We start from the raw sequence: 56,839 nt of genomic DNA, 5'->3' as shown, positions 1-56,839 counted from the left end.
AACCGTTACTGACTGACCTTGTCTCTCGACCCCTAACTCACACCACCTTTGAAAGGAACGCTCATGAAACGCAGCATTACCCTCGCCGCCTTGGTACTGACCTCCACCCTGGCGCTGACCGCCTGCAGCGACGCCACCGACAACTCCGACGATGCCGACACCACCAGCACCACGACGGCAACCGCAGAGACCAACGAGACCCACCAGGAAGACACCACCACTGCCGACGAAGAGCACGGCGGGCACGACCACCCTGCCGACGGCGGGGCACCGCCGGCAGGCATTGAAGAGGCCGAGGATCCCACGTACCCGGTGGGCACCGAGGTCATCCTCACCGCTGACCACATGCCCGGCATGGACGGGGCCACAGCCACCATTTCCGGGGCGTTTGACACCACGACCTATTCGGTCAGCTACACCCCACCGAGGGTGGGGCCCCGGTTACCGACCACCGCTGGGTCGTCCATGAGGAGCTCGTCGATCCGGGTCAGGCCCCCCTGCCCGACGGGGCGAGCGTTGTCCTGGATGCCGAGCACATGTCCGGCATGAAGGGTGCTGAGGCCACCATCGATTACTCCACCGAGGAGACGGTCTACATGGTTGATCTCACCGTCGACGGGATGACGATGACCAACCACAAGTGGGTCACCGAGAGCGAGATCCAACCCGCCGAATAGTCCACCCACCCTGAACCGCGAGACCAGACAAGGCACCCGCTCCAGAGTCGGTCATCAATCGCTGCCGACCATGCCGAAGCAAACCAGCCACACACGGAACCTGCACGCCCACAGGGCCCACGCTGAGGTAGGCCTTCTGTGTCACTGCTTCTCTTAGTCAGGGAAATAGGCCCTGGAATGACCCTGGTGGCAGGAGTTCATTCCAGGGCTTTGGGTGCTGTTGCAAAGTTGGGGCAGTAGGAAGAGCGACGTGAAATAATCACAGCCATGGGTATCTTCTCCGGTCGTCATTTCCCCCGTGACATCATTCTGTGGGCAGTGCGGTGGTACTGCCGCTAGGGGTGAGCTACCGAGACTTGGAGGAAATGATGACTTCAGCGGGGTGTGCCGGTTGATCAACCACGATCTACCGCTGGGTCCAGAAATACGCCCCTGAGCTGGACAAGCAAACACGGTGGTACCGGCAGGTACCTGACTGGCAGGCCAGTTCCTGGCGGGTGGTGAGACCTATATCCGGATCGGCGGCAGGTGGTGCTACCTCTATCGGGCGATCCCCGCCGGTGGCCAGACCCTGGACTTTTACCTCTCTCCGAAGCGGAACGTGGCCGCAGCGAAACGTTTTCTGGCCAAGGCTCTCAGATACAATGCGTCAGCCGGGTATCCCAGAGTGATCAACACCGATAAAGCATCCTCCCTAGCCAGGGCAATCGCCGAGTTGAAGTCAGGGGGAACCTGCCCGCCAACAGTGGAACACCGACAGGTGAAATACCTCAACAACATCCTAGAAGGCGACCATGGTCGACTGAAGCGGATCCTCGGGCCGAAAGGCACGTTTAAGAACCGGACATCTGCATATCGGACGTTGAAAGGGATGGAGGCGATGCACTCATTGCGGAAAGGGCAAGGCACTGTGTTTGACCTCACGAGCAACCGAACCCGGACGCGGTGATCGTCAACAGGGTCTTCGAGACGGCCTAACAACGCCCACACGCAGCGGCCATCAGGAAATGAGAAACTGAGTCTTCGCTGCTCTCCGCCCAACTTTGCAACAGCACCTTGTCTATGACTTTCTTAGAGAAGGGGGACTCACAACACGAGATGCTACCTGCCTGTTAGAACACGCTTGCAGAGTTAAAGCCAATATGGTGAAAGCCACAGGGCAAAGAAGCCACCCCCTTCTCAGCACAAAGAAAATGAGCCGCGTGCCGCTAGCAGTCTCCGGTTCTCAGCTAAAGCCACTAGACACTCACCACTAATCAAAGAGCTATTGCCACACTAAAAAGAGATCCTAGGAGGTCACCACCGCCCCTAGGGACTCTCACCGCAATTCTCCACGCTGCTTACGGAGTATATCTTGTGCTTTGCGCAGCGCAGTCTCGTTCGATTTCGCCAACTTGGAGGAAGACTTCAGTGCGTCAAAGAACTCTTCTGATTCAGCCCATCGCGCCAATTCTTCATACGAAAATTCGGACGCTTCGTCTTTTCTATTTATAGCCACTTCACCTGTGCTTTCGTCGACACATACACAATGTGTTCAAACATGCTACTTGGGTTAAGGGTTAAAAGAACCGAGTTTAGTAGGAAAATACTCTGTTGAGGGTTGAGGGACAGACCCTTTTGACCCTTAACACTCTGTTGACACCATCGAAATAAAAATTCGAAAGGCGAGAGCGGGAGTTAGGAAGTAAATCCCCACACTTACAATCCCCGACCGCCAAAGTTCAGAAAAACAAAGAAACCGGAGGTCACGAACCCTTTCGAGTTTGTTACCTCCGGTGTCGCAGTTTGTTCAACTGCTCGCTGTGCCCGGGGCGGGACTTGAACCCGCACGTCCTATAAGGACACTGGCACCTGAAGCCAGCGCGTCTGCCAATTCCGCCACCCGGGCTGGGTATTGTCTGTCTTGGCGACTAAATAAAGATAGCACGGGACACCCACATACTTACAAATCCGCAGCTAGTACGCCGAAAAATGAGTGATATCTACGCATCAATTGCGGGAACTTTTCGGGCTCCGGCTACGTTTAGTGCTATACGCGGCCTATAATGGTTGAGGTTTATTACCAGAGCCGAATACATCCACGTTCGAAGGAGGACCGCAGCATGGCACTCATGGAAAAGCTTGCCAAGTTTGACTCTGCCTTGCAGCGCGGACTGGACAACGGGATGGCTTTCGTCTTCGGCGGCCGCGTTGTGCCTGCCGAGATCGAAGAGCTGCTCAAGCAGGAGGTCCAAGACAACCTCACGCGCGGCGAAGACGACAACCTCTACAGCCCCAATGTGGTGCTCGTGGGGGTCAGTTCCAAGGACCTGGAAAACCTCTCGCAGGATCCGCAAATCCCACAGAACCTGGCCGACCAGCTGTCGCGGTTCATCCGCAACAGCGGCTGGGGTCTGGCGGGACCCGTCATCGTTCGCATCGCCGAAGAATCCGGACTCCGCACCGGCCAGTTGCGGGTTTCTTCGTTCATTGACCATGAGCCCGAGGAAGAAACCGGGTTCGACGCCATTTTCCACGAAACCGAAGCCCAGGAGGACCAGATGAACAGTAATTCTGCTGATGAGGCCGCCACGACAACCTTTATCCGCCCCGAGCCCGCGGACGCGGAACCCGCTGCCAGCGGCCCGAGCGTGAATCTTCTCCTCCAGGACGGCTCTTCGCGGACCTACCACGTCCACGAGGGATCCAATATCATTGGACGTTCCAACGATGCCGACTTGCGCCTGCCGGACACCGGGGTCTCCCGCCAGCACGCTGAGATCACCTGGAACGGCCAAGACGCAGTCTTGGTGGACCTCCAGTCCACCAACGGCACCACGGTCAATGACACGCCCATCGAGAACTGGCTGCTGGCCGACGGCGACGTCATCACCCTGGGGCATTCGCACATCGAGGTGCGAATCACCGGGTTGGACAATTAAACCCCAATAATTTTTTAGGAGGTCACCGATGGATTCATTCGTGCTGCTCGCGCTGCGAATCGGCCTGTTGGTCTTGTTGTGGCTGTTTATCCTGGTGGCCTTGAATGCCATGCGGCTGGATACCAACAAGGCCGCCCGCACCGGCACCACTACCGCCGGTCCCGTCGCCGCGGCGCGCCGGAAGGACCGCAAAGAAAAGCCGCGCCACATCACCGTGGCCGAAGGCCCGCTGCAGGGCTCCCACATGGCGCTGGGCACCCTGGAGGACATCTCGCTGGGGCGCGCGCAGGACTGCGACTTCGTGCTGGGCGACGACTTCGCCTCCTCCCACCACGCCCGCCTGTTCCGTCGCGGTTCCCAGTGGTTCGTGGAGGATCTCGAATCCCGCAACGGTACCTTCGTCGCGGGCACACGAATCGACCAGGCAGAACGCATCGAAGTGGGAACGGATATTAAGATGGGTCGCACTATCGTAAGGCTGGTTGCCTAATGCTGAAACTACATTTCACCGCCGCTTCGGACCGCGGCTTGGTCCGCAAGAACAACGAAGACTCGGCCTACGCCGGGCCTTATCTTTTAGTCCTGGCGGACGGGATGGGCGGTCACGCCGCCGGCGAGGTCGCCTCCCAGCTCATGGTCGAGCACCTGGAGCACTTAAACCGCGCCCCAGAAGACAATGACATGCTGGCGCTTTTGGGCGGCGCCGCTAACGACGCCAACGCGTCGATCGCCAACCACATCAAGGAACACCCCGAGACCGAGGGCATGGGCACCACCCTGACGGCCATGATGTTCAACGGCACCCAGTTCGGCGTCTGCCACGTGGGCGACTCGCGCGGCTACCGCCTGCGCGACGGGAAGCTGACCCAGATCACCAAGGACGACACCTTCGTGCAGTCCCTGGTGGACGAGGGCAAGCTCGATCCGAGCGACGTGTCCTCCCACCCGCAGAAGTCGCTCATCCTCAAGGCATATACCGGCCGCGCGGTGGAACCGACGCTGTTCATGCTGGACGCGCAGCCCGGCGACCGGCTGCTGCTGTGCTCCGACGGGCTCTCGGATCCCGTAACGGCCTCCACCATCGAGGACGCCCTCAAGCAGGGCACCGTGGAAGAAGCTGCCCAGCGGCTGATCGAGCTCGCGCTGCGCTCCGGCGGGCCGGACAACGTCACCATGGTCATCGCCGAGGTCGTCGAAAGCGACGAGGCGCCGGCCGAGCCGGTGGCCGTGGGTGCTTTGGCCGGGGGTACTCCAGAGCCGACCCACCCGGACTCCGCGGCCAGCCGCGCTGCGGCACTGGAGCGTCGCCCCCAGGTCATCGAGCCGCACACGAACAAAGCCGCGGGGCAGCCGCGCGAAACCTCCGCGCCGGCCCGCCTGGTCACCGAGGAAGAAGCCGCAGACGAGGAGCCCGATCGCCGCCGCAAAAGCTCCCGCGGCACCTGGATCGCCACCACGGTCATCCTGGCCGTGCTGATCGCCGCCATCGCCGGCGTCGGCGTCTGGGGCAAAAACTACCTCGACAACAACTACTACGTCACGACCGCCGGGCCCAACGAGGAAATCCAACTCGAGCGCGGCGCCGACTTCTCGGTCTTCGGTAAGGAATTGCACGAGACTTACCAGGTCGCGTGCCTCGGGAAGGACGGCGCGCTGCGCCTGAGCAACGGCTCCTGCGACGCCGGGTTCAACCCGCTCAAGGTCGAAGACCTGCCAGCCACCGAGCGCGGCGTGGTCCACAACCTGGATTCCGGCAGCTACGACGAGGTCCAAGGCCAGCTGACCCGGCTGGCCGATAACGCGCTGCCGGTCTGCCGCGATAAGGCGGACAACCAAGATGACAAGAAGGACAATGGCTTCCGGCGCGAGCCGGGCGTGAACTGCCGGGAGGTGAACTAGATGCTGAAGCAATTTGTTTGGCGCACCACTGAGCTGTGGCTGCTGGTGGCAGCGACAGCTGTCTTCGCGATCACGCTGATCAGCCTCGAGCTGTCCCAGGACAATATCTTATCCGTGGACGTGCTCTACCTCATCGGCGGCTTCATCGGGGTCTTCGCCGTCGCCCACTGGGCCCTGTGCCTGCTGGCCCCGCACTCCGACCAGATCATGCTGCCGGTTACAGCGGTGCTCAACGGCATCGGGCTCATCATGATCCAGCGCTTGGATCTGGCCTTGGGCCGCGACCTGGCCGTGCGGCAGGTCATGTGGACCATCGCCGGCCTCATCCTGTTCATCGCCGTGCTGACCATCGTGCGCGATCACCGCTCGCTGACCCGCTTTTCCTACTTGCTGGGACTGGTGGGCCTGGTCCTGCTGGCGCTGCCGCTGGTCTGGCCGCAGCCGGCGCAGGCCGACGCGCGCATCTGGATGAAGATCGGACCGTTTTCCATCCAGCCGGGTGAGTTCTCCAAAATTCTCCTGCTGCTCTTCTTCGCCATGCTGCTGGTCCAGAAGCGCTCCCTGTTCACGGTGGCGGGCTACCGCTTCCTGGGCCTGTCGCTTCCGCGTCTGCGCGACCTCGCGCCCATCCTGGTGATCTGGGGCATTGCGATTGTCATCATGGGCGTGTCGAACGACTTCGGCCCAGCCCTGCTGCTGTTCTCCACGGTGCTGGGCATGCTCTACATGGCCACCGGGCGCGTGTCCTGGCTGGCCATCGGCGTGGTGCTCGTGGCCATCGGCGGCTTCGGCATTGCGCAGATTTCCACCAAGATCCAGGATCGCTTCTCCAACTTCCTCGATCCGCTGGGCAACTACGACAGCAACGGCTTCCAGCTGTCCCAGGCGCTGTTCGGCATGTCCTCCGGCGGGATCACCGGCTCCGGCCTCGGCCAGGGCCACCCGGACATCATTCCGGTGGTTTTTTCCGACTTCATCATGGCCGGCATCGGTGAGGAATTCGGCCTGATCGGCCTCGCCGGGATCCTGATCCTGTTCGCGCTGCTGGCCTCCCGCGGTTTTCGCACCGCGCTCAGCGTCAAGGACTCCTACGGCAAGCTGGTCGCGGCCGGCCTGTCGCTGACCCTGGTCATCCAGGTCTTCGTCGTGGTCGGCGGCATCTCCGCGCTGCTGCCGATGACCGGCCTGACCACGCCGTTCATTGCGGCCGGCGGTTCCTCGCTGATGGCTAACTACATCCTGCTGGCGCTGCTGCTGCGGATCTCGAATTCCGCCAACCGCCCGGCCGAGGAGGCCCAGTCCGGCGCCGGCACGTCCTTGTTCCCCGCCGTCCAGGAGGCTCAGCGATGAATAAGACCATCCGCTTTACCGCTATCTTCTCCCTGATCTTGACCGCCATCCTGCTGGTCAACCTCACGGTGGTGCAGGCCTTCAGCGAGGACAAGTACGCCAAAAACCCGAAGAATATGCGGGAGTTCTACCAACTGCAGACCATCGCCCGCGGACAGATTTACGCCGGCAACACCGTGCTGGCGCAGTCCGTTCCCGACGGCAATGGCGAAGGCGGCGACGACGAGACCTACTCGCGCATCTACCCGACACAGTCCCCCGCCTTCGGCCCAGTGACCGGCTACCTGTCCTCCCAGTTCGGCGCCTCCCAGCTGGAGTCCTCCCAGAACGAGATTCTCAACGGCACCGATGATTCGCTGCTGAAGCAGAACTGGCTGGACAAGCTGACCGGCGAGCAGCCGGACGGCGCCAACGTCGAGGTCACCATCGACCCGCAGCTCCAGCAGCTGGCCTACGACCAGCTGGTGGGGCCGGGCTACCAGGGCTCGGCGGTCGCGCTACAGCCTTCCACTGGGCGCGTGCTGGCGATGTCCTCCTCACCGAGCTTCGACGCAAACTCCGTGGTGGGCGATCCTAACGCGGAGGACAACTGGGCCGCGCTGCAGGAGGCCGACGGCGCTCCCCTGCTTAACCACGCCACGCAGGAGACGCTGCCGCCGGGCTCCATCTTCAAGATCATCACGACCGCGGCGGGTCTTAACAATGGCTTCACGCCGTCGTCGACCCTGACCGGCCAGGCCTCGATCACGCTGCCGAACACCACGACCCAGCTGACCAACTACGCCAACCAGTCCTGCGGCGGCGCGGACTCGGTGACGCTGCAGACGGCCTTCGCCCTGTCCTGCAACACGGCCTTCGTCCAGATGAGCGAGGGCATCGGCGCCGACGAGCTGCGCAAATACGCCGAGGCCTTCGGCGTGGGCGAAAACTACGACCTCGGGGTGGACACCTCCCCGGGCAACCTGGGCGAGCTGCCGGATCCGGCCGCCACCGCCCAGTCGGCCATCGGACAACGCGACGTGACCATGTCCGCCCTGCAGGCCGCCATCATGGCCGGCACCGTGGCCAACGAGGGCAAACGCATGGAGCCGCGCCTCATCAAGCGGATCACGGATTCGCAGATGCAGGAGGTCCGCGAGATCGAGCCGAAGGAGGCCACCGAAGCGATTACCCCGGAGACGGCCGCGACCCTGCGGGATCTGATGTTCGCCTCCGAGCGATCCACGTCCGGCTACGACGGCAATTCCTTTGCTTCCAAGACCGGTACCGCTGAGCATGGCGACGGATTGCCCCCGCATACGTGGTATGTTGCATTCGATCCGGACCGCGATATTGCCGTGGCCGTGGTGGTCAAGGACGGCGGCAACCTAGGCGAGTCCGCCACGGGCGGCCAGGTGGCCGCGCCGATCGGGCGCGCCATGCTTCAGGCCTACGGAGGAGAGCAGTAATGAACCACGCCGAACACCAAGAACGCTTCCAGGCGCTCATCGGTGATGATTACCGCCTGCAGTGGGTCATCGGGCACGGCGGCATGTCCACCGTGTGGCTGGCGGACGACGTCCGCAACGACCGCGAGGTCGCCATCAAGATCCTGCGCCCAGAGTTCTCCGACAACAACGAGTTCCTCTCCCGCTTCCGCAACGAGGCCGAAGCGGCCGAGTCCATCGACTCCACCAACGTGGTGGCCACCTACGACTACCGCGAGATCGATGATCCGGTGGGCACGACCTTCTGCTTCATCGCCATGGAATACGTCCGCGGCGAGTCCCTGGCCGACATGCTGGCCCGCGAAGGTTCCCTGCCGGAGGAGATGGCGCTCGACGTGATGGAGCAAGCCGCCCACGGCCTGTCCATTATTCACCGCATGGGCCTAGTGCACCGCGACATCAAGCCCGGCAACCTACTGATTACGCAGAACGGCCGGGTCAAGATCACCGACTTCGGCATCGCCAAGGCCGCCGCGGCGGTCCCGCTGACCCGCACCGGCATGGTGGTGGGCACCGCGCAGTACGTCTCCCCCGAGCAGGCGCAGGGCCGCGAGGTCTCCCCCGCCTCCGACGTCTACTCGCTGGGCGTGGTCGGCTACGAGATGCTGGCGGGCCACCGCCCGTTCACCGGGGATTCCTCGGTCTCTGTGGCGCTCGCGCACATCAGCCAGGCACCGGAGCCGCTGTCGACGAATATTTCCGCGCCGGTGCGCGAGCTGGTGGGCATCGCCCTGCGCAAGGACCAGCACACCCGCTACGCCGACGGCAACGAGCTAGCCAACGCCGTCTCCGCCGTACGACTGGGCAAGCGTCCGCCGCAGCCGCAATCCGCGGCCGTGGCCCCGATTGCCACCGAACCTTCGCCAACGGCCTCGACCCAGATGCTGGGCGATACCGCCAACCCGACCACGGTGCGGCCGGCCCCGGCTCCGGTCGCGGACACGCGCGACAAGCGCCTGGCCCAGGAAAAGGCCCACGAAAACAAGCAGGCCCAGAAGAACAAGAAGAAGGGCTCGGCGGGCGCGAACTTCGGCATCGGTCTGCTCATCGCCCTGATCGTCGTCGCGCTGGTAGGCGGCGGATTCCTGCTGGCTCAGCAGCTGGCCGGCGACCGTGGTTCCAGCGAACCCACCAGCACGCCGCCGTCGGTCGTGACCGAATGGGTGGAGCCGTCCACTGAGGAAGCCGAGACCGTCACCGAGACCGAGATCGAGGAGCCCGAAACCTCTCGGACCGAGGAGCCGGAGCCGGAGACCCGCGAGCGCACGGAAACGCCCACGCCGCGTCCGACCACGCACCGCGAGCAGCCGACCACGCGCCAGGACACCCCGACGCCCGAGCTGCCGGAGATGACGGAGACCCCGTCGCTGCCGACGGAGGAGCTGGAAGAAAACATCGAGGACCTGTTCAATAATTCGCCGCAGGCGTCTGATTACACCAACCAAGGGGGTGGAACCACTAATGCTGGGTGATCGTTACGAACGCGGTGAACTCATTGGTTCCGGTGGTATGTCCGAGGTCTACGCGGCCCAGGACACCATGCTGGGCCGCGAGGTGGCCATCAAGATGCTGCGCCCGGAGATGGCGCACGACACCAATTTCCGCGAGCGCTTCCGCCGCGAGGCGCAGAATTCGGGCCGCCTCAACCACCCGAATATCGTCGCCGTCTTCGATACCGGCGAGGTCGAGGACAATGCCCTGACCATCCCGTACATCGTCATGGAGCTGGTCCACGGGCGCACCCTGCGCGACATCTTCCGCGCGGACGGGCCCATGGCCCCGGAGCAGGCCGCAGAGATCCTGACCCCGGTCGCGGATGCCCTGCAGGCCTCCCACGAGGCCGGCATCATCCACCGCGACGTGAAGCCCGCGAACATCATGCTGACCAACACGGGTCAGGTGAAGGTGATGGACTTCGGCATCGCCCGCGCGCTGGACGACTCCACCTCCGCCATGACGCAAACCTCCGCGGTCATCGGCACTGCGCAGTACCTGTCGCCCGAGCAGGCCCGCGGCAAGGCTGCCGATGCCCGCTCCGACGTCTACGCCCTGGGCTGCGTCATGTACGAGGCCGTCACCGGCCGCACCCCGTTCGAGGGCGAGACCCCGTTTTCCGTGGCCTACCAGCACGTGCAGGAAGATCCCATTCCGCCGTCGGAATACCTGGATGATTCCATCACGCCGACCGGGCGCGTGAATGTGGACGCGGTCATCCTCACGGCGATGGCCAAGCACCCGGCGGATCGCTACCAGTCGGCCCATGAGATGGCCGAGGACCTGCGCCGCCTGGCCCACGGCAACGTCACCCAGGCGGCCCGCGCGCACGTCGAGCCCGAGGCCGAAGCCCCGGCCGCCTCCCACCGCGCGCCGGTGGCCTCTACCCGCCCGGCCTCCCACGCCGCGGAGGAAGAGGAGGGCACCAGCGCCTGGATCAGGTGGCTTACGGCCCTGCTGGCGCTGCTGCTCATCGGCGCCATCGGCTACTTCGCCTGGGACTACCTGAAGTCTTCGGACTCCCCGGACGAGTCCGCTCAGACCGCGAATATGGTCGAGGTGCCGGAGGTCGAAAACCGTCCGCGCGCCGAGGTCGTCCAGGAGCTCGAAGAGCTGGGCCTGCAGGTCTCGGTCAACGAGGAAGCCCACCCGGAGATTGAGCGTGACCACGTCATCCGCGTGAACCCGGGCCCCGGGTCCCAGCTGCAGAAGAACGCGACCGTGACGCTGACGGTCTCCTCCGGTAAGGAGATCACCGACGTCCCGGACGTGACCGGCTTGGATCTGGAGTCCGCCTCCCGCGCGCTCGACGAGGCCGGTTTGACCCTGTCCGATGACATCACCGAGGAAGACTCCGACGACGTCCCGGCGGGACAGATCATCTCGCAGTCGCCGGCTCCCGGTTCCCAGCTGTCCAAAGGGTCGAAGGTCAAGGTGACCGTCTCCCAGGGGGTCAAGCAGGTGCGCATCCCGCGCCTGACCGGCATGGACTGGGACGACGCCCGCCAGACCCTGGACTCCCTGGACGTCGAGCCGCAGCTCGAGCTGGTCGACTCCGAGGAGCCGGAAAACCGCGTCCTCGAGGCCCAAAGCGAGGGCCGGGAGGTCGACGCCGGCAGCACCGTGGTGGTGCGCGTGTCCAATGGCATGCTCATGACCGCGCCGGAACTGATCCGTAAGACCGAGGACGAGGCCGTCAAAGCCCTGCGCGAGGCCGGCTGGGAAGGCAACGCCCAGGACCTGCGCGTCGGCCCGCCGATCGGCACCGGGGCCGCCGTAGACTCCGGCAAGATCGGCTGGGCCTCCGTTTCCGCCGGGGATACCATCCGCAAGGACACCAAGGTGGAAGTCCGTTATTGGGAGTTCAACCTGGAAACCCTCGTCACGGGCCGCTAGCCGAGGCGCTGCTAGACTGTGGCGCAACACTAGCCCGGCCCGAATCCGCCCGCCCGCTCACCAAAGTTAGGAAAGAACATGCCAAAGGCCAAGATTTCGAAGAACGCCCCGATCAGCTCGACCGCCAGCTCGTCTGCGAACCGCACCCCGGTCAAGATCAACTCGGAGGGCACCTCCAAGTGGTACATCGTGCTGATGCTCGGCCTGATGCTCATCGGGCTAGCCTGGATCGTGGTCAACTACCTGGCCGGCGAGCACATCCCGCTCATGCAGGAGCTCGGCCCGTGGAACTACCTCATTGGCTTCGGCCTGGCCATCATCGGTCTCCTGATGACCATGGGCTGGCGCTAAAGTTTTGCCTCGAAGGCGGCCTTTGGCCGCCTTTTTTCATGCCTTTTTCACGTAGTCTTTGGCGCATGAGCACTAACCGCGAATACCAGATGGACTACGACTGGCTATGGGACAATCCCCCGCACAACGACGGCACCCCGGCGACGGTCCGGCTTGTTGTCACCGACGGCGAGCGCGATAGCGCCCAGGCGGCGCTGGCCGCCTTCCTGGACAGCCTCGAACGTACCGAGGACGGCGCATACGTCTCCGGCGGGTGGGCGGCCGCTGTCCGCTCCCAAGAGCCGCTGACCGTGGATATTACCTCCGGCGGCGAGGACGTCGCCGACGGCATCCAGGACGGCACGGAGCGCGCGTACGAGTTCTTCGGCCGGGGCACGGATCTCGGCCTGCGCTGGACGCAGCTGCCCCGCCTCTGAGACTCTCCACCGTAGAGTTCTCCACCACAGAATTGTCCACAGTGTCCCCAAGTTTTCCACCGGGGCACTCACCTGCACTTTTGTAAATTACAATAGTGTAAGCAGGGCTTTTACTGACACCGTTGGGTAAAAAGTTATCCACAGGCTGGGGATAAAAGTGTGAAAATCCGTAATTCACAGAATTTACCACAGCCTGTGGATAACTTTTCTCCCCGCTTCCACACCGGTTTAAAATTTCGAAAAATGATCGCTACGCTGGGATTTGTCATTCGAAAAACACACAAGCGTTCGGAAATTACAAAAATGTAGTTATCCACAATGTGGACAACTAGTGTGAAAGCTTTTCGAACACTTGCGCACGTGGATAACACGCCGCACCTATCCCCAAAGTCCTGCTCGCGCCACTAATAACGCGAATGCCGCCGCCACGGTCGCTGCGACACCCCAGCCGGAGATTTTGGGGTTTCGGGCGGCCACGCACAGTGCCAGCACCACGCCCACCGCGACGCCGCCCAGGTGACCCCACAGGGACACACCCGTGGCGAGGAAGGTGTAGGCGATGTTGACCACCACGAGCACGATGGGCGCGCGCAAATCGGTGCGCCTTTGGTAGTTCACGGCCACCAGGACCACCATGAGGGCGAAGAGCGCGCCGGAGGCCCCGGCAGTCGGCTGAGTGAAGGCCATCCACACGATGCTGGCCGAGGCCCCCAGCACCGCCGCCAGATAGACCAGGGCGTACCGCGCCGAACCCAGGTAGGTCTCAATCTCCCTCCCGATAAGCACCAGCAGGAACATGTTCACCGCCAGGTGGCCTAGCCCCAGGTGCATGAAGGCGCTGGTGACTGCCTGCCAGTAGTGCCCGGCGGAAAATTCGGGGCCCCAGAGACTCCAACTCAGCGCCAGCGAGGAGTGGTAGTAGCTGCCGGTCACAGACCGGGACTGGACGGCGGTGGCCAGCCACACCGCGCAGTTGACGGCCACGATCCAGGCGGTGACAGGGGCGGTGCGGTAATAGGAACGCAGGTGCTGTTCGAAAGTCATGGTTAAAACGAGGGCTTTCTGTGAAACCTAGGGGCGAAAACAAGGAAGGCTAGGAGGAAGCAGATAGCAAAAAGCCCGCCCGGCCGGCTGATGCGGCGGGGCGGGCGGGAGGGCTCATCGCGGGAGCCTAGGGCTTAGGCCTCGGCGATCTCCACGGATTCGATGACCACGTCTTCGCGCGGGCGGTCCATGCGGTCGGTGTCGACCTTGGCGATCTTCGACACGACGTCCTGGGACTGGGCGTCGGTGACCTCACCGAAGATGGTGTGGTGGTTGTTCAGGTGCGGGGTGGCAGCCACGGTGATGAAGAACTGGGAACCGTTGGTGCCCGGGCCGGCGTTGGCCATGGCCAGCAGGAACGGGCGATCGAACTGCAGCTCCGGGTGGAACTCATCCTGGAACTGGTAGCCGGGGCCGCCGCGGCCGGTGCCGGTCGGGTCGCCGCCCTGGATCATGAAGTTGTCAATGATGCGGTGGAAGATGGCCCCGTCGTAGAACGGGCCGGACTGCTCGCCCTTAGCGTTCTGGGTGGCGTATTCCTTGTCACCCTTGGCCAGGCCGATGAAGTTTTCTACGGTAACCGGCGCATGGTTACCGAACAAGTCAATAACAATGTCACCCAAGTTGGTGTGCAGAGTTGCTGTAGCGGTCTTCTGAGTCATGCCCGCCATTATAGATAATGAAGCAAGGGCGCGCCGCGTGCGGCGGCACGCCCTCAGCGATCGCGGGCTAGATCACGGCGTCGCGCGCGCGGACCATGTTGCTCAGGGAGGCCGTCGTCTCCTCGTAGCCGCGGGTCTTCAGGCCGCAGTCGGGGTTAATCCACAGGCGCTCCGCCGGCACGTTCTTCAGCGCCGCGCGGATGAGCTCCGCCATCTCCTCTACCGACGGCACGCGCGGCGAGTGGATGTCGTAGATGCCCGGCCCAATTTCGGAGTGGAACTTCTCGTCCAAGTCCTCGAGCAGCTCCATGCGGGAGCGGGCCGCCTCGATGGAGGTGACGTCGGCATCGAGCGCCGCCACGGCGTCGATGATCTGGCCGAACTCGGAGTAGCACAGGTGGGTGTGGATCTGCGTGGTGGGCTGGGCTTCAAGCGCCACCAGACGGAAGGCGCGCACCGCCCAGTCCAGGTACTCGGCGCGGTCTTCCGCGCGCAGCGGGAGCAGCTCGCGCAGGGCCGGCTCATCGATCTGGATGATCCCCACCCCGGCGTCCTCTAGGTCCCGGACCTCGTCGGCCAAGGCCACGCCCAGCTGATCCGCGGAGACCGATTGCGGGACGTCGTCGCGCACGAAAGACCAGGCCAGGATGGTCACCGGGCCGGTGAGCATCCCCTTGACGGGGCGCTCGGTCAGCGACTGCGCGTACGAGGTCCACTCCACGGTCATGGGCGCCGGGCGGGAGATGTCCCCGACGACTATCGGCGGGCGGGTGCAGCGGGAGCCGTAGGACTGCACCCAGCCGTTTTCGGTGACCACGAAGCCGTCGAGCAGCTCCGCGAAGTACTGGACCATGTCGTTGCGCTCGGCCTCGCCGTGGACCAACACGTCCAGGCCCAGTTCCTCCTGCAGGGCTACCACGCTGGCGATCTCCCGCTTGAGGGCGTCCGCGTAAGCGGCGTCGCTGAGCTCACCGGCCTTATGCTTCGCGCGGGCCGCCCGGATCTCCGGCGTCTGCGGGAAGGAGCCGATGGTGGTCGTCGGCAGCGGCGGCAGCTTGAGCAGCTCCTTCTGGGCGCGGTTGCGCTCAGCAAAGGCGGGCTCACGGCTCACGGCCCCGTGCGGCAGGGCCGTGGTGCGGGCCTGCACGTCCGCGTTGTGGGTGCGGGTGGATTCGGCGCGGGTGCGCACCGCGCGGTCGGCCTTGGCGAAGGCCTGCGGGGCCGCCTCCGGCCCCGCGGCGAGTGCGACAACCTCGGCGATCTTCTCATCCGCGAAGGAGAACCAGCCGGCCACATCCACGGGCAAGTTCTTTTCGGCCTCCACGGTGTGCGGCACGTGCTGCAGGGAAACCGAGGTGGACACCGATGCCCCGGGCAGCCGCTCGAACTTCTCCCGCAGGTCGTGCAGGTTGGCCGCCCAAACGTTGCGCCCGTCCACCAGGCCGGCCACCAGGTGGGTCTTGGCCGCCAGCTTTGCCACCCGGTCGAGGTAGCCCGGCTCCTGGCCGAGCGTGCCCACGCTGAGATCCACCTGCACGGCCTCCGGAGCCAGATCCTCAAGGACGTCGAGGCTCGCGCGGGCCGCGCCGTACGGGGTGGTCAGGTAGACGTTCGGGCGAGTCTGCGTGCCCAGGATGGCGCGGTAGGCCTCGGCCAGGTGAGAGGCTAGTTCGGCGTCGCTGGCCACCGCCAGATCAGCTACCACGGCGGGCTCGGCCAGCTGGACCCATTCCACGCCTTTGACGTGCAGGGCTGCCAGCAGCTCCTGGTAGACGACGACCAACTCCGCCAGGCGCTCCAAGGGCTGTTTGGTCGCGCCCTCGGCCGGCTTAGACAGGGCCAGCAGCGTGACTGGACCGACGAGGTAGGGGCGGACGGTGTGGCCAGCCTGGCGGGCTTCGTCCACCAGCTTCAGCAGGCGGTCCGGGTGGGCGCTAAAGCCTTGGTCGTCGGCGATCTCCGGGACGATGTAGTGGTAGTTGGTATCAAACCACTTGGTCATCTCCAGCGGCGCCTTGTCGGCGTTGCCGCGGGCGAGGGTGAACTCATCGTCCAGCGTCAGCCCCGGCACCGCGCCGACGGTCAGGGCGGTTTCCAGCACCTGGTCGTAGTAGGCCACGTCCGCTGGGATGGCGTAGTCCTCGTCGAGACCGAGGTCCTTGAGGCGGGCGTAGGTGTCCACGCGCAGCGAATGGGCGGCGGATTCGAAGCTGGCCTCGTCGATGCGCCCGGCCCAGTAGGCCTCGAGGGCCTTCTTGAGCTCGCGGTTCGCACCGACCCGGGGATAACCCTCGATGGTCACGGCGGGGAATTTCTTCGGTGAAGTCATGTGGTGTTCTCCTTAAATTTTCGTTCTGATTGCGGTTTAGGCGGCGGCGATGCCCACCCGGTCCAGCAGGTCCTGGGTCACGGCGGCGTTGTTGTGGGTATAGACGTGCAACCCGCCTGCGCCCCCGGCCAAGACCTCGCGGGCCAGCTGGGCGGTCAGCTCCAAGCCGATCTCGTGCTCCTCGGCTGGGTCCCGCGCCTGGGCTAGGCGGTTAACTACCGGCGCCGGAACGGGCAGGCCGGTGAGCTCGCCCATGCGCGCCAGGCGCTTGGCGCTGGTCATGGGCATGATGCCCGGGATCAGCGGGATGTTCACCCCGGCCAGGTGGGCGCACTCGGCGAAGCGGTGGTAGTCCACGGCGTCGAAGAAGAGCTGGGTGATGGCGAAGTCGGCGCCGCAGCGCTGCTTGGTCAGCAAGACGTCGATGTCCTCGTCGGCGTTGCGGGATTCAGCGTGCCCCTGCGGGTAGCAGGCCACGCCCACGGCCAGGCGCCCGGCGGCGAAGCGGGCGGCCTGGGACTGCTCCCACTCGCGGACCAGCCGCACCAGGTCGTCGGCGTGCGGCAGGTAGCCCTCCGGCAGGGAAGTCTGCCCCGGGGCGAGGTCGCCGCGCAGGGCCAGCAGCCCGCGCACGCCGGCATCGACGAGCGCGTCGATCCAGCCGATGAGTTCCGCGCGGGTGCCGGCGGTGCAAGCCAGGTGCGCGAGCGGGCGCATCTGGGTGCGCTGGGCGATGCGCTCGATGAAGGCGGCGGTGCCGCGCAGCCAGCCGGAGCGCTGGGAACTGGTGACCGCAATGTAGTCGGGGTGGTAGGAGCTCAAGGCTTCGAGCAGGCCGTTGACCTTGGCGGCATCCGCGTCGTGGCGCGGCGGGATGACTTCAAAGGACAGGGCGGTGCGCTGGGGCGCCGGCGCCGAGTAGACCTGCAGCTCGTTTTGGTCTAGTGGCGCGGAAGCGGATATCCGGGGTACCACGGCGACCTCCTCTGCTGGTAGTGGGCTAGTGCTTAGCGAAAAATGTACCAAGCTGTTCATTTTTCACACCAGCGCTTCTCAAACGTATTACCTTTAAAACCGCAGTAGCTGTAGCGATTTCCCATTTTCGGGTGAATAAAACGGGACCCAGAATGAACCAAGCGGTCTATACCCGGCTGTGGTCTCACACCCTCCTATTGCCGCCCCGCCCAAAAGTTCACTACGCTGGACTAGGAACGATTAATAAACCTTTACTTAGGAGAAACCATGAATCTTGGCAGCTTGAACGTGGCCTACCGAGTCGGTTCGTCCCTGTGGAACCAGTTCGCTGAGTTCCGGGACGAAAAGGCCCGCCAGGCTTACGACGCTCTGGAGGAGGCCGCAGACAAGGTGGACGACCACACCCAGGACTGGTTCCCCGAGTCCCGCAAGGAGGCCGGCCGCGTGACCCAGGCCGCCCACTCCCGCCTGGAGCGCGCCCTCGAAGACATCAAGTCCCAGGCGAACGAAGCCCAGGACAAGGCAAAAGACAAGACCGAAAACGCCACGGCCAACCTGCGCAAGTCTGCCACCGAAGCCCGCAAGAAGTCCCAGAAGAAGGCCAACCAGCTGGAGCGCCGCGCCCAAGACTCCCGCAAGTCGGCCACCAAGGCCGCCAAGAAGGCCCGCAAGCAGGCGGCCAAGAAGCAGAAAAAGCAGAACCGCTCCGCGTTCTGGCCTATCGCTGCGGCCGTGGCCGCGGTGGCCGCTATCGGCGGCGGCGTCTACTACTGGCTGCGCCGCAACGACACCCCGTCGGAGCAGCCGCCGCGCGTCGAGGAATTCGGCGGCAACGAACAGACCGCCGGCTCCACTCTGGTCTACACCTCGACCACAGAGAAGCCGGTGTCCACCCAGGTGGAAGAAGGCGTGGTGGACCGCGACGAGGAGCTGCTCGGCTCCCTAGACGCCCAGCTGGCCAACCACCAGGCGGAGACCGCTGAGCGTCCGGAGGAGGACACCGCCCGCCTGACCGACGACTCGGATAACGAGGGCAAGCACCGCCTGCGCGAGGACGAGGACTAGTCCTTTCACCCCCGCAGCTTCCGCCACTCCCGCGAAGTGAAGTACACTGTTGTACTTACTTCCGGGGGTGGCTTCTTTATTACATAGATCTCATTCGGACCTTCTAATTAGATTCTATAGCGCCCCGGACAGTAATTTATGGAGAACAACGTTGTGCACTTCGATCGGTCGGGAGCAAGGAGCTTCAGCTAGATGAGTATTGAATCTTTGACGGTAAAACTTACTAACGGGGAGACTTTTTACTTTACCGCGGGGCCGATTGTCGGGGATCCGTCGAACCGGGTGGAAAACCTGCGCTTTGCGATTGAGAACGACACCGTGTTCCGCTCCGTGGACGAGTCCGGGGTGGCCCGCGAATTCGCTGGCCACGAGGTGGCCAACTACCACCTGGCTTAGCGCGGCCTACAATGGCGCGCATGGACTCTCAGACACAGGATGACAAGCTCAACCAGAATTCTGACCAGCTGCAGATCGAGCTGCGAGCGACCCAGGAATCGGATCGCACCTACATCGCGCGCCTGAATTTTTTGACCGATACTTTCGGGGACGAATTCGGCGAGATCTCTGAGCATTTCGATAAGGATTACGAGTACTACGTAGCGGCGTGGAACCCGAACGAGGGCGGGTTCATCGCCTGGGACGCCTATGTCCCGGCCGGGGGCGTGTGGCTGATGTGGGGCACGGAAGAAAGCCACGGCTTCGGCCACGCCGAGGAGGGTATCCCGGAGCTCGCGCTCGCGGTGGAGGGCCGCTACAAGGGCCAAGGAATTGGCACCTCGCTCATCCAAGCCGCCACCGAGCTGGCCCGCAAGCTGGGCACTCCCGGAATCTCCCTGGCGGTGGATCCGGACAACCCCCGCGCCCACCGGCTCTACCAGTACTTGGGCTTTGAGCAAGAGGGCGAGCGCAACGGCCACCTGATTCTCGTCAAACGCTTTACAGATTAAGTATTCGTGGGCTAGTCTTACTTTATACTTTAAGTAAAGGAGAATTCCCCATACCCACCCTCGCCGAAGAATTCAACCCCGCTCGCCCGGCCGGCGCCATCTACGATCTGCGCGAACGCGCCCTCCCCGAGACCCACCTGCACCGCCAGTGGGAGCCGGCCGACGGCCCCCTGCCGGCCCTGTTCATTAGCCACGGCGCCCCGCCGGCGCTGGGCAACCACGGCTGGATGAACGACCTCTACGACTGGTCGCGCTCCCTGCCAAAACCGCGAGCCATCGTAGTGGTCTCCGCGCACTGGGAAAACGCGCCGGTGGCCATCAACGCCACGGCGGCCGATGCCCCGCTGTTTTACGACTTCTCCGGCTTCGACCCGGAGTACCTCACCCTGCGTTACCCCACCCCGGACGCTGGGGAGCTCGCCCAGCGCGTCGTGGGCCTACTGGGTTACCAGCCCGTCCACCAGTTCGCGGGACCGCGGCTTGGACCACGGCGCCTTTATCCCCCTGATGGCCATGTACCCAGCCGGCGACGTCCCCGTCGTGCAGGTCTCCATGCCCAGCCTGACCCCACAGGACCTGCTGGACCTGGGCGAGAAGCTGCGCCCGCTGCGCGCGGAGGGCATCCTGGTCATCGGCAGCGGGTACATGACCCACTCCTTCGCGGTCTTCCGCAATCCCGAGCTCTCCGGCCACCTCGACGCCTTCGACGAGTGGGCCGCGGCCAACATCCACTCCGGCAACGTGGACGCCCTGACCGACTACCTGCACCAGGGCCCGGGCGCGCGGATTGCCCACCCCACCGCCGATCACTACGTCCCGCTACTGCTGGCGATGGGCGCGGCCAACGACCCCACCAGCGCCCGGACGGTCTTTACCCGCAAGGGCCTGGGCAACCACATCCGCTCGATCGAGGTCTACTAGCCTCTATTAGTCTGGGGTCATGATTGATTTTTCCGCCCCCGCCCACGTGGTCGCCCCGCAGCTTTTGGGCTGCATCTTTCACTTCGGCGGCGTGGCGGTCCGGCTTACCGAGGTCGAGGCCTACCTGGGCACCGAGGACCCGGCCGCGCACACCTTTCGCGGCAAGACTCCGCGGAACGCGACCATGTTCGGCCCGCCGGGCAGGCTGTACGTTTACGCCTCCTACGGCATCCACCGCAACGGCAACATCGTCTGTGCGCCGGAAGGCACCGGCCAGGGCTGCCTGCTGCGCGCCGGCGAAGTGGTCGTCGGCCAGGAACTAGCCTATTCCCGCCGCGGCGAGACCGATTTTTATAACCTGGCGCGCGGTCCCGGCAACCTCGGTCAGGCCCTAGGCTTCACGCTCGAGGACAACTCCTCCCCCGTCGAGCTGGAGCCCCGCGCGGCCGAGCCCGAATGGGTGGCCGGGCCGCGGATTGGAATTTCGAAGAACCAGCAGGCGCCCTACCGCTTCTGGATCCCCTGGGATAAAAGCGTGTCCCGCCGGCGCGGCTACCCGGCCTAGAAGCGCCCGCCGAAACGGGGGTCTTCCTCGATGGCCTTAATAATGCGGTTGTTCACCTGCGTCATGGTGCGGATCTGGGAGCGGGTGAGCTTGTCCGCGACCACCGCTCGGGCCTGGTGGGCGTGCCCTGGGGCGCTGGCGACGACCTTGTCCCAGCCGGCATCGGTGAGCTTGGCAAAGGTTGTGCGCCCGTCGTTGGGATCCGGGAAACGCTCGACCCAGTCCTTCTTCTCCAGCCGGGTGACCACCTGACTCAGGCGCGACAGGGAGCCGTTGGCCGTAATGGCCAGCTCTCGCATGCGCATGCGGCGCTCCGGGGCCTCAGACAGGCGAGACATCACCGTGTAATCGAAGAAGCTCAGTCCCGCGTCCTCCCGCAGCTGGGCGTCGAGGACAGCAGTCAGCCGGATGTTGACGGCCATGAGGGACATGAAGGCTTCCAGCTCTTCCTCGTCGAGCCACTGCGGTTCTTCGTTCATGCACCGTATTGTAGTCGGGAAACACAACGCTTAAAAGCTGAAGCGAATATATTTCTCAGCAATTTCTCCATTCGCTCCAAAAAGCATGGTGGCACCGTAAAAAATAAGGACCTGACCCGGAAAACAACGTTTCCGGTGTCAGGTCCTGCACGGTAGTGGAGCTAAGGGGAATCGAACCCCTGACCTTCGCATTGCGAACGCGACGCTCTACCAACTGAGCTATAGCCCCGTTATGTCTTTAAAGCGTACTCCGGTGGGGCCGGTGCCTAAAAATCGGGGCGCCCAGCTGCGACTTTAGGCGAATTCGGGAAGCGGCTTTAAGCGCATGTGGGTAGCCTTGACGTCTTCACCGTAGCCCATCTCATCGATGTGGTTGGCGGCGTCCTGGAGAGTGCGCATGACCAGCTCGCGGGCGGCGTCGTAATCATCGAAGGTATCCAGGATCTCTAGATCCTGGTCGCTGCGCTGGGACACCACCACGTAACGGGAGCCGGCGGGCGCTTCCACCCGCAGCTTGGTCTCGGCAAACGGGTGGTTGAAATAGAACTCCGCCATGATAATTTTCCTGCACTCTCTGCCGCGCACGGCATAAGGTTTTCATTAATCAGTGAACACCAGACTAGTACGATCCTCGGGACCGGGCAGGGAAAGAAAAACGCCAGGCGGTTTCGCCTGGCGTTTGTGGTGATTGTGGAGCATAGGAGAATCGAACTCCTGACCTCCTGCTTGCAAAGCAGGTGCTCTACCAATTGAGCTAATGCCCCATGTTCCGTGGTGGGCCTAGCTGGAATCGAACCAGCGACCTCATCGTTATCAGCGATGCGCTCTAACCGACTGAGCTATAGGCCCCTGTGTGGAACGACTATGAACTTTACATACCCCCTCCAACCTTTAGCAAATCGCCAGGTCGAAGGGGGTATTCACGGAAAGTTTACCTAGTCATCGAAGTCGCAAGTTAACCCACCGAAAAGCTCCGCGATGGCGTTGTAGATAATCGCTATCACCGGAACGAAAATGGCTACCAAGATAGCCATAATGGCGCCCACGAGGGCGCAGGCGGAAAAGACCACGCCGAAGGCGACATGAAAATCACCGCCCACGTCACCGACGAGCGCGTTGACCGAGTCCCAGATGCCCGCGGCATCCATGCCGAAGTAGAGCAGGGTCATGGCCAGCAACCAGGCGATGAGCCCGACCAGGGCCATCGCCATGCCCACCTTGAAGGCGGAGACCGGTGCGATGCGCGAAAGCGTTATTTCCCGTCGTGCCATGTATTACTCCTCGTCCTTGGCGGAATCGTTCGCTTTGAGCTGTTCGGCCTGTACGTCTTCCACGGTCTTTTCGCCCTTAGCTACCGCTTTGGCTTCTTCTTCGCCGCTTTCCTCGACGTTGCGGTCGATGGCCAAAAGCTCCACGCCGTCGGCCAGGTTGACCAGGCGCACGCCCATAGTAGCGCGCGAGGACGGGCGGATCTGGTTGACCTCGGTACGGACCACGCCGCCAGCGGAGGTGATGGCGAAGATCTCGTCTTCCTCATCCACCGAGATGGCGGCGATGAGCTTGCCGCGCTTCGGGTTGTACTTGAAGGTCATTACGCCCATGCCACCGCGGCCCTGCGGGCTGTATTCCTCGATGGCGGTGCGCTTGCCGTAGCCGCCGGAGGTGGCCACCAGCAGGAACTCGCCGTCGTGGACGACGGACATGGACAGCAGCTGGTCGTCGCCCTTGAAGCGCATACCCTTCACGCCGGCGGTCGCCCGGCCCATCGGGCGCAGCTGGTCGTCGTCAGCGGTGAAGCGAATTGCCTGGCCCTGCTCCGAGGTGAGTAGGATGTCGTCGCCTTCGCCCACCAGGGATGCGCCGATAAGGGCGTCGCCGTCGTTCAGGTTGATGGCGATGAGCCCGGCCGAGCGCGCGGACTCGTAGTCGGTCAGTCGCGACTTCTTGACCCGGCCCTGCTGGGTGGCCAGCACCAGGTACGGGGCGTCCTCGTAGGACTGGATCTGGATGATCTGGGCGATCTTTTCCTCCGGCTGGAACTCCAGCAGGTTGGCCACGTGCTGGCCGCGGGCTGCGCGGCCGGCCTCCGGCAGCTCGTAGGCCTTGAGGCGGTAGACCCGGCCGAAGTTGGTGAAGAACAGGATCCAGTCGTGGGTGGAGCAGATGAAGAAGTTCTTGACGATGTCGTCCTGCTTCAGCTCCGCGCCGCGCACGCCCTTGCCGCCGCGCTTTTGGGCCTTGTAGGAATCCACCTTGGTGCGCTTGGCGTAGCCGGTGCCGGTGATGGTGACCACGACGTTTTCGCGGGCGATGAGGTCTTCGTCCGTGACGTCGCCGGTCGCGGCAACGATCTGGGTGCGACGCTCGTCGCCGTACTTTTCCACGATCTCGGCGAGCTCGTCGTGCACGATCTGGCGCTGGCGGGTCTCGTTGGCCAGGATGTCCTTCAGGTCAGCGATGACTTCTTCGATCTCGGCCAATTCGTCGACGATCTTCTGGCGCTCCAGGGCGGCCAGGCGGCGCAGCTGCATGGCCAGGATGGCGTCCGCCTGGACGTCGTCCACGTCCAGTAGGGACTTCAGACCCTCGCGGGCCTCGTCCACGGTGGGGCTGCGGCGGATAAGGGCGATGACCTCGTCCAGCATGTCGAGGGCCTTGACCAGACCGCGCAGGATGTGGGCGCGCTTCTCGGCTTCGTCCAGGCGGTACTGGGTACGCCGGACGATGACCTCGATCTGGTGGGCCACGTAGTAGGACAGCATCTGATCCAGGCGCAGGGTGCGCGGCACGCCATCGACGATGGAGAGCATGTTGGCGCCGAAGGAGGTCTGCAGCTGGGAGTGCTTGTAGAGGTTGTTGAGGACCACGCGAGCCACGGCGTCGCGCTTGAGGGTGACGACAATGCGCATGCCCACGCGGTCGGAGGACTCGTCCTCAATCTTGGAGATGCCGGCGATCTTGCCGTTGGCCACGGACTCCGCGACGTTGGAGATGAGGTTATCCGGGTTGACCTGGTAGGGCAGCTCGGTAATGACGATGGTCTGGCGGGAGCCATGCTCTTCGATGCTGGTCACGCCGCGCATGCGGATGGAACCGCGGCCGGTGGTGTAGGCGTCCTTGATGCCGTTGTCGCCCACAATCAGGCCGGCGGTCGGGAAATCCGGGCCCTTCACGCGCTCCATGCAGGCGGCCAGGGCTTCTTCCTCGCTGGCGTTCGGGTTGTCCAGCAGCCAGTAGATGGCTTCGGCCAGCTCGTTGAGGTTGTGCGGCGGGATGTTGGTGGCCATGCCCACGGCGATACCGCCGGAGCCATTCATCAACAGGTTCGGCACGCGGGACGGCAAAACGTCCGGCTCCGAGGTCTTACCGTCGTAGTTCGGGGAGAAGTCGACGGTGTTTTCGCGGATATCGCGGACCATCTCCATGGCCAGCGGCGTCATCTTACACTCGGTGTAACGCATGGCGGCCGGGCCGTCGTTGCCGCGGGAACCGAAGTTGCCCTGGCCGTCAACCAGCGGGTAGCGCATGTTCCAGGACTGCGCCAGGCGGACCAAGGTGTCGTAAATGGCGGAGTCGCCGTGGGGGTGGAACTGACCCATGGTGTCAGAGACCGGGCGGGCGGACTTCACGTAGCCGCGCTCCGGGCGGTAGCCTGAGTCGAACATCGCGTAGAGGATGCGGCGGTGCACCGGCTTCAGGCCGTCGCGGACCTCCGGGAGGGCACGGCCGACGATAACGGACATGGCGTAGTCGATATAACTCGACTCCATCTCCTGGTTAATATCAATCGGAAAAATCCGATCGAAATCTTCATTATTGTTGTCACTCATAACCACCTATTGTACTGGGACAAAGGCGCAGAGGGGCATTCACGGGCCCAGAATGTCCCGAAAAGGTTATATCTGGTATCACAGTGATACCATTTCGGGCATGGCCATGACCTTACGACTGTCCCCCGATCAAGACCACGCGCTGACCCTGCTGGCGTCCGCGTGGGGCACCTCCAAACACGAGGCCGTCGTCCGCGCCGTGACTTTGGCGGCCGCCCGCGCGCTTAACGATGCCGCCGTCCAGGACCTCGCCCGCTCCCTGCTGCCCGGCCGCGCCCAGCTCGAATCGGAAATCCGGTCCACCCGATGAGCCCGGAACAGCTGCTGCTCGTCGCCCGCGAATACCAGCGCCTGCACCCGGCGACCCGCGTGAACAATTTCGCAGCGCTGGCCGCGGCCTCAGCCGCCGCCCACGCCCACATCGACGGCATCGCCGTGCACGCCTCGGACCTGACCGCCGCCCGGGCCTTGCGCACCTGCCTGCGCGCCTTCCCAGCGCTGAACACCGGCAACGAGGATTTCGCCGAACTCAGCGCGCGCGTCTTCCTGCGCGCTCGGGAGCAACCGGTAGATTAAACTCCGCTACAGCCGGTATGGCGGCCAGGGCTTGCCGTCGGGGAAGTACCGGTCATATGTCCAACCCAGACGAAATGGAAGGACATATTTCTGGGGGCCGTTGTTTGCTGCCCAGATTGACTTTGGTTTAGTTGCCTTCTCAGCTTCTTCTCGGTCGGTGTAAACCCCGTAACAGATAGGGTCAAAGTCCCAGAAGCTGCTATCGGTGATTTCGGGAGTGGGTGCGCCTGTGAACACTCCATAGAGAATCTGGTCCCGGCTATCGACCTCGACCTCGAAATCTTCCCAGGTTCCTATCATGTCACCGGGTTGTGCACGCCACCAGCCGTCAATCTTCCGGGCGGTCTCTTCGGACTCGACAAACCCGCAAAGGGGTTCGGTGTGATCCGGGTAGCGGACATAAATGACGCAAACGACAATTTTCATAGACATTGTTCTACACGCGGCAGGGAAGATTAGCTACTGGGGAGTAGCTCCGCGCATAGTATGTTTTCCCGTGGTACACGATTGTTCCCAACCGTAGCACCGATAAAGCGCGTACCTACTTTGCCATTGCATGAAAAAGCAACGTTCTTTTGAGTGGGGGTGCGTGCGCATGGTCGACGCCTCCAGCAGGTGGGCGTAGAAGGGCCTTTTGATGACAATCTGGACGCGGGAAATTCGCCGAACTCAGCGCGCGCGTCTTCGCGCGCTCGGGAGCAACCGGTAGATTGATCTTCTATGACCGCAACCAATCTCTCTCCCCTGCTCAAAGAGCCCCGCCGGGAATCCACCGTCTCCGACCTGGAAAAGCTGGCGGATAAGATCATCGATAGCCAGACCGGCATCAGCGGCTTTGCCTTGAAAGCCGCCCTCAAGGCCGCCACGAAGGTTCGCCCCAACGTCCTGGCTCAGGCCATCGACCGGCTGCTGCCCGACGTGCTGGGCGAGCTGGAGGGCTACTGGCAGGAGTTCAGCAACAGCAACTCCGACGACTTCGGCGTCTTCCTGTCCCCGCGCAGCCAGCAAGTCATCGACAGCCTGCTGGCCGTGGCCGACCAACACGCCGACAGGGTCAACAACGCCACCCTCACCAAGGCCTACCAGAGCCTGCGCGGCAAGGCCGCCGGCCTGCTGGAGCCCTACGTCACCGACATGGGACAGATCCTGCAGCGAAACCTGGGTTAAGACGCGCGGCTAACCGCAATTCTTATCGCTGCGGTCACCAGGAACATCGCTCCCATCACGATGATGAAGGGGCTCCACCACAGCTGGCTCCACCAACCCGAAGGGAAAAAACCATGACTCAGGGAGGCCTGGAAGGGTGCGACGACGATAATACCCAGCACCAAGACGGTCAGAGCCGTTGCTGCTGTTAGATATGCCGCCTCCCACATTTGGAGGATGGAGTGCTCGCCGCGGCCCGCTCCGGATAGGAACAAGCCGCGAGCATCCCTGCTTATTCGGCGCCGCAAGAGCAAGGGGATGACGCACGCAGCCACAAGCGCGGGCCCCAACACTGGAGCCAGGACGACGACAAAAACGCCAGGACTGCTATAGCTTGCGCCCTGCTCTGCGCCCCCAATCCGGAGCGCCGAACCAACGCCGAAAAACAACGTGCCGATTAACACCCACGGCACGATCTGCGGGGCCGCAAAACGCACCCGGGCCCGCAGGTTGGCAGCCGCGAGCTGTGCCAGAGGCCCGGCCAGCCGCCCCGCGCGGGTCAGCTGCATGAGGGACGGTACCCACCATCCCCCGAGGACGACGAAAGCCATAATAAGGCCCATTCCCCAGGACATCACCTCGTCCGGCTCAGAGATCTTCCTAGCTACGGCCGGATAGATTAAGGCGGCCAACAAGCCGTAGGCGATAACCGCACGGCCGACCCGCCAGGTTCTCGCCCACGGGCCAGCCTCCGTTTCTGGGAAAGGTGGGACGCGAGCCGGATCTCTCCGTGCGACCCGCCATAGTGGCAACCACCCGCCGACGATTCCCGCACCGGCGCAGACCCACGTTGCAATAGCTTCCGCGGGAAAATCTTCGGAAGGGTTACCGAGCGGGATTCCGTCGGCACGCAACTGCTCCAGCGCGGGCTCGACAAACCAGTGGGCCTGCTGGGCGCCTAGGAAAGCCCCGAAGAGGCACACGGCCATGATGAGCACGCCCAACAGGGTAAAAACCAGCCATCCTGGCATCCCGATAAGCTTCCAACGCGCAAAGGTATATGCTCGCTCGGTGATAATCAGCCGAAGCTGTGAGAAGCTCACTGCCACAATCACCAGTACCGCCATCCCCAAGATGCTGCCGCCCAGGGCACCAGCCTCATCACCGCCGGCATCCAAGAGCAACAGGGCTAGTGCAGCGCTTAATCCTCCCATCGCCATGGACACCGCGACCGCCACCCAGGACCAAGCGCTAGCGACGAATTCACTGTACAAGACATAGGCTATTCCGCGTCCCATGCTGACACCCTCCCCAAATCGATGATCCGGTCGGCCCGTGCAGCGGCTGCCTGGGAGTGAGTCACCATCACCACGGTGCTGCCCTGCTGGGCAGCTTGTCCTAAACAGTCCAAGACCGCGGACGCGCTCGTATCATCGAGGGCCCCGGTGGGCTCATCAGCAAAGATATAGGGAACTTCCGCGATGACCGCTCGGGCAACGGCTACCCGCTGCTGCTGACCTCCCGATAGCTGATGCGGTAAGCGTTCCTTGAGGCTTTCTATCCCCAGCAGCCGGAATGTGCGGTCGACGACCGCCTTACTCACTTTCCGGCCGATGAGGCGGCTAGTCAACTCCGCGTTGTGTCGTACGTTAAGTGCCTCGAGGAGGTTGTAATCCTGGAAAATGAAGGCACGTTGCCGGCGGCTCGGGGCATTGATGGCACCGCTGGTCGGGGTATCCAATCCCGACAGTAGGTTGAGCAGCGTGGTTTTCCCGGAGCCAGACGGCCCGACAACGGCCACGAACTCACCCGGGGCTATGTCTAAGTCGAGGTTCGCAAAAACCATCTGCGACCCGAATTTCTTGGTTACTGTCCTTGCGTGTAGCCCAGGTGACGCATCCGCCTGGGGCTTCGTTTTCTTCTGCATGGTCACAAGTTCACTCCGCGGCAGCCGGATAAAACAGGGCGCTAGGTGGCCTAGTTGTTGGGGAGTTAGCTCTACTGTGCTGGTGGCTAAAACCTAATAAGCTTTCTAAGCATCATGGAGCACTCATCAGTCTTCGCCGGATTTCATCCCGCGCCGTGGAAACTCGTGGCTAGCGGGTATACGTGGCGCGCGCTGGGGATTAGTTTTGTTCTGGCTATGGCTGCACTACCGATGATGCTCTGCTCTGTTGTTTTGCTGCCCTGGCTCCCGCTTGTCGGACGCGCGGTAGCCGCGCTAGGGCGGGCGTGCGCGAGTGGAATGGGGATTGACATCGCTCCCCGGCCAAGAAAGGGGATAATAAACGGCGCGCAGCTTATTCATCTGGTAATTCAAATTCTGCTAGCCGCAGTCAGTCTGATGGTGTGGTTCGTCGCGGTGCTTTTCATCCCGTTGTTGTTTGCCATGCCGTTCATCTTTTTAAGCTCCATCGACAGCAGGTTTGACGTGGGATTTTGGTCGACCGACAACCCGGTCCTGGTCGCCGCGGCGTGCTGGCCGCTAGCAATAGTGCTGTTTATCGTCCAGCTCTACGGGAGCTGGGGTATCACCGGTCTGTCCATCAAAGCCACCTCAGTCCTGCTCAGCCCAGACCGAGAGCTGGATTCTCTGCTCGCCTCGCGCGCTACCGTCATCGACGCCTTCGACGGCGAACGCCAGCGCATAGAGCGGGAACTACACGATGGACCGCAGCAATACCTGACTGCGCTGCAGTTAAATCTATCCACCTTAGAACTGGCGCTGCAGTCTGATCGCGACCCCGAGAAGGCTTTGCGCTCTGCGCGGCACAATGCGAGTGAGGCCCTAGCGAGCCTCCGCGCCACGGTCCGCGGGATCTCGCCCCAGGTCCTTTACGATGAGGGCCTGCAGGCTGCCATCGACGAGTTGCTGGTGCATAGCGGGCTGGATACGACTCGCTCCTTTTCCGGCCGCGAACGCGGGCTAGACGCCACCTCAGCTCTTCTGGCCTACCACTGCGTGGCCGAAGCGTTGACCAATGCCACGAAGCACGGTAAAGCCCAGCGTGTGGCGGTGCGCGTCGAATGGATGGCAGACTCCGTCCTCGTCTCCATCGCAGACGACGGCCAAGGCCCGCCGGCCACCCCGAGCACCTCCGGCACCGGTCTAGTGGGACTGCGGGAACGGGCGGCTGACCTGCACGGCACGTTGAATCTACTGCCCGATGTCCGACTTGGTGGGGCACGCCTCGAACTCACCGTGCCCTATCGCAACCTGCAGGAGCGAAAAGATGACTAAAACCGATTCCTCTACCCAGCCGTTAACCATCGTGCTGGCGGAAGACTCTGCCCTGTTGCGCGAGGGTCTCCGCGAGCTCTTGTCTGCACTCGGGCACGAGGTGCATACTGCTAACGATGCCGACCAGCTCAAACAGCAGGTCCGCCAGATCCAACCGGATATCGTGGTCACGGATGTTCGCATGCCCCCGGAACACAGCGATGACGGATTGCGTGCGGCTCACGAACTGCGGAGTGAATGGGAGGCTGCCGGGGCCGGTAACCTGCCCGTGGTGGTTTTGTCCCAGTACGTCGCCGCCAGCTACCTCGATTCCCTACTCGAGCACGGCGGGTTCGGATACCTGCTGAAAGAACGTATCGCGGACGTAGCTGAACTAAACCGTACCCTGGGCGAGGTAGTAGGTGGTGGAATTGCCGTGGATCCCGAGGTCATTTCTTCGCTTCTGCAATCGCGCCGCTCCGGTATAGCCAACCTCACCCCGCGGGAGACAGAGGTCCTAGAACTCATGGCACGAGGCTTGAGCAACGGCGAAATCCAACAGCGCCTCGTACTTACCGCCGGTGCCGTCAGCAAACACGTGGCCAACGTCTTCATGAAACTGGGCTTTAGCCCCCAGGACGACAACCGCCGCGTCAAAGCCGTGCTGTTGTGGTTGCGTCACCACTAAACGCGTCACCTAAAAGTCCCACCAGCACCTGCAAACGCAAAAACGGCAGCAGGAGTAGTACTCCCACTGCCGTTGGCCGCCTTAGACGTCGAGGAAACGGACGTCCTTGGCGCGGCGGGTAATAAACGAACGACGGGCGGAGACATCGTCGCCCATGAGGATGGAAAACAGCTCATCGGCGCGCTGGGCGTCTTCCAGATCCACGCGACGCAGGATGCGGGTGGTCGGATCCAGGGTGGTCTCCCACAGCTCCTTGGCGTTCATCTCGCCCAGGCCCTTGTAGCGCTGGATACCGTCGTCCTTGTTGATCTTGCGGCCGGCGTTCAGGCCCTCCTGAAGCTGCTCGTCGCGCTCGTCGTCGGAGAAGGCATAACCCGGGGCGCCCTTGGACCACTTCAACTTGTAGAGCGGCGGGTTAGCCAGGTAGACGTGGCCTTCCTCAACCAACTGCGGCATGAAACGGAACAGCAGGGTCAGCAGCAGCGTGGCAATGTGCTGGCCATCGACATCGGCGTCGGCCATCAGCACGATCTTGTGGTAGCGCAGCTTGGAGATATCGAATTCCTCGTGGATACCCGTACCCAGTGCGGTAATGATGGCTTGGACCTCGGCGTTTTTGAGCACCTTGTCCATGCGGGCTTTCTCCACGTTCAGGATCTTGCCGCGCAGCGGCAGGATCGCCTGGTAGAGAGAGTCACGGCCGGCCTTTGCGGAGCCACCTGCGGAGTCACCCTCCACGATGTAGAGCTCCGAAATCTTCGGGTCCTTGGAACGGCAATCGGCCAGCTTGCCGGGCAGGCCGCCCAGGTCGGTGGCGGACTTGCGACGGACCATTTCGCGGGCCTTGCGGGCGGCCTGGCGCGCGTGGGCTGAGGAGACGGCCTTGTTGATGATGGCCTTGGCCTCCGCTGGGTTGGCGTCGAACCAGTCGTTGACGTGCTCGTTGACCGCGCGCTGCACGAAGCCCTTGATCTCGGAGTTACCCAGCTTGGTCTTGGTCTGGCCCTCGAACTGCGGGTCCCCCACCTTGACGGAGATGACCGCGGCCAGGCCCTCACGGCAGTCCTCGCCGGAGAGGTTGCCGTCCTTTTCCTTGAGCAGCTTGTGCTCCTTGGCGTAACGGTTCATCAGGGAGGTCAGCGCCGCGCGGAAGCCTTCTTCGTGAGTGCCACCCTCGTAGGTGTTAATCGTGTTTGCGAAGGTGTGGACGGACTCCTTGTAGCCCTGGTTCCACTGCAGCGCGACCTCGACCTCGTGGTCCTCACCGATGGCGTCAAAGCTGACGATGGTCGGGTGGATCGCAGTCTTGGTCTTGTTGAGGAATTTCACGTAGTCCACCAGTCCCTCGGGGTAGTAGAACGTGGCCTTCTTCTGCAGCTTCTTCTTCGGCTTGTCCTCCGCCTGCTCCTCGGCGGATTCCGGGTCGGCCGGATCCTCGTTGATGTCAGCGTCGTCGAAGGAGGCGGCGTCCAGCTGCGACTCCCCGGACTCGGCCTCGGCGATGGCCTCGAGCTCGAGCTGTTCCTGGGTGACGCGCTCGTCCACCAACTCGATGGTCAGGCCCTTGTTCAGGAAGGCCATCTCCTGTAGGCGGCGCGCGATCGTGTCGTAGTCGTAATCGGTGGTTTCGAAGATCTCCGGATCCGCCCAGAAGCGGACGGTGGTGCCGGTACCCCGGGCGTTACCGCCCTCGACCAGGTCCTCCGGGATGGCGTTGACGAAGTTCTGGTACCAGTGCTTCCCGTCGCGCTTGATCTCCGCCTCGACGCGCGTGGACAGCGCGTTGACCACGGAGATACCCACGCCGTGCAGGCCGCCGGAAACCGCGTAGGAATCCGAGTCGAACTTACCGCCGGCGTGCAGCTGGGTCATGACCACCTGCACGGTGGGCGCGCCGGAGGCATGCATGGAAACCGGGATACCGCGGCCATCATCGATGACCTCTACCCCGCCGTCCTTGAGCAGGCGCACGGTTACCTTGGTGGCGTAACCTGCCATCGCCTCATCGACCGAGTTGTCCACGACCTCCCAGATCAGGTGGTGTAGGCCGCGTATGCCGGTGGAACCGATGTACATGCCCGGGCGTTTGCGAACTGCCTCGAGGCCCTCCAGGATCGTGATTGATCCGGAATCATATGCTGGTTGTTCAGCCACGGAACTACGTTCTCCTTTTGGCTATAGCTAGTTTTAAGACCTTTACCATTCTACACTGTGGTCCCCTACGGAAGGCCGGCAACCACGCCTTAAAACCGCCTTTTAAGGGCTAAATTAGCCGTAGGTGTCTTGAGAGCCTTGAGGTTTGACCCACATCCGGCCCTGGTAGTTGCGGTGTTGCTTGGGACCTACGATCTTCAGCTCGGTGACGACATCGGGGCCAATGGTTTCGGCGATTCGCTTGATAATCTGGCGCTGCAGGTAGCGCAGCTCCGTGGCCCAGTTGGAGTTATCGGTCTGGATGTAGACCGTCTGTCTATCGATCTTTTCTGGCCGGGTGTGCGCGGCGATACGCTCGCCGACCAGCAGGGCCCAGTGCCCCATGATCCAGCCGTGGGCCAGGTCCTGCTGCCAACCGCGCTCGATGATCTCGCGGCCCAACGCCATGCCGAGGCTAGGGACTCCGATGGAGCGTGCCACCCGGCGGCCGTCGGCGCCACTAGGACGGCCCTCCTGGTAGCCCTGGTAGTTGTCTATCTCGGTATACCGCTTGAGCGAGGAAATCGAGTGAATATCCCGCTCATCGCCGGTGTCCTGAGCGTCGTTGTCCGCGTCGCGTTTTGGACGCTCCGCCGAGTTTCCCAGGAGCTTGCCGGCAAGGCCGGGTACCGAAAGATCCTCGCGACCGGGTTCCATCCGCAGCTTGCGGGCCCGGCGAGCCAGCTTGGGCGGGTTCTTGGCCGTCAGGCGAATGCGGTGGAAGAATTCACTGACCGGGTCGTCGGGGTCAAATTCTTCGCGTTCTACCCAGCGCGCCACTACTGCTCCTCCGAGTCTTCCACGGAATCATCTTCCGCAGAGATTTCCGAGATCCGGCCCTCGTCCGTATCGCGCACGGTGACCTCGTAGCGGTGGATGGTCTCGAGGTTGTCCGGCAGATCCTCATCTACCGCGGCGGTGATGAGTACCTGTTCGGCGTCGCTGGCTAGGTGCACGAGCTTCTGGCGCCGCTTCGCATCCAGCTCGGCGAAGACATCGTCCAGGATCAGCACCGGGTCACTTCCCTCCTGACGCAGCAGGTTGAACTCCGCCAAGCGCAGCGCGATGGTGTACGACCAGGTCTCGCCGTGGCTGGCGAAGCCCTTGGCCGGCTGCGGCCCCAGGTTCAGGAGGAGATCGTCACGGTGCGGCCCGACCAGCGAGATGCCGCGTTCGATCTCCCGGTTGCGGGCGTTGCCTAACTCCGCCAGCAGCACAGCTTCTAAGACCTCGCGGTCACTGGTGTCGATCGTGGACTTGTAGGTAATCTCCGCCGGGCGCGACTCGGGAGCCAACCCCGCGTAAGCGGCGGGGATGAGCTCGGACAGGGCATCGACGAGCTCGAGACGGGCGGCAATCACCTGGGCTCCCAGGTGCGCCAGCTGCCCGTCCCACACGTCCAAGGTGGAAAGCGCCGAGGCGCCCTCGTCGTCCTGGTAGCCGCGGCGCAGGGCCGGCGATGCCGACTTCAGCAAGGCGTTGCGTTGCTTGAGCACTTTGTCGTAATCCGCCTTGACCCCGGCTAGCCGCGGGGTGCGCGAGGCGATGATGGTGTCCAAGTAGGCCCGGCGCTCGGCGGGCTCGCCACGAACCAAGGCCAGGTCCTCCGGACAAAAGAGAACCGTCTTGACCACGCCCAACAGCTCGCGGGGCGAGTTCAGGCGGGTGCGGTTGATCTGGGCCTGGTTGGCGGCATGGGGCTTGAGTAAAAGGTGGGTGGTCAGCTCCCGGCCTTGGTTGACCGCGGTCATGGAAACACGGGAATTCTGGGCGCCCTGGCGGATGAGCGGAGCGTCGTGGTTGACGCGGTGCGAAGACAGGTGGGCGGTATAGCCCACCGCCTCGACGATATTCGTCTTGCCAAAACCGTTGCGGCCCACGAACAGGGTGATTCCCGGCTCGAGCTTTAAGTGCAAGTTGGGCCAGGAACGGTAATCCCGCAGATCCAGATCGCGAATATACATGCGTTAGACGCACCCCGCTTTCTGTTTAACCGGGCAGGCGAACCGGCATAAGCAGGTAAGTGAAGTCGGTCTCCGGGGTCGGGAAGTTACCGTCTGCGTCTGCCTCCGGCATGTTTTCAGGTTCCGGGATCATGATGGCCGGCCGGGACGGTTCGGTAAAACCGAAAACCACGCGGTCGGTGTGCACCACGCCCAGGCCATCCTTCAGGTAGCTCGGGTTAAACGCGATAATGAGCTCCGGAACGCCGGAGAAGGCACACGGCAGGGTTTCCTCCGCGGTACCGGAATCCGAACCGCCGGCGGACAGGATCACCTGGCCGGACGTGAACTGCATGCGGATCTGCGCGTTGCGCTCCGTCAGCAGGGACACGCGCCGGATGGCTTCCTGCAGCGGACCAATCTCAATGGAGGCCATCGCCGTGTGGGTCTTAGGCAGCAGCGGGGCGACGTTCGGGAAGTCCGCGTCCAGCATGCGCGTGGTGGTCTCGCGGCTGTCGGCGTGCAGGCCGAACAGGCCGTCGCCGCCAATGTTCTCACCGGTGCCGACCGCAATCTCGACCGGGGTGTTCAGGCTGGTATCCAGCGTGCGGGCGTTGTCCTGCAGAGTTTTCGCCGGGACCAGGAGCTTGGCCTCGATACTGTCATCCTCCGGCTCCCATTCCACCGTGCGCATAGCCAGGCGGAAACGGTCCGTGGCCGTGAGGTGAATGGTCTTTCCCTGGATGTCCATGTGCACGCCCGTGAGCATCGGCAGCGTGTCATCCTTACCGGCAGCTGAAGCGACCTGGAAGATCGCGTCCACGAAGAGTTGCGGGTTAATGGTGCCGGTGATCTCCGGCAGCGTCGGCAGCTGTGGGTAATCATCCAGGGGAATAAGCGGCAGCTCGAAGCGAGAGGAGCTACAGGTCAACAAAACCTTGTTGCCGTCTAGGCGCAGGTCCACCGGCTGGTTGGGCAGGTTAGCCACAATCTCAGCGATCAGCTTGCCGGCAACGGCAATTCGGCCGGGGTTTTCCACTTCCGCCGGGATCCGCACGCGCGTGGATACCTCGTAATCAAAGCCGGTAAGTTCCAGTCCCTGCTCGTCAGCGGTGATGAGCATAGCGCGCAGGACAGGCTGCGTGACCTTGGTTGGCAGGTTGCGAGCAACCCAGGCGACTGCGCTGGACAGGTCGTCCTTGGCCACGCGGAATGACACGGAAGAGGAATCATCCATGGTGGGTCTAGCTCCTAGAAATTCGCGAATTATGTAAGTGCTTCCAACTTACCCGATCAGTACCCGCGCTCGATCCGCGGGTTGAACGACATTTTGTCATTCTAGTCCGGGCCGTCTCGGTGGGCGAGGCGAGTCGGGGCCGGACTTTTTCACACACCCTAGTTTTGTTGGATCTCTAGAAATTTAAAGTAGCAGTAGTAATAACCGCTGTGGGATCTGTGGATAGCGCCCTAAATGACAAGTTCGGAGCGCAGATCCGGGTTGTGGGTTCGGCTGTGATCATTCTGTGATCAAATCGGCCGATTTGTGATCAAACTCGGATTCTTGTCATTTGATCACAGGGGTGCGCGGTTTGATCACCGGAATTACACAAATCCCCTCACAGATGGAGCCGGAGGTGTTTGCCCTGTGTAATTCATTTTTGTGAGTCGGATCTATGAATTACAAATCTGTAATTACACAGGTGTGGATAATCGTTGTGGATAAACTTCTTTCCCCGCTGCGAGCTGGTGCGACGCCCAGTGTGAGGCCGGACCGGAAGGGCTGGTGGCGGGCTGCGGGTTGTGTAATTCCAAAAATGACACCGACCCTGCGTCCGAGTTACCGAGTGACCGAGAGGATAGGCCGGAGGACTAGAGACGCAGAAAGGCCCGCCGTCCCTCGGGGAGATGGCGGGCCTTGGGCTCTGTGTTCTTTGTTGCGGTTAGCTGCGCCCGCGGGCCTTGATCCGTTGGGTCAGGGTTTGGATCTCGTCGTAGGTGGCGCGCTTTTCCGTCATTTCCTTGCGGATCTTGCGATCGGCGTACATGACGGTGGTGTGATCCTTGCCGCCGAAGTGATCGCCGATCTTCGGCAGGGAGAGCTCGGTGAGCTCGCGGCATAGGTACATGGCCAGCTGGCGCGCGTGGGCGACGGTGCGCTTCTTGCCGGCGCCGGTCAGCGTGGAGACCTCGATGTCGAAGTACTCCGCGGTCACGTCCATGATGGTGGCCGGGGTGATCTGGGCATCGGCGGCATCCGGGGCCAGGTCCCGCAGGGCGATCTCGGCCATCTCGACGTTGATGGGCTCGTTGACTAGCGAAGAATAGGCCGAGACGCGAATGAGCGCGCCCTCCAGCTCGCGGATCGAGGACTCGAAGCGGGAGGCGATGAGCTCCAGGACCGCGCGGTCGACGGTGGTGCCGTCGGCGGCCGCCTTCTTCATCAGGATGGCAATGCGCGTTTCCAGGTCCGGCGGCTGAATATCCGTGATGAGTCCGCCCTCAAAGCGGGTGCGCAGACGGTCCTCCAGGGTGGTCAGCTGCTTGGGCGGGCGGTCAGACGACAAGATGATCTGCTTGTTGGCCTGGTGTAAGGCGTTGAAGGTGTGGAAGAACTCCTCCTGCGTCGACTCCTTGCCCTCCAGGAACTGGATGTCGTCGACCATGAGGATGTCCAGGTTGCGGTAGCGCCGCTTGAAGGACTCCTGGCGGTCGTCGCGCAGGGAGTTGATGTAGTCGTTGGTGAATTCTTCGGAGGAAACGTACTTGACCCGCAGGCCCTTGTGCAGGTACTGCGCGTAGTTGCCGGCGGCGTGGAGCAAGTGCGTCTTGCCCAGGCCGGAGCCACCCCAGATAAACAGGGGGTTGTAAGCGCGGGCCGGGTTTTCGGCGACTGCGACGGCCGCGCCGTTGGCGAAGCGGTTGGACGAGCCGATGACGAAGCTGTCGAAGGTGTGCTTCGGGTTCAGCGACTGATCGCGGTTCGGATCGTGCGCCGGCTCCTCGCGCGGCATCCGGTTGCCGTAGTGCGGTGTCTGCTGCGGTTGCTCCACCGGGGCGGGGGCTTCCGGCTGTTGCTGCTGGTAGTGATCCGCCAGTTCGTCCAGGCTGGCCGGCGCGTGGGTCTGGGACCACGGCTCGCGGCGGTGCGGCTGTTCGCTGAACTCGCGCTGCTCCGGCGCCGGCTGCGTAGCGGTCTGGGAGGTGGTCGGATCCGTGATCTGGTGCGGGAAGTCCGGCATCTTGGTCACGTCCACTTGGTGCAGGCCCGGCTCGGGTTCCGGTTCTGGTTCCGGGGTCTGCTGCGGCGCGACGGGGGCTTCGGGGGCGGCGACCGTCACGGCCAGCGCGCAGGGGCTGGCTAGGTGCCGGTTGAGGGACTTGGTGATGTAGTGGCCCAGTTCCTGCTCGAGGGTGCGCTTGCCGGTTTCATCGGGCGCGGCGATCAGCGCGTAGCCGTTCATGACCATGATGGGACGGGCGATCTGCAGGTACAGCCGCTGGGAGTGGGTAAAGGTTGGTACGTCGGAGTCTGGCTGCTCGGATTGAGCCAAGAGATCATCGACCACAGTTCGCCAGGTGGCGTTTATGTTCGCTTGCGGATCAGACACACCGTTGCCTTTTATTCTCGTTGACGGATAGGGACAGTTAGAAGCTAAAAGCGCGCCGGAGGACGCGCGGATTGCCGAAATTACAGTTTTCCACGGGGTCTTCCACAACGGGAATTTGTGGTTAACCTCGGTCTCCACAGAAGTTTTCACAGGTGTGAAAGATCAGTTTATCCACAGCCTATACGATAGGGTGTGGATAAACTCCACCCGGGTGTTTACTGGTTTTGACCTCGGGAAACTCCGTAAGTCTCAACTGTCAATTAAGGGTTATCCACACCCGAGTGCTTCCTGTGGAATATCGATTCTTCATTGATACCCCTTCGATCGCGGCGCTGTCTAGCGGGCGATTTCGTCCCTTCGCGTGTCGCTTCCCGGCGTGGGTGTCACGGTGATGGCACAATCCCAGTAAGACTGGCAAATCTATGGCCTTAGCTGGGCGAAACAACATCTTTGTAATTTCGGGTACCCCTGTGTGTCGATTTGTTCCGAGGTGGGTTCGTCACGTAATCTGTCAGGGTCTATCGCAACTTTATGGTTGCGCGTAAATGCATAACTCGCGCCAAGATCGCGCGCTTTGGTTGCGCTTTACGGAATCTAATCGTCGTGGAGGCGAGGGTTTGCGCTCTGCGCCTCCACACCCAAATTTCAAGGAGTTTTACCGTGGCAAAGGGAAAGCGGACGTTCCAGCCGAACAACCGTCGTCGTGCGCGCAAGCACGGCTTCCGTACTCGTATGAACACCCGTGCAGGTCGCGCCATCGTGGCCGCACGTCGCAAGAAGGGTCGCGCTAAGCTGACCGCTTAAGACAAGTGCTCCCTAAACCCCATAAGCTCACCTCGCCGGCGCAATTTCGCCGGACCATTAAAGGCGGGCGCCGGGCTGGGTCACGCACCCTCGTGGTGCATGTCTTAGACACTTCTTACCAGCGTGACGATATCGCGGTCACAGGTCCGCGGTTCGGGCTGGTGGTCTCGAAAGCCGTCGGGAACGCCGTGGTTCGCCACCGCACCTCCCGGCGGCTTCGCCATGTGTGCCTCGGACTGCTAGACGAACTGCCCGGGCACTACGACGTGGTGATCCGCGCCCTGCCTGCCAGCGGTAACGCCCCGAGCGCCCAGCTGGACGCCGACCTGCGGAAGGCCTTGGCCCGCGCATGTCGTACCTAAATAGCTCCGGGGAAGAAATCCCGGCTGCTCGTGGCGTAGCGAAGCCGTTGGTTGCTATGGTGCGCTTCTACCAAAAACATTTATCAGGCCTTAAACTGGTTTCGACCTGTCGTTTCGAACCGACCTGCAGCGCTTATGCACTGGAAGCTATTTCGGTGCATGGGGCCGTGCGCGGCACCGGGATGGCACTGGCGCGCTTGGCAAAGTGCGGCCCGTGGCATCCCGGCGGGTTTGATCCAGTAAAGAAGAAAACTTAGGAATTCGTTTCAGTGCTTAATATCATCTACTGGCCTATTTCGGCCGTCCTGTGGTTCTGGCACTGGCTGCTGAGCTTCGTGCTCGATCCGGCGGCCGGTATCACCTGGATCCTGGCGATTGTTCTGCTGACGTGGACCTTGAAGGCGATCATGGTTAAGCCGGCCATCACCCAGATCAGGTCCTCGCGTCGCATGCAGGAGATCCAGCCGAAGATGCAGGAGATCCGCAGCAAATACGCCAACGACAAGACCAAAGCTGCCGAAGAGATGCAGAAGGTCTACAAGGAGTCGGGCGTCAAGCCGGTGGCCGGCTGTCTGCCGATGTTGGCCCAGATCCCGATGTTCATCGGCCTGTTCCACGTCCTGCGCTCCTTCGACCGAACCGTCTCCGTGGCGGGCGGGCTAGGCCACACGGCCGGCGAGCCGATGACGGTCGAGCAAAACCGCCAGACCGCCAACTACATCTTCAGCCCCGAGCTGGTCCAGCAGTTCCTGGACGCGAAGATCTTTGGCGTTCCGCTGGTGGCCAACCTACGCGTGAACTCCCCGGTCCTCGAGGACGTTACCGTCGGCCAGGCGGCCGTTATCATCGTGCCGCTGATTGCCATCATTGCGACCCTGACCCACTTCAACGCCCGTACGAGCTTGAACCGCCAGGAGAAGCGCCGCCAGGCCGGCAAGGTCAACGCGCCGGAGGGCGATAACGCGCAGATGATGCAGCAGCAGATGGCTGTCATGAACAAGATGATGCTCTGGGTCATGCCGGGCATGCTGGTCTTCTCCGGCTTCATCTGGCCCATCGGCCTGCTGTTCTACATGCTGGCCAACACCGTTTGGACCTTCTTCCAGACCCGCACCATCTACGCCAAGATGGACGCTGAGGAAGAAGCCGAGGAAGAGGCCAAGCGCGAGCTCAAGCGCACCACGGCTCCGAAGCCGGGGGCGCGCAAGAAGGACAACCGCAGCAAGAAGCAGCGCCGTCAGGGCTAGCTCCTTTTTCGGGCTAGTTTCTCAGGAGTACACCACAAGAAAACGGAGAATAGAGTGTCCCAACTGGACCCGTCTGTAGTATTCGGTTCCCGCCTGCCGCTGGCGCAGGCTTACCACGACTCGCTCGCTACGGACGGGTCCACTCGTGGTTTTATCGGCCCCCGCGAGGTGCCGCGCCTCTGGGACCGCCACCTGCTCAACTGCGCCGTGGTCGAAGAGCTCATTGCTGCCGATGCCCGCGTGGTCGACGTCGGCTCGGGCGCCGGCCTGCCGGGCATCCCGCTGGCCATCGCCCGCCCGGATCTGCACCTGGATCTGGTTGAGCCCCTCCTCAAGCGCTACAACTACCTCAACGAGGTGGTAGACCTGCTGGGCCTGGACAACGTCACCGTCTGGCGCGGGCGCGCCGAGGAAGGCCCCATCAAGAAGGCCGTTAGCGGCTGCGACGTGGTGACCTCCCGCGCGGTGGCGCCGCTGGGTAAGTTGGCCAAGTGGTCTCTGCCGCTGGTGCGCAAAGGCGGCGAGATGATCGCCTTAAAGGGCGAGTCGGTACGCTACGAGCTCGAGCGGGATGCCGCGGATATTAAGCGGGCCGGCGGCGGTAAAGCCGAGGTCACTACGGTGCGGGGAACCACCGTCATCCGTGTCCCGCGCGTGAACTAGAGTAGTGGGCATGACTACTCCCCGGCTTATCACCATCGCCAACCAAAAAGGCGGTGTCGGCAAGACCACCAGCGCCGTGAACCTCGCCGCCGCACTGGCGGATTCCGGGCACAAGGTGTTGGTGGTCGACTTGGACCCGCAGGGCAACGCCTCTACCGCTGTCGGGGCGGCTCACAATTCGAGCACGGACTCCAGCTACGAAGTGCTGCTGGGTGATTGCCGCGCAGACCAGGCCATGCAGAAGTGCCCGGATGTGGACAACCTGTACTGCATCCCCGCCACTATTGATCTGGCCGGGGCGGAGATCGAGATGGTCTCTTTGGTACGGCGCGAGTTCCGCCTGTACGACGCCCTGCACAAGGGCTTTTTGGACGAGCACGAATTCGACTACGTCTTTATCGACTGCCCGCCCTCACTGGGCCTGCTCACCATCAACGCGATGACGTGTGCGGAAGAAGTCATCATCCCCATTCAGTGCGAGTACTACGCCCTGGAGGGCGTGGGCCAGCTGCTGGGCAATATCTCCATGATCCGGGAGCACCTGAACGAGGATCTGCACATCTCGGGCGTGCTGTTGACCATGTTCGACGCCCGCACGAAGCTGGCCGAGCAGGTCGCTGACGAGGTCCGCGATCAGTTCGGCGCCGTCGTCTTGGGCAATGTCATCCCGCGCTCCATTCGGGTCTCGGAAGCCCCAGGCTACGGCAAGACCGTCGTGGACTATGATCCGTCATCGACTGGTGCGCGCGCCTACGTGGCGGCCGCCCGGGAACTCGATGAGCGGGGCGACTACCGCCCCCACCCCACCACGGGCGCCATTGGGGTAAGCCCGGAAATTTTCGCGGAATTGGAGGAAGGCTAAAACCATGGCGGACAAGAAAGCAGGAGCACCCAAGGCGGGCAAGGCACCGAAGGCGCAGCACGGCGGCCTCGGCCGCGGTTTGGCGGCACTCATCCCGTCCGGACCGGACGCGCCGACCCGCAAGCCCCGCCTGGGGGATTCCGCGGCGGACGTCATCCTGGGCAACGCCACCTCGCGCACGCCCGCTGAAGGCTCCTCCGAGGGCGGTTCCGAGGGCAAGCGCGTGAAGGGCGCTCCCACCATCCAGTCCGGGAACACCGGCAAGAAGAAGCAGCCGAAGCCGGCCGCTATCGGGGCCACCTACCGCGAGGTCCCCGTGGGCGACATTCTGCCCAACCCGAAGCAGCCACGTACGGTCTTCGACGAGGACGAGCTCAAGGAGCTGGTCCACTCGATCAAGGAATTCGGCCTCCTACAGCCCATTGTCGTGCGGCCTTCGGAAGAGGGCGGCTTCGAGCTCATCATGGGTGAGCGCCGCTGGCGCGCCTCCGCCAAGGCGGGCCTGGCCACGGTGCCGGCCATCGTGCGGGACACCACCGACGACAGCATGCTGCGCGACGCCCTGCTGGAAAACCTCCACCGCGTGCAGCTCAACCCGCTGGAAGAGGCCAACGCCTACCAGCAGCTGCTGGAGGAATTCGGGGTCACGCAGAATGAGCTGGCCGACCGCCTGGGCCGCTCCCGCCCGCAGGTGACCAACATGCTGCGCCTGCTGCGCCTGCCGGTAGCGGTGCAAAAACGCGTCGCCGCCGGGGTGCTCAGCTCCGGCCACGCGCGCGCCCTTCTGGGCCTGGATTCAGCCGAGGCGATGGAAGAAATCGCCAACCGCATCGTAGCCGAGGGCCTGTCCGTGCGCGCCACGGAGGAGGCCGTGACGCTCTACAAGCGGCAGGGCAAGGCCGAGCAACCGGCCAAGCGCCAGGCGCCGGTGCAGCCGCAGTACTTCACCGACTCCGCCGAGCGGCTGTCCGATCGCTTCGACACCAAGGTCACGGTGACCATGGGCAAGCGCAAAGGCAAGATGGTCGTGGAATTCGGTGACCAGGAAGACTTCGAGCGCATCATGTCCCTCATCGAGGGTGAGAAGAACTAGCCGCGGCTTCCCGCGGAACACAAAAGCCAGCGTCGAGAGTCCCGACGCTGGCTTTTGTGTTGACCGTGGCTTTTTAGGTCCTAGGACTGCTCGGCTTCGAGCAGCTCGGCGAACTTGTAGGTGCCGGTGGCCAGGTTGTCCTCGTCCATGAGGTAGAGGCGCTTGACGGCCACGACAATGGCCTCGGCGATATCGTCGCGCTTGGTGGGATCGGTGAGGACCTCCGTGTCGTGCGGGTTGGTCAGGTAGCCCAGCACCACCTGCACGACGGGCATCTGGGTAAAGCGCAGCAGCTCCCAGGTGCGGCCGTGGTTGCGGCAGTTGGTCAGGTTCGTGCGCGCCACGATTTCGCGCTGGATGAACCCGGAAAGGGTCTCCCCGATGAGCGAGGAGTTGCCGGACTCGGAGCCGAAGTAGAACGTGGCTACGCCGTTGGCCTTCTCGTTGGCGTAGGAGTCACAGGCCAGGGAGATGACCAGGTCCGCGTCGAAGGCGTTGGCCATTTCGGAGCGTTCCTTGATCGACGGATCGTGCATGCGCGGGCGGGAGAGGATGGTCTCCATCCCGGCGGCAATCATGCGGCCCTCGACGCGCTGGGCGAGATCCCAGATGAGCTCTTCCTCGGTGATCTCGCCGTAGCGCCCGGTCACGGTCAGGCCCTTGCGGGAGCCGCCGAGGCCCGGGTCGATAACCACGCGCTTGCCGCTGAGCTTCGGGCCCGCGTTGCGCACGCGCTCGCGCTCCTGGATGTTGTGTGCCGAGCCGCCGGTGATCCGGCGCCCCAGCAGGCTTAAGGCTCGGAGGGTGACCGGACCGCACACGCCGTCGGCCTGTAGGCCGCTGTTGAGCTGGTAATCAGCCAGCGCGTCATGGGTGTACTGGCCGAAGTGCCCGTCCACGCGGTTGTGGTAAAAACCAAGCTCTTCCAGCTGGGATTGGAGCTGCGAGACGTCGTCGCCGACCAGCTCGCTGCCCTGCTGGAACTGCAGGACACGGGTGCCGAGGGAATAGGACGCCAGGCGCATCTCCCGCAGCGTCATGTCATCAATGCGACCGGAGGGGATGATCCCTCGCGACTGCTGGAAAGCCTTGATCGCTTCCGCCAACTCAGCATCAAAGTACTTGTCTTGCTCCGAGTAGCTCTGCTTCTTCCAGGCGCTTACTTCGCCGGAGTACTGAGTCAGCTGGCCGAGGCGAGCCAGGTTCGCGCGTGCCTCAGCGACGCGCACGCTGGTGTCGCCCACACTTAAAACGCGATTCACATTCATTCCTTCATCCTTCAAGCATCCCTGAACCACGGTTAAAGGTGGTTGTTGATCTTGGACAGAATGTCTTCCTTGCTGCGCAAACCAGCAAACTCCTCGACCTTCTCGCCGTTTTTAAAGATCAGCACCGACGGCAGGGACATGATCTGGAACATGGCCGCCAGGTTGCGTTGCTCCTCGACGTTGACCTTCACGACGCCGACCTTGTCGCCCAGCTCTTCTGCGATCTCGTCCAGCAGCGGGGAGAGCTTCTTGCAGGGACCGCACCAGTCCGCCCAGAAATCGACGACGACCGGCTTACCGGCCTCGATAACCTCGGAACGGAAGTTATCAGTGGTCACTTCTTTGACATTGCTCATAATAATTTAACGATTCTCCGCGAGGAAATGTTCCGCATCGATCGCCGCGCGGCAACCGGAGCCGGCGGCGGTGATAGCTTGCTGGTAGTGGTCATCGACCAAGTCGCCGCAGGCAAAGACGCCTGGCAGGTTGGTCTGGGTGCCCGGGTGGGTCACGGTGACGTAACCGGCCTCGTTGAGGTCCACCTGGCCCTCCAGGAAGGCCGAGCGCGGGTCGTGTCCGATGGCCACGAACATGGCGGTCACGTCGAGGGTCTTGGTCTCCCCCGTCACCGCGTTGCGCAGCTCCAGACCGCTGACCTTTCCGTCTTCTTCGAGGACGCGCTCGACGGTCTGGTTGAGCTCCCACTTAATCTGCGGGTTCTGCTGCGCGCGCTCCAGCATAATCTTGGAGGCGCGGAAGTTCTCGGAACGGTGCACGATGGTCACGGTCTCCGCGAACTTGGTCAGGAAGGTCGCCTCCTCCATGGCGGAGTCGCCGCCGCCGATGACCGCGATGTTGTGGCCCTTGAAGAAGAAACCGTCGCAGGTCGCGCAGGTGGACACGCCGCGGCCGGTCAGCTCCTGCTCACCCGGCACGCCCAGGTGACGCGGGGCGGCGCCGGTCGCCAGGATGACGGTGCGGGCCTCGAAGACCTCGTCGCCGACGTGCAGCTTCTTAATCTCGCCGTCGAGCTCCACGGAGTCGACGACCTCCATGCGCAGGTCAGCGCCGAAACGGGTGGCCTGAGCGCGCATTTCCTCCATGAGGTCCGAGCCCATGATGCCCTTCTGGAAGCCGGGGTAGTTTTCTACCTCGGTGGTGTTCATCAGCTCGCCGCCGTATTCGAAACCTTCGAAGACGATGGGGTTTAACTCCGCGCGGGCCGCATACAGCGCCGCGGTGTAGCCGGCCGGGCCGGATCCAACGATGGCGACATTGTGAACGGTCATGTGTGTGTAACTCCCCTTGATTCAAATCGAGTCGCTTAACGCCCCAGATTCTACTCGGTCTAGGGAAAACTCCCGCATCGACAGCGCGGGCCTGTGGGAAGTTGATACACAACCTTAACCATTCGCCGGTTTCTCACGGGCTAAAGGAGATGGCTTCTTTAAGGACCCCCTTGGCCCGGGCGCGGCGGGACTTGATGGTCCCGGGCGCCACGCCCTGCTGGCGGGCGACCTCGGCCACGTCGAAGCCGGCGACGTCGATCAGCCACAACGCCACCCGTTGATCCGGGCGCAGCAGGCGCAGCGCGGCGCTGAGCGTCAACCGCAGGTCCACGTCCCGGTCGTCGGTGCAGGCCAAAAGGTGGTTGTAGTCCTCGTCCACGACGCCCGCGTCCAGGGAATAATTCTCCCGGTTGGAGCGGTGATTGAGGAAGTCGTAGCCGGAGTTCATCACCAGCCGGTGCAGCCAGGTGCCCAGCCGGGCCTCCCGCCGGTAGGTGTGCAGCTTCCGGCTGGCACGCAGCAGCGCCTCCTGCACGATGTCTTGGGCGTCCGTGTCGTTGTGCGTGTACCGCCGCGCCACGGTGGTCAGGCGCGAGCGGTGGCGCTCCACGATGGCGGAAAACGCCTTGCCGTCTCCCCCGATATACGCGTCGACGAGTTCCTGATCGGTCTTGTCGCGTCCCGTGTTGTCAGTCCTGCTCGCGCTGTTTGCGTTGCTTGTGCTGGTTGTGTTGTCTGTGTTGTCTGTGTGATCTGCTTGGTCAGTTTTATGGCTGGATAGAGTCTCCCCCGAGCCCATCGCTTGAAACACCCCCGAGTTTTAAAAAGTGATGGTGACTCCTATTCCACCTTATTTTTGCGACCTGCGCCACTCGGGGAGGCGAAGTTTTCTCGGGAAGGGGCTCCTAGTGCCGGGCCGGCGAGGCCTTCACGGCCTGCCGGCGGCGCAGCTCGTCCTGGCATTCGGTCAGCACGCGGGCCAGCGCGCGCGGGGGCTGGTGGCTCTCGATAAAGGCGGTGGTGGCCGCGTCACTGTCCGGCAGGTACGGGTAGAGGCCGCGGACCAGCCGGTTGGCAATCTCGATGGGGTGGGACTCCCAGAGGTGCGACAGCTTATCGAAATAGGCCTGGGCGAAGGGCTCGCGCAGGGCCTTCGAGCGCGGGGCGTTGAAGGCAGCCAACAGGGAGTCGATCTGGGCGTTGGAGAACTTCTCCGGGGTGGTTACCAGGTCGAAAACCTCGCGCTTGGTGGCGGCGTCCGGGGTGGAATAGCGCGCGCCGAGGGCGGCTGCGGCGCCGGTCAGCGTGGCATCGTTAGCCTGCTCCGCCGCCAGATCCTCGGCGCTGAAGGCGTCGCGGGCGCGCAGGGCCTTGACCAGGGACCAGCGCACATCCGGATCGAGGCGCAGACCGGCAAGCTGCCCGTCCAGCAGCTCCTTCAGGCGCGCGATAGGGGCGTCGCCGGGCGCGGCGGCCAGGGCGGCAATCGTGCTGCGGGTCAGGATGAGCTGCTCGTCGGAGCCGGGCGCTGCCCGGTGGAGGAGGTCCCAGAGCCGGTCCGCGAAGTTGGTGCGGGCCGGGTCCTGCTCGGCCTCTGGCACGAAGCAGTTGATCGCGTAGTGCGCGTTGTTCAGCGCGGTGGCAAGCAAAGTCGCGTTGGTCTCCGCGGCGGCGTGGCGGGTGACCGTCTCCACGTACTGGCTGACCGGCCAAGCGCCGTCGCGGGTCATGTTCCACACCCCGGTCCAGATCACCGCCCGGGTCAGATCGCTGTCGATCTCGGATAGTCGGGTGCGGATGGTCTCCAGGGAACGGTCGTTGAAGCCCACCTTGGCGTAGGCGTGGTCCGAGTCGTTGACCACAACCAGCGCGGGCAGGTCCAGCCCGGCGGCAGCGGGGATCTCCGTGGCTCCGGCGCCCGCTGCAATATCGACGTCGAAGGTGGCCTGCTTTCGCAAGCGCTCGTCCAGCAGCGTCACGTCCAGGCGGTGCGGGCGGGTGGATTCCGGGTCCTCGCTGAGAACGGAGAGGTGCTCGATGGTTGTGGTGCCGGTGACCTTCGGGCGCAGGCTGTCGATGCCGGTGGTGCGCAGCCAGTGCCGCGCCCACTCCGGCAGGTCGCGGTCGGTGTGCCCAGCCAGCGCGTCCAGGAAGTTGTCGAAGGTAGCGGCGGCGAAGGCGTGGGCGGCGAAATAGTCCCGCGCACCGGCGTAGAAGGCCTCGCGGCCGACGTAGTGGACCAGTTGCTTCAACACGGCGGCGCCCTTGGCGTAGGTGATGCCGTCGAAGTTCTGGCGGGCGGCGTCCACGTCCAGGATCTCCGCCTTGATGGGGTGCGTGGTGCGCAGCTGGTCCTGCTGGCAGGCCCAGTTCTTGCGGCTGCCGGCGAAATTCGCCCAGGCCTCCGTGTAGGTGGTGGCCTCCACCGAGGAATCCGCGCCCATGAACTCGGCGAAAGACTCCTTCAGCCACAGATCGTCCCACCAGCGCGGGGTCACCAGGTCGCCGAACCACATGTGCGACATCTCGTGGAGGATGGTGTTCGCCCGCCCGGCGTGCTGGGCGCGGGTAGCCTGCGAGCGGAAGAGGTACTTCTCCGTGAAGGTGACCAGGCCCGGGTTTTCCATGGCGCCCAGGTTGTATTCCGGCACGAAGATGGAGTCGTACTTGCCCCACGGGTACGGGAAGTCGTAGTGCGCGTGGAAGAAGCCCAGGCCCTGCTGGGTCAGCTCAAGGATCTCGGCGTCGAGGTAGTCCGCCATGGACGCACGGGCGAAGGCCCGCAGCTGGATCGGCTGGGCGCTGTCGCTCTCCGGGGCCCAGGTGTCCTCCACCACGCGGTAGGGCCCGGCCGCGAAGGCGGTCAGGTAGGTCGACAGCGGCGGGGTGGGTGCGAAGCTAACGGTTACGCAGTCGTCGCCGCAGTCGGTGCGGCTGACTTCCGGCTGGTTGGACAGCACCTGCCAGGTGGCGGGGGCGGTGATGTGGACGCTGAAGGCGGCTTTCAGGTCCGGCTGGTCGAAGCACGGGAAGATGCGGCGGGCGTCGGAGGGCTCCAGGTGGGAATAGATATAGACGGCGTCGTCCGCCGTGTCCACCATGCGGTGCAGGCCCTGGCCCGTGCGGGAATAGCGGCTCTGGCCGTGGACCTCGAGGCGCACGGTCTGGCCCACCGGCACGTCGTCGAGGGTCAGCCAGCCGTCGGCGAAGGCAAACGGGCTCGGCTGGCCGTTGAGGGTGACGCTATCCACGCTGGCGCCCAGGTAGTCCAGGAAGACGTGCGGGTCAGCGGTGGAAAACTCCACGACGACGTGCACGCCGAAGGTGGCTTGGGTGGCCGCGGCGCTCAGATCCAGGTGCAGATCGTAGGAGTCCACCCGCAGGTTCTCGCTGCGGTGGCGCGCCGCCTCCTGGGTGAGGGTGGCGGGTTCGGGCACGGAGGCAGTCTGCGAAGTCATAGCCACCACAGTAGTGCCTGAAAACGCCGGAAACCCCGGAATCGGCTTCGCAAAGTCTACGAGCCGACCCGGGGTCTGGTTGGGGCTGGAAGGAGGCGAGCGCCTTACTGCTTGATAGCGGAGGCCTCGATCTCCAGCTTGATTTCCTCGGAGACCAGCACGCCGCCGGTCTTGAGCGGGGCGTTGAAGTCAACGCCGAAGTCGGTGCGGTTGATCTTGCCCTTGGCCTCGAAGCCCAGGCGGGTGTTGCCGAACGGGTCCTCGGCGATACCGTCGGTCTCGACCTCCAGGGTGACCGGCTTGGTGGTGCCCTTGATGGTCAGGTCGCCGGTGACGGAGCCGTTGCCGGACTCGTCCACCTTGAACTCGGTGGCGGTGAAGGTGATCTCCGGGAAGGACTCAACGTTGAAGAAGTCCTCGCCCTTGACGTGGTTGTCGCGGTCGGCGTTGCCGGAGTCGATGGAGCCAGCCTTGATGGTGGCTTTGGCCTGGGAGTCAGCGATGTTGTCCGCGATGGTGATGTGGGAGTCGAACTCGGTGAAGTTGCCGCGGACCTTGGTCACCATGGCGTGGCGGGCGACGAAGCCGATGGTGGTGTGGGCCGGGTCCAGAACGAAGTTACCTGCGAGGTTGGTCATTGTTACTCCTTGAAGTAGTCGGTGTAGTAGGCGATGTTTGTTTGGCAAGCGCCAGTCTATGTATTTCTCCGCGCACCGTTTGTTGATGCGTCTACAACTGATGATACACCAAGGTTTAACTCTGTCAACCCCTGCTAGGGGATAACTTTTTAGTTAACGGATAAACTAACCGCTAGCTGCGGGAATCTGCCGGGGCCGCAGCGGAAGAAAAGCTACTGCGGCACTCCGGCGACGCGGATATCGGCCAGGGTGGCCTTCTTATTCTTCGGCAGTTCGCTGATCCAGACCAGCAGGCCGTCGTAGAACTCCGGCTTCTCCTTCAGATCCAGCGAGGTGCGCGAGCCCTGTAGCGGTTCGCTGGCCAGCTGCGGCAGCCCGTCGAGCTGCGGGTTCGTGGGGTCGAAGGTCTCTGACTCCACCGCGTAGATTTCCACCTTCGCCTGGGAGCTCCCCGACTGATCGATGATGACGTCGCGCAGCTGCACCGGATCCTCAAGGCGCAGGACCACGCCGGTCTCCGCCTTCTCGGTGGACCAGCGGGTGGACTTGTCGCCGTCGATGAGGTCTTTGGCGTCCTTGTTCGCCGGCACGGTGTGGGCCGACTGGGCATCGAGGAGCAGCGGCGGGCCGGAAAGCAGGGTCGGCTCGGCCTGCTTGACCGCCTCCGTGTTGATCGGCGCGTTCTCGGTGTTGTTGCCCAGGATCGACATCACCCAGGTGGTCAGGGCCGCCATGAGCACCACGAAGATGGTGGCGAGTACGCCGATGAGCAGCACGCCGGAGCCCGAGTAGCCGCGCCCGCCGAAGCCGGCGGTCGGTTCCGGGGTCTCTTCCGGGGTATCGTCCGGCAGCTGGCTGACCGGCAGGGCCTCATCGCCTTCCGGATCGTCCGGGGCGAAGTCGTAGAGGCGGTGGGCAATTCCGGCCAGGGTCTTGCCCTGCGCGGCGGCCAGCGCCTCCTCCTTGTCTTCCTTGTCGTCCGCGCCCGCGGCGTCCAGCTCCCGGTAGGCCTGCTCCACCTCGCCCGCTATCTCCTCGCCGGAGAGCTCAGCATCGGCGGCGATATCGCGCAGCACCTTCGGCGTGGGCGAGGTCGACTCGACCAGCATGTCGAGTGCGGAGCTCAGGCTCTCACGGTCGGTGGACTCCGCGGCGTCGCTCAGCACCGCCGGGAAGGCCAGCACGGCCACGCCGTCGGTGGAGATCCGGATGCGGTCGCGGTGATCCAGGCCCATGAGCACGCCGGCTTCGTGGGCGGTGGCGGTGTCCTCGACCATGTAGCCCATCGCGTGGGCGACCGCGTGCGGGTCCAGCCCGTCGGAGGCGGCAACCATCTTCAGCTCGGTGCCGGCAACCCAGTCGGCCACCACCAGGCAGCCGGAGCGGTAGGACAGCACCTCGATGTTTGGCGCCACCGAGGTCAGGCCGAGCTCGCCCAGCTTGCGGGTGTTGCGGGCCACCGCGGCGGAGCGGCGCGCGGCCTGGCCCGGGTTTGCCGGCGCGAATGGCGCCTGGTTGGTGGTGTCCACGAAGGTCAGCGCCACCGTCCGGCCGGTGGACTGCTCGCGCGCCTGCCAGAAGCGGGCGCCGGCCACGGATCCGTGGTCCTTGAGCAGGCGGAAGCGGCCGTCGGAGACGGGCGCGCCCGGGACCAGCCGGGGGCCGCGGACAATGCCGGCCGACATGGGCGGCGGGACCGGCGAGGAGTTGAAGGAGTCCTGCGTGAACACGGACTGGATTTCCTGCAGCTCCGGCTCTTCGACCTCGATGGCCTGGGAGTTGTCGACTTTGATGAAGCGGGCCATGCCCGGGATGCGGTGCAGGGCCCGGCCCAGGTTCTGGACCTCGGGCAGGCCGGAGCGGGACAGCACCAGGCCGGTAATGACGACGAAGAGGATCCCGAAGACGATAACGCGCAGCAGGTAGAAGATGGACGGCATGGGATCCGGCAGCACCAGGCCCACCAGCCAGTTCGCGGCCATCGTGATGGCCACGCCCACTACGCCGGAAACCGTGGCCCACACGATCGTGCGGCTGAGCTCCTTGCCGCCCAGGGATCCCAGCTTGCGCTTGAGCAGGAACGCGCCGATGACCGCGCCGGAGATGAAGCCGAAGCCGTTGGCGGTACCCAGCAGGATGACCACGTGCTCCGGGGTGCTGGCCACCAACGGCGCCAGCAGGGTCAGCACCACCTTGGTGAAGGTGATGCCGGCGATGATAAACGTCGGGGTCCAGGCTTCCTCGCGGGCGTAGAAGACGCGCAGATGCAGCAGCACCAGCGCATAAGGGATCAGTGTGAAGGCGGAGAAGCTGATGGTCAGGCCGAGCTGCTCGGCGCTGTCGGCGCCGTAGGAACCGTATTGGAAAAGAGCGCGTGCGATTGGCGTGCCGAAGGCCGTCATGAAGATGACGATCGGGATCAGCGCGATGAAGGTCAGCTTGGAGCTCAGCGTCAGGTCCCGGACCACGCCGTCGACGTCGCCGTCGGCCGCGTTGCGCGACAGCCGCGGCATGATGGCGGTCAGCAGCGTGACGCCGATGATGCCGTAGGGCACCTGCAGCAGCAGCCAGGCGTTCTGGTAGACCAGCGGCGCACCGGCGTCGGCGTGCGCGGCCACCCGGGAGGTGACCACGTAGCCGGCCTGGGAAATGGCCACGTAAGCGATGATGGCCACCGCCATGCTGCCGAACTGCTTGATGCGGTCGTCCAGACCCCACATCGGACGCATGTTGATGCCGGCCTTTTTCAGGTACGGCAGCAGGATCAGGGCCTGGACCACCACGCCCGTGGTGGTGCCCAAGCCCAGCAGGATGACGTGCGGGTCGGTCACCGGGCTGGGCGCGTCCGGGTGCAGGCTGCCCGGCAGGAAGCGGTACATCAACAGCACCGAGATAGAGATGATGTTGTTGATCACCGGCGCCCACGCGCCCGGGCCGAAGATGTTCTTCGTGTTGAGCACCGCCTGGGACAGCGCGAAGAGCCCGTAGAAGAAAATCTGCGGCAGCAGGAAGTAGGCAAAGGAGATCGCCTGGATCGAGTTCGCCTTGGAATCTTCGGGCAGCATCAACTCCGTCAGCAGCGGAGCAAACAGCACTGAGAGCAACGTGACCACGCCGAGCAGGCTAAAGGCCAGCGTGAACAGCCGGCGGATGAAGACCTCGCCGCGGTCGGAGTCCTCCTTCTCCGCGCGCACCAGCACCGGCACCACCAGCGAGGTCAGCACCGCGCCCAGCACGATCTCGGTGACGAGGTTGGGGATCTGGTTGGCGGAGCTGAACGCCGTGCCGACGGCCGCGCCCAGGGTGGCGCCGATAAGCATCTGGCGGAGGAAGCCAGTGATACGCGACAGCAGCGTGGCGATGGCCATCGTGCCGGTCGCGCGCACGACGTCGCGATCGCTGGTGGACTGATCGGCATTCTTGCCGCGCAGGTCCGACTTGTCCTCCACCGGCTCCGCGGCCGGCACGTTCACCGGCTCGCGGCGGGTGGGCACGGGAGCCGGCGGCGACGCCGAAACGATCCGCCCGCGGAGGCCGGCGGGTTTCGGTTCTTCGTGCCTGGATTCTGATTCAGCCTCGCGGCCCTGCTGGTTGGTCATAGAAAAACTTAAGCTCTTTTTACGTCTCTGATTTCTTCTTGCGCCCGACCTTAAAAAGAAGGGCCAAACCTACTGCGAGTGCAGCGGCGATGCCGATGCCATAGACACTGAGGATACCGGCTCGGGTCTGCACGGCGATACTTATCGGCTGCGAGATCATGTCGGATTCCGGGGTGGCCAGCCACAGTTCCATACGGATGCGGTCGGTCTGCTCGGGCAGATCGGCGGTCATGTTCACCGTAATAGAGCCGGTGGCGGGGATCCGAACCCGCTCCGGCGTGTTCAACCGGGCGTTATCCGGGCCCTGGTACTCCAGCGTGGCCTCCACCGGCAGCGGCAGACCGTTTTCCGCCACGATGAGCAGCGGCGAGGACTCCGAGACGCGCGTGTAGACGTTGCCGGGCGGCAACAGCGTCACCGAGGAGCGCAGCTCCTGCAGCGTGTTCGAGTTGGCGTCCAGGCGCCGGGTGGAAGCCTCTTCCGATTCCTTAGCGGTCGGCAGGCTGGTCCGCCGGGTGGCCGAAAGCGCCGTGAGTAGATCGTGGCGCAACGGCTGGGTAAAGCCGTAGCGGGTCAGTGCGATATGCGGATCGTTGACCATGATCTTGGTCAGCTCGTCGGCGTACTTCGCCTGCTGCTTGACGCGCCCGGTCTGGGTGGCATCGAAAGCAGCCGGGTCCACGTAGGGGCTGCCGGCCGGCAAACCCTGCTCCGCCGCCTCGTTGGTTTCCAGCGACAGCGCGGAAATTGGCTTGGCGCGCGCGGTGTGATCCCCCAGTACGGCCTCGCCCGTGGCGAGCACCTGGTCGGCGGTGGCCGGCTCCAGGGTGGCGGGCAGCACGGCCAGGGTGTCTTCCTCCTGGGCGCCTAGCCGGAGTGCTGCGGCGGCGCTCAAGTCCCGCGCGAGGACGGAGTCCACCCGGTAGTCGTAGCGCAGCTCCGGGTTGGAATAGGCCGTGGTCTGCGGCCGCGTCCCGGTCTGGGCCAGCAGGCTCCCCAGAGATGCGTCGAAGGAAAGCGCCTGGCCTTCCCAGATGCTGTTATCGGCCACGACGGCGGGCCGGCCGAGGTCTTCCGTGACGTAGCCCTTGCTGCCCACCAGGGCGTTGCTGGCCAGCGGGCGGCCGGCCAGGCGCTCGATGATCTCGGCGCCGTGCGCGAAGGCCTCGTGGTCGAGCCAGGCGTTGTCCACATTGCGCACGGCGGAAGGATCCGCGTCCGCCCAGGGCATGGCCATAACGCAGTCGAGTTGCTTGATCTTAGCCAGCCACTCGCCGGCGGCCCTACTGCCCTGCCCGGTCTCGCCGCGGTAGTCCGCGTCATCGTTAAACCACGAATCGCGCAGGCGCTTGGTCTGGTGCGCCACTGAGGGCCGGGAATCATGGACGGTGTAGCCGTCTTCCATGCGCTCGACCACGCTGAGTAGCGCCGGGTCCAACGCCGCACAGGCCGCGCCCTGCAAGTCGTGGGACAGGTAGCTATCTACCAGGCGATCCAGCCGTCCCCCGGGCGAGAGGGACTGGGCCAAGTGATCGGACTCCAAAATCAGCGACTGCCCGCCGGTATCCCCCGGCACGATGTCCACCGTGTCAGTAATCGGATAAATAACGGACAGGTCGTGGGGCTCGGAGTTCTCTGTCTCTTCTATGTTTTCTGCGTCTTCGGCCGCGGGGCCCGCGGCTTCGCCCTGTTCCTTTTCGTCCGGTTTAGGGGCGAGGTCGAGCAGGGTGCGGTCCTCCGACAGGCTGACCGGTTCCCCATCGCGGGTGCCGGTTAGCGTGTAGAGCAACGGGTAGATACCGGCTTCGGTCATGGCCAAAGAGCCTTCGCCCTCCAGCCCAGTCGGGATCGTCAGGCTGACCTCCCGGGTCTCCCCGGGTCCCAGGGGCCCGGGGTTGGCGCTGGCGCCGAAATACGGGAAGGAGCCGTGGGCCAGCTGCGTGCGGGCCTCGGCGGTGGTGGCCACCGCATCTCCGCGCCGGGTGGTGACCTGCAGGTCCTCCACGGCCTGATCGGTCGGGTTGTGGATCCGGAAGCGCACGGTCAGCGCGTCGCCCACCTGGACCGGGTTGGCCTCGATGAGCTCGAGGCCCAGCTGGTCCGGCTGGCGCGCCTGGCCCCAGGCGGCGGATTCAGCATCCTGCGCGGTCGCGTCGGGGGCGGCCGCCGGGCCGCCGGTGCTGATTCCGAGCGCTACGGCCAGGCAGGCGGTCGTACCGGCGGTGAGGCGGCGGAGTCGGCGTCCCATCACCGCGGCGTGGCCTTCCCGGCAGCTGCCTCCTGACGGGCCATGTCCGGCAGGACGTCGTGGGCAATGCGGGCCAGCTTGCGCTCGTCCGCGTAGGCCAAATGCTCGATGAGTTCGGAGACGGGGATCCAGGCCACCTCGGTGACCTCCGGGTCCTCGTCGTTGAGGATGCCGTCGACGAAGCGCAGCAGGTGGTGGTGCACTGTCTTGTGGATGCGCACCCCGTCGGAGACGAACCAGTAATCAATAGTGCCCAGATCGGCGAAGACCTCGCCGCGCACGCCGGTTTCCTCCCAGACTTCGCGCTCGGCGGTGGTGTGCCGCGGCTCCCCGGGCTCTACGTGGCCCTTCGGCATGGACCACAGCAGGCGGCCCCGGCGGTCGAGCCGGCCGATCAGCGCCACGTAGATGCGGGTGAGATCCACCTCGCCGCCGTCGTGGCCGGCTTCGGCGAGGCCGGAGACCACCAGGCCGCCCGCCGAGGTCTCGTCCCGGGTGGTCATGTGGCTGGCCGCCGCCTGGCGCCGGGAGTTGTTGCCGCCGCGCCCGCCGCGGGACTTGGAATGGGTGCGGGTATTCTTGCCGCCCTTGCGGGCGTTGTTCGCGCGCCCGCCGCGCCGCGACTT

At 63.7% G+C, this 56,839-nt stretch carries 52 protein-coding genes, 4 tRNA genes and 2 pseudogenes (1 of these 58 cut by a window edge); 29 read left to right on the top strand and 29 right to left on the bottom strand.

Going from position 1 to position 56,839, the window contains the following annotated elements; translation table 11 throughout:
- The 3 genes and pseudogenes from HMPREF3067_RS00905 to HMPREF3067_RS10905 form a co-directional block, all read left to right on the top strand.
- Positions 1-16 carry the end of a copper-translocating P-type ATPase gene (locus HMPREF3067_RS00905; protein WP_083319064.1) on the top strand. It extends 2,207 nt beyond the left edge of the window, so only the last 16 of its 2,223 coding nucleotides appear in the window; its start codon lies off the left edge, out of view; it ends in the stop codon at positions 14-16.
- A 47-nt stretch (positions 17-63) separates the two neighbouring features.
- Positions 64-677 (top strand): annotated as a pseudogene (locus HMPREF3067_RS00900) (YdhK family protein).
- Between the two features lie 267 nt (positions 678-944).
- Positions 945-1,655, top strand: a pseudogene (locus tag HMPREF3067_RS10905) (IS6 family transposase).
- An 825-nt stretch (positions 1,656-2,480) separates the two neighbouring features.
- Here HMPREF3067_RS10905 and HMPREF3067_RS00895 read toward each other — a convergent pair.
- A tRNA-Leu gene (locus tag HMPREF3067_RS00895) sits at positions 2,481-2,565 on the bottom strand.
- Positions 2,566-2,779: 214 nt separating this feature from the next.
- Between HMPREF3067_RS00895 and HMPREF3067_RS00890 the strand changes: the two genes are divergently transcribed.
- From HMPREF3067_RS00890 to HMPREF3067_RS00850, 9 genes are all read left to right on the top strand, one after another.
- Positions 2,780-3,598 (top strand): DUF3662 and FHA domain-containing protein, encoded by an 819-nt coding sequence (locus HMPREF3067_RS00890; RefSeq protein WP_070767862.1) that lies wholly within the window; start codon positions 2,780-2,782, stop codon positions 3,596-3,598.
- Positions 3,599-3,626: 28 nt separating this feature from the next.
- On the top strand, positions 3,627-4,088 hold the full coding sequence (locus HMPREF3067_RS00885) for an FHA domain-containing protein FhaB/FipA (RefSeq protein WP_070767861.1): 462 nt from the start codon (positions 3,627-3,629) through the stop codon (positions 4,086-4,088).
- Positions 4,088-5,497, top strand: a complete 1,410-nt coding sequence (locus HMPREF3067_RS00880; protein ID WP_070767860.1) for a PP2C family protein-serine/threonine phosphatase — start codon at positions 4,088-4,090, stop codon at positions 5,495-5,497. Before HMPREF3067_RS00885 ends, HMPREF3067_RS00880 begins: the two co-directional genes overlap by 1 nt.
- Positions 5,498-6,847, top strand: a complete 1,350-nt coding sequence (locus HMPREF3067_RS00875) for an FtsW/RodA/SpoVE family cell cycle protein (protein ID WP_070767859.1) — start codon at positions 5,498-5,500, stop codon at positions 6,845-6,847. It abuts the gene before it with no gap.
- Positions 6,844-8,295 carry a penicillin-binding transpeptidase domain-containing protein gene (locus HMPREF3067_RS00870; protein ID WP_070767858.1) on the top strand — a complete coding sequence of 484 codons (1,452 nt, stop codon included), beginning with the start codon at positions 6,844-6,846 and terminating at the stop codon, positions 8,293-8,295. Before HMPREF3067_RS00875 ends, HMPREF3067_RS00870 begins: the two co-directional genes overlap by 4 nt.
- On the top strand, positions 8,295-9,806 hold the full coding sequence (locus HMPREF3067_RS00865; protein ID WP_083319063.1) for a serine/threonine-protein kinase: 1,512 nt from the start codon (positions 8,295-8,297) through the stop codon (positions 9,804-9,806). The genes HMPREF3067_RS00870 and HMPREF3067_RS00865 overlap by 1 nt, the downstream gene beginning before the upstream one ends.
- Positions 9,796-11,724: a Stk1 family PASTA domain-containing Ser/Thr kinase gene (gene pknB / locus HMPREF3067_RS00860; RefSeq protein WP_070767857.1), complete on the top strand. Its 1,929-nt coding sequence runs from the start codon at positions 9,796-9,798 to the stop codon at positions 11,722-11,724. The genes HMPREF3067_RS00865 and pknB overlap by 11 nt, the downstream gene beginning before the upstream one ends.
- Before the next feature lie 78 nt (positions 11,725-11,802).
- Positions 11,803-12,075, top strand: a complete 273-nt coding sequence (gene crgA, locus HMPREF3067_RS00855; RefSeq protein WP_070767856.1) for a cell division protein CrgA — start codon at positions 11,803-11,805, stop codon at positions 12,073-12,075.
- Between the two features lie 65 nt (positions 12,076-12,140).
- Positions 12,141-12,491: a hypothetical protein gene (locus tag HMPREF3067_RS00850; protein ID WP_246819187.1), complete on the top strand. Its 351-nt coding sequence runs from the start codon at positions 12,141-12,143 to the stop codon at positions 12,489-12,491.
- Positions 12,492-12,869: 378 nt separating this feature from the next.
- Here the strand turns inward: HMPREF3067_RS00850 and HMPREF3067_RS00845 are convergent, their stop codons facing one another.
- The 4 genes from HMPREF3067_RS00845 to HMPREF3067_RS00830 form a co-directional block, all read right to left on the bottom strand.
- Positions 12,870-13,535, bottom strand: a complete 666-nt coding sequence (locus HMPREF3067_RS00845; RefSeq protein WP_070767854.1) for a rhomboid family intramembrane serine protease — start codon at positions 13,533-13,535, stop codon at positions 12,870-12,872.
- Positions 13,536-13,669: 134 nt separating this feature from the next.
- The gene (locus HMPREF3067_RS00840) at positions 13,670-14,206 is read right to left on the bottom strand and encodes a peptidylprolyl isomerase (RefSeq protein WP_083319062.1); all 537 of its coding nucleotides are present in this window, start codon (positions 14,204-14,206) and stop codon (positions 13,670-13,672) included.
- Between the two features lie 58 nt (positions 14,207-14,264).
- The gene (gene metE, locus HMPREF3067_RS00835; RefSeq protein ID WP_070767852.1) at positions 14,265-16,526 is read right to left on the bottom strand and encodes a 5-methyltetrahydropteroyltriglutamate--homocysteine S-methyltransferase; all 2,262 of its coding nucleotides are present in this window, start codon (positions 16,524-16,526) and stop codon (positions 14,265-14,267) included.
- Positions 16,527-16,562: 36 nt separating this feature from the next.
- Positions 16,563-17,501 carry a methylenetetrahydrofolate reductase gene (locus tag HMPREF3067_RS00830; protein WP_070767851.1) on the bottom strand — a complete coding sequence of 313 codons (939 nt, stop codon included), beginning with the start codon at positions 17,499-17,501 and terminating at the stop codon, positions 16,563-16,565.
- Positions 17,502-17,768: 267 nt separating this feature from the next.
- On the opposite strand from HMPREF3067_RS00830, the gene HMPREF3067_RS00825 reads away from it, so the two are divergent.
- From HMPREF3067_RS00825 to HMPREF3067_RS00805, 5 genes are all read left to right on the top strand, one after another.
- Positions 17,769-18,566: a hypothetical protein gene (locus HMPREF3067_RS00825; protein ID WP_070767850.1), complete on the top strand. Its 798-nt coding sequence runs from the start codon at positions 17,769-17,771 to the stop codon at positions 18,564-18,566.
- A 192-nt stretch (positions 18,567-18,758) separates the two neighbouring features.
- Positions 18,759-18,962, top strand: a complete 204-nt coding sequence (locus HMPREF3067_RS00820) for a hypothetical protein (protein WP_070767849.1) — start codon at positions 18,759-18,761, stop codon at positions 18,960-18,962.
- Between the two features lie 20 nt (positions 18,963-18,982).
- Positions 18,983-19,513, top strand: coding sequence for a GNAT family N-acetyltransferase (locus tag HMPREF3067_RS00815; protein WP_083319068.1), 531 nt, complete (start codon positions 18,983-18,985; stop codon positions 19,511-19,513).
- 507 nt (positions 19,514-20,020) lie between these two features.
- The gene (locus HMPREF3067_RS11440) at positions 20,021-20,434 is read left to right on the top strand and encodes a DODA-type extradiol aromatic ring-opening family dioxygenase (protein ID WP_246819186.1); all 414 of its coding nucleotides are present in this window, start codon (positions 20,021-20,023) and stop codon (positions 20,432-20,434) included.
- Positions 20,435-20,453: 19 nt separating this feature from the next.
- A complete protein-coding gene (locus HMPREF3067_RS00805) occupies positions 20,454-20,999 on the top strand; it encodes a DNA-3-methyladenine glycosylase (RefSeq protein ID WP_070767848.1) in 546 nt (181 codons plus the stop codon).
- Here the strand turns inward: HMPREF3067_RS00805 and HMPREF3067_RS00800 are convergent.
- The 7 genes from HMPREF3067_RS00800 to gyrA form a co-directional block, all read right to left on the bottom strand.
- The gene (locus HMPREF3067_RS00800) at positions 20,996-21,478 is read right to left on the bottom strand and encodes a MarR family winged helix-turn-helix transcriptional regulator (protein ID WP_070767847.1); all 483 of its coding nucleotides are present in this window, start codon (positions 21,476-21,478) and stop codon (positions 20,996-20,998) included. The genes HMPREF3067_RS00805 and HMPREF3067_RS00800 overlap by 4 nt on opposite strands.
- Positions 21,479-21,634: 156 nt before the next feature.
- Positions 21,635-21,707 (bottom strand) — tRNA-Ala (locus HMPREF3067_RS00795).
- A 65-nt stretch (positions 21,708-21,772) separates the two neighbouring features.
- Positions 21,773-22,033: a hypothetical protein gene (locus tag HMPREF3067_RS00790; RefSeq protein WP_070767846.1), complete on the bottom strand. Its 261-nt coding sequence runs from the start codon at positions 22,031-22,033 to the stop codon at positions 21,773-21,775.
- Between the two features lie 136 nt (positions 22,034-22,169).
- Positions 22,170-22,242, bottom strand: a tRNA-Ala gene (locus HMPREF3067_RS00785).
- 8 nt (positions 22,243-22,250) lie between these two features.
- Positions 22,251-22,327, bottom strand: a tRNA-Ile gene (locus HMPREF3067_RS00780).
- An 86-nt stretch (positions 22,328-22,413) separates the two neighbouring features.
- Positions 22,414-22,749 carry a DUF3566 domain-containing protein gene (locus HMPREF3067_RS00775; RefSeq protein WP_070767845.1) on the bottom strand — a complete coding sequence of 112 codons (336 nt, stop codon included), beginning with the start codon at positions 22,747-22,749 and terminating at the stop codon, positions 22,414-22,416.
- 3 nt (positions 22,750-22,752) lie between these two features.
- Complete coding sequence (gyrA, locus tag HMPREF3067_RS00770) at positions 22,753-25,308, bottom strand: DNA gyrase subunit A (protein ID WP_070767844.1); 2,556 nt, start codon at positions 25,306-25,308, stop codon at positions 22,753-22,755.
- A gap of 100 nt (positions 25,309-25,408) precedes the next feature.
- Here gyrA and HMPREF3067_RS00765 point away from each other — a divergent pair, with 100 nt between their 5' ends.
- Positions 25,409-25,618, top strand: a complete 210-nt coding sequence (locus HMPREF3067_RS00765) for a CopG family transcriptional regulator (protein ID WP_070767843.1) — start codon at positions 25,409-25,411, stop codon at positions 25,616-25,618.
- Entirely contained in the window at positions 25,615-25,884 is a 270-nt protein-coding gene (locus tag HMPREF3067_RS00760; protein WP_070767842.1) for a hypothetical protein, read from the top strand. The genes HMPREF3067_RS00765 and HMPREF3067_RS00760 overlap by 4 nt, the downstream gene beginning before the upstream one ends.
- Before the next feature lie 6 nt (positions 25,885-25,890).
- Here the strand turns inward: HMPREF3067_RS00760 and HMPREF3067_RS00755 are convergent, their stop codons facing one another.
- A complete protein-coding gene (locus HMPREF3067_RS00755) occupies positions 25,891-26,310 on the bottom strand; it encodes a hypothetical protein (RefSeq protein WP_246819185.1) in 420 nt (139 codons plus the stop codon).
- Positions 26,311-26,604: 294 nt separating this feature from the next.
- On the opposite strand from HMPREF3067_RS00755, the gene HMPREF3067_RS00750 reads away from it, so the two are divergent.
- The gene (locus HMPREF3067_RS00750; protein ID WP_070767840.1) at positions 26,605-27,051 is read left to right on the top strand and encodes a DUF6918 family protein; all 447 of its coding nucleotides are present in this window, start codon (positions 26,605-26,607) and stop codon (positions 27,049-27,051) included.
- Here the strand turns inward: HMPREF3067_RS00750 and HMPREF3067_RS00745 are convergent.
- Entirely contained in the window at positions 27,048-28,304 is a 1,257-nt protein-coding gene (locus HMPREF3067_RS00745) for an FtsX-like permease family protein (RefSeq protein ID WP_168166934.1), read from the bottom strand. The two genes, HMPREF3067_RS00750 and HMPREF3067_RS00745, sit on opposite strands and share 4 nt — an antisense overlap.
- An 8-nt stretch (positions 28,305-28,312) precedes the next feature.
- The gene (locus HMPREF3067_RS00740) at positions 28,313-28,957 is read right to left on the bottom strand and encodes an ABC transporter ATP-binding protein (RefSeq protein ID WP_070767872.1); all 645 of its coding nucleotides are present in this window, start codon (positions 28,955-28,957) and stop codon (positions 28,313-28,315) included.
- A gap of 462 nt (positions 28,958-29,419) precedes the next feature.
- On the opposite strand from HMPREF3067_RS00740, the gene HMPREF3067_RS00735 reads away from it, so the two are divergent.
- Both HMPREF3067_RS00735 and HMPREF3067_RS00730 read left to right on the top strand, forming a co-directional pair.
- Positions 29,420-30,271: a sensor histidine kinase gene (locus HMPREF3067_RS00735; RefSeq protein ID WP_168166933.1), complete on the top strand. Its 852-nt coding sequence runs from the start codon at positions 29,420-29,422 to the stop codon at positions 30,269-30,271.
- Entirely contained in the window at positions 30,264-30,938 is a 675-nt protein-coding gene (locus HMPREF3067_RS00730; protein ID WP_070767838.1) for a response regulator transcription factor, read from the top strand. The genes HMPREF3067_RS00735 and HMPREF3067_RS00730 overlap by 8 nt, the downstream gene beginning before the upstream one ends.
- Positions 30,939-31,019: 81 nt before the next feature.
- Here the strand turns inward: HMPREF3067_RS00730 and gyrB are convergent, their stop codons facing one another.
- From gyrB to dnaA, 5 genes are all read right to left on the bottom strand, one after another.
- Positions 31,020-33,092: a DNA topoisomerase (ATP-hydrolyzing) subunit B gene (gene gyrB, locus HMPREF3067_RS00725; protein WP_070767837.1), complete on the bottom strand. Its 2,073-nt coding sequence runs from the start codon at positions 33,090-33,092 to the stop codon at positions 31,020-31,022.
- Positions 33,093-33,206: 114 nt separating this feature from the next.
- Positions 33,207-33,911, bottom strand: coding sequence for a DciA family protein (locus HMPREF3067_RS00720; protein ID WP_246819184.1), 705 nt, complete (start codon positions 33,909-33,911; stop codon positions 33,207-33,209).
- Complete coding sequence (gene recF / locus HMPREF3067_RS00715; RefSeq protein WP_070767836.1) at positions 33,911-35,095, bottom strand: DNA replication/repair protein RecF; 1,185 nt, start codon at positions 35,093-35,095, stop codon at positions 33,911-33,913. Before recF ends, HMPREF3067_RS00720 begins: the two co-directional genes overlap by 1 nt.
- 25 nt (positions 35,096-35,120) lie before the next feature.
- Positions 35,121-36,311 (bottom strand): DNA polymerase III subunit beta, encoded by a 1,191-nt coding sequence (gene dnaN / locus HMPREF3067_RS00710; RefSeq protein ID WP_070767835.1) that lies wholly within the window; start codon positions 36,309-36,311, stop codon positions 35,121-35,123.
- Between the two features lie 703 nt (positions 36,312-37,014).
- On the bottom strand, positions 37,015-38,682 hold the full coding sequence (gene dnaA, locus HMPREF3067_RS00705; protein WP_070767834.1) for a chromosomal replication initiator protein DnaA: 1,668 nt from the start codon (positions 38,680-38,682) through the stop codon (positions 37,015-37,017).
- A gap of 660 nt (positions 38,683-39,342) precedes the next feature.
- Between dnaA and rpmH the strand changes: the two genes are divergently transcribed.
- From rpmH to HMPREF3067_RS00680, 7 genes are read left to right on the top strand one after another with little or no spacing between them, the layout of a single operon-like run.
- Positions 39,343-39,486, top strand: coding sequence for a 50S ribosomal protein L34 (rpmH, locus tag HMPREF3067_RS10900; protein WP_035106118.1), 144 nt, complete (start codon positions 39,343-39,345; stop codon positions 39,484-39,486).
- Between the two features lie 5 nt (positions 39,487-39,491).
- Entirely contained in the window at positions 39,492-39,848 is a 357-nt protein-coding gene (rnpA, locus tag HMPREF3067_RS00700; RefSeq protein ID WP_070767833.1) for a ribonuclease P protein component, read from the top strand.
- Complete coding sequence (yidD, locus tag HMPREF3067_RS10895; RefSeq protein ID WP_210400060.1) at positions 39,836-40,105, top strand: membrane protein insertion efficiency factor YidD; 270 nt, start codon at positions 39,836-39,838, stop codon at positions 40,103-40,105. Before rnpA ends, yidD begins: the two co-directional genes overlap by 13 nt.
- Before the next feature lie 12 nt (positions 40,106-40,117).
- Positions 40,118-41,095, top strand: coding sequence for a membrane protein insertase YidC (gene yidC / locus HMPREF3067_RS00695; protein WP_083319060.1), 978 nt, complete (start codon positions 40,118-40,120; stop codon positions 41,093-41,095).
- Positions 41,096-41,149: 54 nt separating this feature from the next.
- Positions 41,150-41,758, top strand: coding sequence for a 16S rRNA (guanine(527)-N(7))-methyltransferase RsmG (gene rsmG, locus HMPREF3067_RS00690; protein ID WP_070767832.1), 609 nt, complete (start codon positions 41,150-41,152; stop codon positions 41,756-41,758).
- 10 nt (positions 41,759-41,768) lie between these two features.
- A complete protein-coding gene (locus HMPREF3067_RS00685) occupies positions 41,769-42,620 on the top strand; it encodes a ParA family protein (RefSeq protein ID WP_070767831.1) in 852 nt (283 codons plus the stop codon).
- A 4-nt stretch (positions 42,621-42,624) separates the two neighbouring features.
- On the top strand, positions 42,625-43,713 hold the full coding sequence (locus tag HMPREF3067_RS00680) for a ParB/RepB/Spo0J family partition protein (RefSeq protein ID WP_070767830.1): 1,089 nt from the start codon (positions 42,625-42,627) through the stop codon (positions 43,711-43,713).
- An 80-nt stretch (positions 43,714-43,793) separates the two neighbouring features.
- On the opposite strand, the gene HMPREF3067_RS00675 is transcribed toward HMPREF3067_RS00680, so the two are convergent.
- The 9 genes from HMPREF3067_RS00675 to HMPREF3067_RS00635 form a co-directional block, all read right to left on the bottom strand.
- Positions 43,794-44,975: an N-acetylmuramoyl-L-alanine amidase gene (locus HMPREF3067_RS00675; RefSeq protein ID WP_070767869.1), complete on the bottom strand. Its 1,182-nt coding sequence runs from the start codon at positions 44,973-44,975 to the stop codon at positions 43,794-43,796.
- Between the two features lie 38 nt (positions 44,976-45,013).
- Positions 45,014-45,337, bottom strand: a complete 324-nt coding sequence (gene trxA, locus HMPREF3067_RS00670; protein ID WP_070767829.1) for a thioredoxin — start codon at positions 45,335-45,337, stop codon at positions 45,014-45,016.
- 6 nt (positions 45,338-45,343) lie between these two features.
- Positions 45,344-46,270: a thioredoxin-disulfide reductase gene (trxB, locus tag HMPREF3067_RS00665; RefSeq protein ID WP_070767828.1), complete on the bottom strand. Its 927-nt coding sequence runs from the start codon at positions 46,268-46,270 to the stop codon at positions 45,344-45,346.
- A 133-nt stretch (positions 46,271-46,403) separates the two neighbouring features.
- On the bottom strand, positions 46,404-47,081 hold the full coding sequence (locus tag HMPREF3067_RS00660) for an RNA polymerase sigma factor (RefSeq protein WP_246819183.1): 678 nt from the start codon (positions 47,079-47,081) through the stop codon (positions 46,404-46,406).
- 94 nt (positions 47,082-47,175) lie between these two features.
- Positions 47,176-49,728: an aminopeptidase N gene (pepN, locus tag HMPREF3067_RS00655; RefSeq protein ID WP_070767827.1), complete on the bottom strand. Its 2,553-nt coding sequence runs from the start codon at positions 49,726-49,728 to the stop codon at positions 47,176-47,178.
- Between the two features lie 104 nt (positions 49,729-49,832).
- Complete coding sequence (locus tag HMPREF3067_RS00650; protein WP_070767826.1) at positions 49,833-50,366, bottom strand: YceI family protein; 534 nt, start codon at positions 50,364-50,366, stop codon at positions 49,833-49,835.
- Between the two features lie 212 nt (positions 50,367-50,578).
- A complete protein-coding gene (gene murJ, locus HMPREF3067_RS00645) occupies positions 50,579-53,965 on the bottom strand; it encodes a murein biosynthesis integral membrane protein MurJ (RefSeq protein WP_070767825.1) in 3,387 nt (1,128 codons plus the stop codon).
- Between the two features lie 19 nt (positions 53,966-53,984).
- Positions 53,985-56,213, bottom strand: coding sequence for a hypothetical protein (locus tag HMPREF3067_RS00640; RefSeq protein ID WP_070767824.1), 2,229 nt, complete (start codon positions 56,211-56,213; stop codon positions 53,985-53,987).
- The coding region (locus tag HMPREF3067_RS00635) for an NUDIX hydrolase (protein ID WP_246819182.1) at positions 56,213-56,839 on the bottom strand (627 nt) is incomplete at its 5' end. The genes HMPREF3067_RS00640 and HMPREF3067_RS00635, both read right to left, overlap by 1 nt.

Source organism: Corynebacterium sp. HMSC04H06 (genome assembly GCF_001815935.1).
Taxonomy (GTDB): Bacteria; Actinomycetota; Actinomycetes; order Mycobacteriales; family Mycobacteriaceae; genus Corynebacterium.
The sequence above is the reverse complement of the archived record's forward strand: the minus strand, read 5'-3'. Positions and strand labels throughout refer to the sequence as shown.

Coding starts and splice junctions, on each gene's coding strand:
- HMPREF3067_RS00890 (WP_070767862.1), top strand. CDS start 2,780: ATGGCACTCATGGAAAAGCTTGCCAAGTTTGACTCTGCCTTGCAGCGC.
- HMPREF3067_RS00885 (WP_070767861.1), top strand. CDS start 3,627: ATGGATTCATTCGTGCTGCTCGCGCTGCGAATCGGCCTGTTGGTCTTG.
- HMPREF3067_RS00880 (WP_070767860.1), top strand. CDS start 4,088: ATGCTGAAACTACATTTCACCGCCGCTTCGGACCGCGGCTTGGTCCGC.
- HMPREF3067_RS00875 (WP_070767859.1), top strand. CDS start 5,498: ATGCTGAAGCAATTTGTTTGGCGCACCACTGAGCTGTGGCTGCTGGTG.
- HMPREF3067_RS00870 (WP_070767858.1), top strand. CDS start 6,844: ATGAATAAGACCATCCGCTTTACCGCTATCTTCTCCCTGATCTTGACC.
- HMPREF3067_RS00865 (WP_083319063.1), top strand. CDS start 8,295: ATGAACCACGCCGAACACCAAGAACGCTTCCAGGCGCTCATCGGTGAT.
- pknB (WP_070767857.1), top strand. CDS start 9,796: ATGCTGGGTGATCGTTACGAACGCGGTGAACTCATTGGTTCCGGTGGT.
- crgA (WP_070767856.1), top strand. CDS start 11,803: ATGCCAAAGGCCAAGATTTCGAAGAACGCCCCGATCAGCTCGACCGCC.
- HMPREF3067_RS00850 (WP_246819187.1), top strand. CDS start 12,141: ATGAGCACTAACCGCGAATACCAGATGGACTACGACTGGCTATGGGAC.
- HMPREF3067_RS00845 (WP_070767854.1), bottom strand. CDS start 13,535: ATGACTTTCGAACAGCACCTGCGTTCCTATTACCGCACCGCCCCTGTC.
- HMPREF3067_RS00840 (WP_083319062.1), bottom strand. CDS start 14,206: ATGGCGGGCATGACTCAGAAGACCGCTACAGCAACTCTGCACACCAAC.
- metE (WP_070767852.1), bottom strand. CDS start 16,526: ATGACTTCACCGAAGAAATTCCCCGCCGTGACCATCGAGGGTTATCCC.
- HMPREF3067_RS00825 (WP_070767850.1), top strand. CDS start 17,769: ATGAATCTTGGCAGCTTGAACGTGGCCTACCGAGTCGGTTCGTCCCTG.
- HMPREF3067_RS00820 (WP_070767849.1), top strand. CDS start 18,759: ATGAGTATTGAATCTTTGACGGTAAAACTTACTAACGGGGAGACTTTT.
- HMPREF3067_RS00815 (WP_083319068.1), top strand. CDS start 18,983: ATGGACTCTCAGACACAGGATGACAAGCTCAACCAGAATTCTGACCAG.
- HMPREF3067_RS11440 (WP_246819186.1), top strand. CDS start 20,021: ATGGCCATGTACCCAGCCGGCGACGTCCCCGTCGTGCAGGTCTCCATG.
- HMPREF3067_RS00805 (WP_070767848.1), top strand. CDS start 20,454: ATGATTGATTTTTCCGCCCCCGCCCACGTGGTCGCCCCGCAGCTTTTG.
- HMPREF3067_RS00800 (WP_070767847.1), bottom strand. CDS start 21,478: ATGAACGAAGAACCGCAGTGGCTCGACGAGGAAGAGCTGGAAGCCTTC.
- HMPREF3067_RS00790 (WP_070767846.1), bottom strand. CDS start 22,033: ATGGCGGAGTTCTATTTCAACCACCCGTTTGCCGAGACCAAGCTGCGG.
- HMPREF3067_RS00775 (WP_070767845.1), bottom strand. CDS start 22,749: ATGGCACGACGGGAAATAACGCTTTCGCGCATCGCACCGGTCTCCGCC.
- gyrA (WP_070767844.1), bottom strand. CDS start 25,308: ATGAGTGACAACAATAATGAAGATTTCGATCGGATTTTTCCGATTGAT.
- HMPREF3067_RS00765 (WP_070767843.1), top strand. CDS start 25,409: ATGGCCATGACCTTACGACTGTCCCCCGATCAAGACCACGCGCTGACC.
- HMPREF3067_RS00760 (WP_070767842.1), top strand. CDS start 25,615: ATGAGCCCGGAACAGCTGCTGCTCGTCGCCCGCGAATACCAGCGCCTG.
- HMPREF3067_RS00755 (WP_246819185.1), bottom strand. CDS start 26,310: ATGAAAATTGTCGTTTGCGTCATTTATGTCCGCTACCCGGATCACACC.
- HMPREF3067_RS00750 (WP_070767840.1), top strand. CDS start 26,605: ATGACCGCAACCAATCTCTCTCCCCTGCTCAAAGAGCCCCGCCGGGAA.
- HMPREF3067_RS00740 (WP_070767872.1), bottom strand. CDS start 28,957: ATGCAGAAGAAAACGAAGCCCCAGGCGGATGCGTCACCTGGGCTACAC.
- HMPREF3067_RS00735 (WP_168166933.1), top strand. CDS start 29,420: ATGCCGTTCATCTTTTTAAGCTCCATCGACAGCAGGTTTGACGTGGGA.
- HMPREF3067_RS00730 (WP_070767838.1), top strand. CDS start 30,264: ATGACTAAAACCGATTCCTCTACCCAGCCGTTAACCATCGTGCTGGCG.
- recF (WP_070767836.1), bottom strand. CDS start 35,095: ATGTATATTCGCGATCTGGATCTGCGGGATTACCGTTCCTGGCCCAAC.
- dnaN (WP_070767835.1), bottom strand. CDS start 36,311: ATGGATGATTCCTCTTCCGTGTCATTCCGCGTGGCCAAGGACGACCTG.
- yidD (WP_210400060.1), top strand. CDS start 39,836: ATGTCGTACCTAAATAGCTCCGGGGAAGAAATCCCGGCTGCTCGTGGC.
- HMPREF3067_RS00685 (WP_070767831.1), top strand. CDS start 41,769: ATGACTACTCCCCGGCTTATCACCATCGCCAACCAAAAAGGCGGTGTC.
- HMPREF3067_RS00680 (WP_070767830.1), top strand. CDS start 42,625: ATGGCGGACAAGAAAGCAGGAGCACCCAAGGCGGGCAAGGCACCGAAG.
- trxA (WP_070767829.1), bottom strand. CDS start 45,337: ATGAGCAATGTCAAAGAAGTGACCACTGATAACTTCCGTTCCGAGGTT.
- trxB (WP_070767828.1), bottom strand. CDS start 46,270: ATGACCGTTCACAATGTCGCCATCGTTGGATCCGGCCCGGCCGGCTAC.
- pepN (WP_070767827.1), bottom strand. CDS start 49,728: ATGACTTCGCAGACTGCCTCCGTGCCCGAACCCGCCACCCTCACCCAG.
- HMPREF3067_RS00650 (WP_070767826.1), bottom strand. CDS start 50,366: ATGACCAACCTCGCAGGTAACTTCGTTCTGGACCCGGCCCACACCACC.
- murJ (WP_070767825.1), bottom strand. CDS start 53,965: ATGACCAACCAGCAGGGCCGCGAGGCTGAATCAGAATCCAGGCACGAA.
- HMPREF3067_RS00640 (WP_070767824.1), bottom strand. CDS start 56,213: ATGGGACGCCGACTCCGCCGCCTCACCGCCGGTACGACCGCCTGCCTG.